Raw genomic sequence first — 56694 nt, 5'->3', positions numbered from 1 at the left:
TCGACCCGAAGGTGCGCGACTGTCGGCGAGTTTGATATAAAGGGTTCGCCCGCGAAATCCTTGGGCTCCAGAAAGGGTCGGGAGGTGAGCGGGTGGCCGCGAGGCAACACGACAACGAGCGGCAGAGTCTCAAGCTCGACGACTGAGACCAATGGATGCTCAGGGACTGTGACAGCTACTCCAAAGTCGCATTTCTCGTTGACGACATAATCGATAACGCTCTCAGAGGCCAAGCCAAAGATCGATGGCCTGCACTCCGGAGCATGCGTGACAAGCTTCGAAATGAACCGAGGCAGATATCCATTTGCAAACGCCGGGAATGCGGCAATGCGAATAGACTGCATTGGCTCTTGTCGAAGTTCAATTGCCAATTGCATTAGCCGATCGAGGCCAGTGAACAAACGTTCAACTTCCGAGAACATAACACTAGCCTCGCGCGTCGGCACGATGCCGGATCCCGCCCGCTCGAACAGCCTGAGACCCAGTGTTGCCTCAAATTCCTTAATCAGACGGCTAACAGCGGGCTGAGTGAGATGGAGCATCGAGGCTGCGCGTGTGATGCCACCAGTAAGCATCACCGCGCGAAAGGCGGCCACCTGTTTGGGGCTGATCGTCGGCATATTCCATCCCTTCAGCGCCAGCGGCTGATTTCAAAAACGAGGGGGTGCGAACATTAGAAGTGCAGCTATGGGGGTTCGCAGGCCGGCCAGTTCGCGTGTTCCCCCGACATAACCTCCTGCCGGCTGTTCAGGCCAACGCGTTTACGCCCGATCAAGGCAGAGCTTTCACAGCATCAGGTTTTCGCATGCAAGCCCAAGAAATTTCGATTTGACATTCGAACATAGCGAATCCGAAAGTGGGCAGCAACATAAACAAATTGTTCGTCGCCAACAGTTTTCGGATTCAGCCGTGGTCTATATCGCCACCCTCCAATCCTTTGAGGACGGTTCCAGCACAACACGATCGTGCCACAGCTTCTCCGACCGAAGCCGTATTATGCGATTGATGTATACTGAAATTGGCTGGCCGTCGGGAAACACGTTGCGACGTGTGCGTCCTCAGGAGATCGGGATATGAACGCCGAAATGCCAATCGTCGTCCTGGCGGGTGCCCCTTTTGAACGTGGTGTCGCTCATGGCTCTCGCTTTCAAGGCGAGATCTCAGCGATACTTCAGCGTGATCTCTACTCTCTACCAGAGGAAGAGCTTTCAGAGGCGCGAAGGCGTGCGACCGTTGCATTTGAAGCGATTCGTGCGCTTTCACCCCAGGTTGCCGAAGAGCTTGCGGGCATCGCTGAGGGAGCGGGCCGCACGGTGCCGGAGATCGTGCTTCGTAGTGGCTTTGAACTGCTTACGCCTGTCAGCGAGACGGGATGCAGTGCCCTTGTCACTAGGACAAGGTCGGGAGCAATTGCCGCTCAGAACTGGGACGGTTTGCCCTCCAAGCATTCTGATCTTGCTTTGTTTTTGCATTTCTCCCCAAGCGGATTTCAGTTCGCGGTTGTCGCCTCGTTCGGAGGGCTTGGCTTCGCCGGGATGAACAATCGCGGTCTTTCACTCGTCAATAACGACCTCATTTTGAAAGGGTCGAGAGACGGCATTCCGAGCCAGGTCGTTCGCCGGGTTGTTCTCGACCTGCCGAACGTCAAATCCGCAGCCGATCGGATTTCGTTGCTTCCCCACATGGGGGGGCGCTCCTATCTACTCGCCGATCGAACGGGCGAGATCGCAGCAGTGGAAGTGTCCCCACGGAGTGGGGCAAACTTCCTCGCGACAAGTGATATCCACCTGCACACGAATAACGCACTACTACCTGTGACGCGCACAGAAGAAGATACGAAAGCGCTGCTCGGTATGTACCCATCGTCGGCTGCCCGGCTTTCTGCCCTGCGAACAGCAGTCGAACGCGTGGATTTATCCGTCGACGGGGTGAAACAGGTTCTGCGCGATGAATCAGGGGCGCCAGACGCCGTTTGCAAAACAGCTTCTGCCAACGAGCTAACTGAAACAGCGTTTTCTATTGTGATGGATTGTTTCCGCGGGGAAATGCATCTTGCGTCGGGCAAACCATCCGTCAACGCCTATCGAAAAATCGTCCTCCCTGTACGATGAGCATTGCTTGATGGGACGCCGAAGCACGGGCGAAATTCTTCAGCGTCATAGGCAGCGGACGTTACCTCCAATTTCTATCCAGGTCTGATTTCGTTTCCAGCGTGGGTCTTGGCCGTCGGGCTATCGACCGGGCTAGTCCAGAGCTCGACGGCATCGCGCATCGCGAGCGACTGTCGCGGGTGAAGGTGTTGGAAAACTGGTCGGGTGCCTGGCAGGCGATCTGGGAGTGCGGCGCGCCTGCGCTCTGTATCCCAGCCCTCTCAGGTGGCCAACATGCACTCCAACCCAAATGTATTGCAGTTGGGTGGTGCCAATCCCAGAGTGTCGGGGCTCGTAGCGGGTCTGGGACTATTCAATCATAACATTCAAGCATGAAGGCCATCGATAATTCGATTAGACCATCAAAATAAGGCTAGTACGATACTTGCTGTGATCTGCACTCCGCGAGGCATCGTGAGTGTGCGGAGCTGTTAAAGCCGCCGTTGGCGAAGGACCGAACCATGAAAACAAACCAGGTATCCAGCAATGGAGCGTCTACGCTAGTCGTCGGACCTCTCCCCCCCGCTCCGGATGTTCCGGTAGACGAGCTCGCAGCCCGCCTCGACAGCGTTCGTAGGGAGATGGAAGCCGACCAAGTGGACGCGATCGTCCTCACGGACGTCAAGAACACCCAGTACTTCACTGATTTCCGCTCGTTCTCCTGGTACTTCAACTCGAGGCCATTCTTCGCCCTGATAACCGCTCAGGATCTGATTATCTTCGCAGCCGGCTACGAGCAGGCCTTCATTGACGGAAAGCCGCGCGCGTTTTCTGCACGCTACTACGACGGCTACATCAACGAAGGAGCGACGGCGGTGGCCGACACCGTTCGCAGCCTCTTCAAAGGAAAGTCGCCGAAGATCGCGATCGACTACGGCGAGGAAATGTTTGGTCGCGGATCGCTGACCTTGGTCGATGCCTTGCGCGAATTGTCGGCGGGGAACACCGTAACCAGCGCGTCGCCGACACTGTGGCGTGTTCGCGAAGTCAAGACGCGCTTCGAAGCCGAGCTGAAGCGCACGGCATTCGCCATCTGCGACGACGCATTCAACCAGACGATCGCCCGGGCGCACATTGGCATCACCGAATACGAGATGTGGAGGATGATGCAGGCGCAGAACTTCCTGAACGGCGCGGACAGCGGGGATCCGTTCCCGCTCATTTTCAGCAAGGGCGACTTCACTTATGGCCGCCCCCCATCCTCGCGCTGCCTCGAAGATGGCCATTACATATGGTCCGATTTCCGGGCGACTTACGGTGGCTATTCAGCAGATCGCAATCGCATCGCGCGCGCCGGCGATCCGGCCGCCTGGGAGCGTGACACCTATAAGGCCATCCGCGAGCTGACGATCGAATATTGCAACGCGGTTCGTCCGGGCATGACATGCTCGGAAGTTTTTGCCATTGGCAGCAAGCTATGGGAGCCGTGGGAGGCGGGTAACAAGTTTGCTTTCCAGACCCCCAGTTCGTTGTCGAGAAGGTATGGACATTCCAGCGGATTTGACATCGTCGAAGTGCCTTCTTTGGGGCCGTACGACCACACGGTGATCAAGCCCGGCATGATTTTACACATCGAGCCGAAGCTCCAGCGCGACGGCGCCGTGTTCCAATGCGAGGAAGCGTTCTACGTTCTTGAAGACGGCATTGAATTCTTGGCGCCGCTCTCGCCAGAAGAGCTTCCGATCATCCGGTGAAAGGCTGCTCATTCGCCTAGGGCCGCATGATGCCCACTCGCATCTGGTGTCGCTACGAACTGATGCGAGAGGCTATGCACAGACGAGAGCGAGATCTGTGCGGGATGGAGAATGTTCGATGAAGGCAGATGTTATTGTCATCGGAGGAGGGACTGTTGGCGCGGCCATCGCCTACGGTTTGGCGCAACGCCAGCAGCACGTCATCGTGCTGGATGGCGACGACCGCGATCATCGCGCAGCGCGCGCGAATTTCGGGCTGGTCTGGGTGCAAGGTAAAGGCACAAACATGCCCGAATACCAGCTTTGGTCGCGCCGAAGCTGCGAGCGGTGGGCCGACTTCTCGAAGGGGCTGCTAGACATCACCGGACAGGATCTGCACCTCGAGCAAAAAGGCGGCCTTGTTTTCTGCCTGGGTGACGCGGAGTTCGAGGCGCGCCGTACCACTCTCCAAAAGCTGCACAACCAGTTGGGCGGCGAGCCTGCTGATTGCGAGATGATCGATCGCTCCGAGCTTGAAAGGATCATGCCCGGCGTCGCTTTCGGCTCCGAGGTCTACGGCGCGAGTCTCGGCCATCGGGATGGCCATGCAAATCCGCTGCGCCTCCTCTCGGCACTCCATGCCGGGATTCAGAGACTTGGCGGCACCATTGTAAGTGCGACATTGGTGGAGAAAATCCAATCCAATTCCTCTGGCTTTACGTTGGGCGCTGGATTGGAGAACTACGTCGCCCCGCGCATCGTCATTGCGGCAGGTCTCGGCTCACAAAAGCTCGGTGCGCTAGTCGGTCTCGACGTGCCACTTCGGCCCCAGCGCGGGCAGATACTGGTAACAGAGCGATTCGTGCCCATCCTGCCCCTCCCGTGCAGTGGACTGCGACAGACGCGGGAAGGAACCGTGATGATCGGCGCGACGCAAGAGGATGTCGGCTTAGACGCGGCGACCACAGCCGTGGCCGCCGCGAAGCTCAGCACGCGCGCCTTGCGCATCATTCCAGCGTTGGCGACCGCGACGTTAGTGCGCCAATGGGCCGGTCTTCGAGTTCTGACACCCGACGGCTGCCCGGTCTACGCGCAATCGGAAAGCCATCCCGGCGCTTTCGTGGCCCTCTGTCATTCCGGGGTGACGCTTGCGGCCGTCCACGCTGAGACAATAGCCCAGGCGGTGATCGACGGGTCTTTGCCGTCTTCTCTCGATGTTTTCCACCAGAGGCGTTTCGATGTTCCGGAAGCTGCATGATCCCGGGCAGGCGGCGCTGCGAGTTTACATCGACGGGGTCGCGGTGCCTGCCGAGGCAGGGGAGAGCGTGGCCGCGGTTCTGCTACGGCAGGAGGCGGTCTGGTCCCGGTTGACGCCGGTGAAGGGATCGAAGCGAGCACCTTACTGTCTGATGGGCGTCTGCTTCGATTGTCTGGCGGAAGTGGATGGCGTGGGTTCGGTGCAAACCTGCCTCACCACGGTTCAGGACGGCATGCGCATAGCGCGACAGCGCGGAAAGAGGAGCCTAGGAGCATGAAGCCGGTCGATCTTCTCATTGTCGGGTCCGGACCGGCCGGCATGGCGGCGGCGGTGACCGCGCGGCGGACGGGGCTCGATGTTCTCGTTGTCGACGAGCAGCCCGCGCCCGGCGGGCAGATATGGCGCGACATCGAGACCGTCGCTGGGACGGAACGTGGCACCTTGCTTGGCGCGGCCTACCTCGACGGGCGTAGGGCCGCCGAGGCATTCCGCGCCAGCGGCGCGGCCTATGAGCCGGGCGCACAGCTCTGGCAGATCGAGCCCGGCTTTCGAGGCTTTGTGACGAAGGCAGGGGAGGCAAGGATCATCGAAGCCCGTACCATTCTGCTCGCTACCGGCGCGCAGGAAAGGCCTGCGCCGTTCCCCGGATGGACTCTCCCTGGCATCCTCACGGTCGGCGCGGGCCAAATTCTTCTGAAGAATGCTGGACAGGTGCCGGCGAAGCCTGTCTGGCTCGCCGGCAGCGGACCGCTGATGCTGCTTTACATGACGCAGCTGCTTAAGGCCGGCGGAGAGATCGCCGGATATCTTGATACGACGCCACCGGGGCGGCTGAGCTCAGCCTTGCGCTATCTTCCCGGTGCTCTGCGAGCGGTGGGCGATCTCTTCAAGGGGATAGCATGGTCGTTGACTCTGCGAGCATCCGGCGTGCGGCGCATCCGTCATGTCACAGACATCGAGGCCGTGGGAACTGAACATCTTGAGGCGATACGCTTCCGGACAGCCTCAGGTACAGAGGAAACAGTGCAGGCGGATGCCCTTCTCGTACATGAAGGTGTGATCCCAAGTGTGCATGTCGCGCTGGCGCTCGGTAGCGCCGTGACCTGGCGCGACGATCAGGATTGCTACGTTCCCATCCTCGATGCTTGGGGCGAGAGCTCGCAGCCCAATGTCTTTATCGCGGGCGACGGTGCTGGAATCGCGGGCGCGAAGGCCGCCGCGTTGCGCGGTGAGATCGCGGCTCTGGGCATCGCGACCAAACTCGGCCAGATCACGCCGGAAGCTGCGGCCGAAGCCTCAAAACCGGCTCGCGCGAAACTCGAACGCGAATTGGCGCTCCGCCCGTTCCTTGATGCGCTGTTCCGCCCGCGCGAGGCGATCTTCATTCCCGACGATGAAACGGTTGTGTGCCGCTGTGAGGAAATCACCGCCCGCGAGATCCGCGCGATGGCGCGTCTCGGGCGCCCGGGCCCCAATCAAGTGAAGGCCTTTACCCGAGCCGGCATGGGTCCCTGTCAGGGACGTCAATGCGGTTACACAGTGACGCGTATCCTTGCCGCCGCCGAAGGCCGATCTGTCGAGGAGGTGGGTTTCTATCGGATCCGGCCGCCATTGAAACCGGTCACGCTCGGAGAACTCGCGTCGCTTCGCGAGCCCGAAGCGACATCTTGACGACTCCTACTGATCATGTGCTCGGCCATTCTCATCAAGAGACTCGGCTGGCGACGTCCGTCGTTGAGTATCGCGCGGCCGTGGCGACTCGGATCGGATTGTTTGCAAGATTCTTGTTCCCGCAGCAGTGTGCTGATCACCTGGCGGCAATTAGCAGAACTCCAAACAACAAGGGACTTGTACTTGATGATTGCTTCCCGGACCTATGCAGTAATCGGAACGTCTGAAGGCGCCCTAGCGCTAGCGGCCGAACTTCGCCTCGCGGGACACCGCGTTCTTCTTTCAGACCGCCAGGCATGTTGCGAGACTATCGAGAGCCTGGTTGCAGCGCCGGGGCTCGACTTGGATTGCCAAGTCGAGAGTTTCGTGGGCGGGAAGCAGCAAATCCTTGTGACGGGAATTCAAGTAACCGGCGATCTCGCCTCCGCCACTGCCGAGGCGGACGTCATTATCCTGATGACCCCACAGACCGCCTATGAAGAATTGCTTGGAGCTTTTGCAGGGGCGCTTCGACACGACCAGATCATCCTGCTCAGCCCCGGCGGGCTCGGCGGCTCGTTGCTCGTGAACCGCTTAGCCGCCAATGCCGGGGCTAATGGTATACTTGTCGGGCAGACCGCCTCGATGCCCATTGGCGGGCGCACCACGAGCCCGTACGGCCTTCGCATCCTAAGTAAGAAGCGCCTTTTGCCGGTGGGTGTGTTCCCAGCACGTCGCACGCAGGAGCTTCTCGATCGGCTTAAGCGCGATTTCCCGCAACTGATCCCTACCGCGAATGCGCTCGAGTGCGGTCTGGCAAGTGCAGCGCCGGGCCTGCATCCCATTCCTATGATTATGAACGCTGCGCGGATCGAGGCCGAGGGCCCTTACATCTATGACGGTTACGAGATCACGCCGACCATCGCGCGCGTGATTGAAGCCGTGGATGCGGAACGACAACAAATTCTGCGGGCGCTTGGCGTGAAGGTGACGACATTCGCCGATCTTTTGGAGGAATCTTACGGCGTCACGGGAAGCAATTTCTACGAGGTTGTTCACAACGTCCCAGCCTATCGGCGGGTCAAGAGCCCGCCCGATCTCGGCTATCGCTATCTGAGCGAGGACATTCCTACCCAGCTTGTCCCAGCTGTTGCCCTGGCGCGTGGGCTTGGCGTCGAAACGCCGTTGCTGGAGGCAGTTGTCGCCTTCGCCAATGCCATGCACGGCTGCAATTACTGGGAATCCGGCTGGAGCCTTGAGAAACTCGGCCTTTCCGGTCTCGAAGCCGGCGCGATCAGCACCTTGCTTCTGACAGGCCACACTCGATCGCGTCGTGATGCAACAACAGCGAGCAAGTTGACCCGACCGGCGAACAGGCGAAGTGTTTGATGCGCAAGGTTTTTTACGGCCTAGACGTTTTTTCCGCAGGGGGAAGCCACGGAATGACCAGATCGCCCGACATTGGAAAGGAGCCCCGCCAGGACGAACTCTCAAGCCTAGTGGCGAAGGAAGTCGTGCGGGTCCTGGCCTGCTACGACGAGGTCATGAAGGAACACGGTCTATCTGCGTCATGCGTTGGGGATTGTCGGATCGCCCCTGGCAGGTTGGCTTCGCCGGCGCGCCAGCAGGCGATCCATGACGACCTGGCAGCCCTGGCCTCGGGCTTCGTCGACAGGCTCGCGGCTGAGGCGACGCGGCGCCTCGATGCCGGCGCCGGCGAAACGGCCCCGCCAGCGGCGCCAGCCCGGGAGACACCAAGGCGTCCCACCCCAAGAGCGGGCGACCGGCAAGGCGACTTCATGCGCATCCAGGACTGGGCGGGGCAAGTCGCCGGGCCGACATACCTTGAGGAGCACTACGGCATACCGCGGTCCACGCTGCACTGGTGGCAACGGCACAACGACGTGGTCGCATTGCGGAAAGGCGCGCGCAAGCATGTGTTCCCGCTGGCCCAGTTCGTGGACTGCCGGCCAGCGCCGGGAATACGGCAGGTGCTCGCCTCGATCGGCAATCCCCGGCTTGCATGGCTCTGGCTGACACGCCCCTGTCCTCTCCTGGACGGCCGCGTGCCAATTGAAATGCTCAGGCAGGACATGCCGGAAGAGGTGATTTTGGCAGCAGGGGAGTTCGCCTCGAATGCCGATCTGTTAGCGCTCGCGGTCATGGCGAGCGACGGGGCTTCAGGGGGCTGCACCACTTGATCGATCAAAAAAGCCGAGGGCGACCTGGGACGATCAGCTTGGCAGCTGATTAGCTGAAGGGCTTGCCGGGGTTGGCTTGCCCCAGTCAAACCAATTCAATCAAAGTGATGGCATCTATCCCATTCGGGTAGGAATCCCGGCAAACTGGCGGGGCGCGCCACCATGTGCGGTCAAAACGTGCAATTTTGTCCAATTGTCCAGATAGTTCTATTTGTATAGTTCGTATTGATAGTCCAAGTATTGCTTGCAGAATTTGTGATATAATCGCAACTATATTCATCAAGTGAGCGAAAAACGCATTTATAATCTTGAATTATTGAGCGCGATCGATAGCACTCAAGCTGCTGGGAAGCGGCGTGATGCTGGTTTCTCGGTTCTGGGGAATGGGAGGGATTTAGTCGTTCAGCAACGACAGCCTGGCCCTTTTTTTAATCTTTTGAGTGGAGATCAAAATGAACATAAAGAGCCTTCTTCTCGGCTCCGCGGCCGCGCTGGCAGTTGTCAGCGGCGCCCGCGCAGCTGATGCGGTCACAGTCGCCGAGCCCGAGCCCGCCGAATACGTCAAGGTATGCGATGTCTACGGTGCCGGTTATTTCTACATCCCTGGCACCGAGACCTGCCTTCGCGTCGGCGGCTACATCCGCTACGACGTCAAGGCAGGTGACCTCGGCAGTTTCGACGGCGCGCAAGCCTTCGACCATCAGGACGGAAGCGTCAACGATACCTGGGCAAAGAACACGCGCTTCAACCTGAAGACATGGACCGCTCAGGAAACCGAACTCGGCACCCTGAAGACCTACACCGAGACCCGCTTCAACTTCGGCAACACCGCCAAGAGCGGCCTCGGCCTCGACGCCAACGGCGTTGGTGCCTACAACAAGCCTGTCTCGCTGAACTTCGCATGGATTCAGCTCGGCGGGCTACGGGTGGGCAAGGACGAATCGGCCTTCGATACCTTCATCGGCTATGCCGGCAACGTCATCGACGACACGCTCGTTCCCTATGGCTCCTTCGACACCAACGTGATCCAGTACTATTTCGACGCCGGCAACGGCTTGTCTGCCGTGGTCTCCCTCGAAGAAGGTTCCAAGGCATTCACGATCGACAGCTATGTCCCGCACGTTGTGGGCGGCGTGAAGTACAAGCAGGACTGGGGCGCGATCACCGGCGTCGCTTCCTATGACAGCAACTATGACGAATTTGCCGGCAAGGTTCGCCTGGACGTGACCGCCACCAGTCAACTCTCGCTCTGGATCATGGGCGGCTATGGAACCGACAACAACTTATCGGACTTCCTCGGCAATGGCGGTCGTGGTTTCTACAAGCAGTGGTACGGCCACTGGGCGATCTGGGGTGGCGGCACCTACAAGATCAACGACAAGACGTCGTTCAACACCCAGATTTCGTATGACCAAGGCAAGAATCTCGGCATCGCTGCGAACGTTGCTTATAGCATTGTGCCGGGCTTCACGATCACGGCAGAAGTCGACTACCTCAATGCAGGCAAATTCGGCGACGCGGACTTCAGCAACTGGACCGGCGCCGACAAGAAGAGCAGCATCGGCGGTGTCCTTCGCTTCCAGCGCTCGTTCTAGCGGACTGGTAGTGAGCCAGGTGCTCGCAGCACGCAAAAGCGAGCACCAAGCCATCGGCGGCTCCTCTCAACACTGCTAGGGTCTGTACTCCCTGGGCCCAAGCATGCCGCCGGTGCGAAGGGCGCCCTTGGACAAGGCGCCCTTCGCTCTTGCCATTTGTCCGTTCGACCGGCGAACCAATACGGGAGAGCCAGTCTGGAACGAACGCAGCCTTGCTCGCCGACATCATCCGGGCGGGGCTAGGACAGGCGGCACGATTACTATGGCGGACCAATCGGTGGCGGCGGGAAAAGAAACTGGCGGGAGGACACGCGCGCATTCCACAGCTGCAGGGATGATCAACTTGTAATCATGAAAGAAAACGGCACCTGGCGCAGGCGTCTCGATGATACGTTTGAATTTCTGTGCAGAATTCGGCGGAGTTCAACCCAACAAGAAATCTGTCAATGCTTGCTTTGCTATGCAGAACGATTTGGCGCTACCAACCTGTTGGCAGGACCTATTCCCCCACCTCGTGCCTTGAGGCGTGAGCAGGTTTCTCATGTCCTGCTCGACGCTTGGCCAGAACAATGGTTCGAGCGATATTTTTCAAAGGGCTACCTTTATCGTGATCCAACAATCCAGCTTGTAAATCGCGGCAGCAGTCCATTCCGCTGGAGCGAAATTGATGAAATGTGCCAGGTCGGTTCATTCGGCCGGCGGGTTATGGACGAGGCGACCGAATTCAAGTTGCGGGAGGGGTTCACAATACCATTCGCCACGTTGGAAAGTCAGGCGGTAGGCTTCTCCGTCGCAGGCGAAAAGCTGGACCCCGATCCTCACGAGCGACTTGCCTTCCAGTTCGTTGCTGCCTGTGCCTTCGGCTCCGCGGCTGTTCTCGCCGACGGAAAACGAAACTCGAAACAAGTCCAGTTGTCTCCACGACAGACGGATGTCCTGCGCTGGGCCTCGGAAGGCTTCACCGTGGACGAAATTGCTGATCGTCTCAGCATCAGTCGAAATACGGCAGACACTCACCTGCGATCAGTGCGGGTGAAGCTTGGGGCGACAAGCACTATACATGCTGTTGCGGAAGCTTTTCGCCGCGGCTTGATCGCCTAGCTCACGCAATCGCGTGATGCCGCTGGCTTGCCGGAAGGAACATTGGTTGGGTCTCGAAATGGAGGACAACCATGCTTCTTGTGGTCACGGCGCAGAATTCGGGAAAGTACCAGGTGGAGTTGGACCAGGCGTTCCGCCTCCGCCATAAGGTGTTTGTTGAAGAAAAGGGCTGGACGGATCTTTGGCGCGAAGACGGTCGCGAGATTGACCGCTTTGATGATGAACATGCCGTCCACATGCTCTTTACCATCGAGGACCGTGTTGTCGGCTACCAACGGGTGCTGCCATCGACGCGCCCTACCCTACTGTCTGAGGTGCTCCGTGACCTGTGCGACGGGGCGCTGCCGGTCGGAGACACCATCTGGGAATGGACGCGATACTGCGTCGAGCCGCAGTATCGCGAGCGCGGAAGGATGCTCAGTCCTGTCGCGAATGCGCTTCTCTCGGGCATTGTCGAGTGGGGCCTCTCTAGCGGCGTCGACACAGTCATCATCGAAATGAACCCGCTCTGGATCCTGCGTCTGGTTCAATTGCACTTTAAGGTGACGCCGCTTGGGGTTCCAAAGCTCGTCGGTGGCGAAGAGACCGTGGCGGTGACTGCAAGGTTCGACGAACGAACACTGCAGAGGCTTCGCGAGACGCGTAGCCCAAGGACCAGCGATCCGACCTTGTGACTGCGCGGGATCGCGGAGATCCCAAGGGAGGAGCAATGTGGCGCTCCATTCAGCTGGTCACCCTTTATTCGATGGTCGTTATCGCTGAGGAAGGTAGCTTCCTCGGCGCCTCGCGACGATTGCGAATTCATCATTCCGCGCTCAGCAGGCGCGTCAAGCATCTCGAATTGATATTGGGAGTGACCTTGCTCGAACGCCATCCGGGCGGGGTCAGGGCGACGGCTGCCGGCCAGCGTTTCCTGGCCAAGCTGCGCTGCATTTTGAAGGACTTGGACGACATCCTTCGGCAAATTGAGCCGGCAGGGCACGGGAACAGTGACCAAGCATCGGCCGGATCGAATGGCTCCGCTTGCAATTGCGCGCTTCTCAATGCGATCGCCCGGCCGATGGGTCATGATCACGCAATGGATCCTCTCATAGCACTTCTCAGGGGGCAGTTTCCTGCGCCCTGATTCCATCCTATCGTACTCACGCAAGACTAGCTGGCCTCCAGGTCACGCCGCGCTTTCCTGAACGCCCGGTCCGTTGCCATGAACCGTGTCAGCATCGGTGCAATCAGCTTTGCCGGATCGGCAATTGCCTGGCCAGTTTCATGGGCGAGTACCTCGGCATAGGCGAGAAGATCGCGATGCAAGGCGGCGGGCACTTCGATTGTGATCTTGACGGGCCGGTCGTCGGGAATTGCCGAGAGCTTCAGCTTGGTCATGACGGATCCTTTATTGGGCCGTGCGGCAAGAGCACAAGATCGCGATTGACGATGACACGAATAGGAAAACCCGGGCGGACGGTTAGCGTCGGCTGGACATCGAGCTGGCTACGCACGACCTGCTGACCGAGAGAGCTCAGCGAATCTTGCGAACCCTGGCGAATAGCCCTGGCAATGTCACTTTCGTTGTTACTCGAGCCAAGCGACGTCCCAACTCCAAGCAAAGTCGACAACGCGGCGGCCCGAAAGAGCTGGCCCCAGTGATGATCGACGCTGTCCTCCAATCCCGAGAACCCTTGCGCGTCGGCGCCCTGTTGTCGCTCCAGGACAATTGAGGTGCCGCCAGGCATGATCAAGCGATTCCAGACCAGCAGGACCCTCGATTGGCCGAAGGCAACCTGGCTGTCGTACTGGCCGATCAGTTTTGCTCCCTGGGGTATCAGCAGATACGCACCAGTCGGGCTGTCGTAGACATTCTCCGTAACCTGGGCGGTGATCATCCCTGGAAGGTCGGAGCGGATGCCGGTGATGAGGGACGCAGGAATGACCGTGCCGGCCTGCACGACATATGGCGACGCCTGCTTGCTGAGACGGTCGGGACTGACGGTGCGTCGATCCGGCTCCGCATTGACGAAGGCGAGCTTACGATCCTGCATGCCTTGCGTTGCACCCTGATCATCGGCGCCTTGAAGCTCAAAGGGCGGCGTAGGGCCGGAAACGGTGCCCTTGACGGTATTTGCCGCTCCGGCTTCGGCCTGTGCCGAAACTGGACGCGTGTTGGTATCGGCAAACAACTTTGCGACGCGAGCAGCCTCGATTTCCGCTAGGCGGCGTTGTTCTTCCGGATCTGCGCGCGGTGTGGTGATGTCCGGTATCTGGGTCTGCTGGCCACGCTCTTGCGCGCGCAAGATCGGGCGTCCGAGATCACCGGGTAAAGCGGGACCGAGTTTCGGAACGCCCGAATAGTCTTTCGGCAGACCCTGCAATCCGTCGGCGATCGTTCGGTTTTCCGTGGTGAATAGTTCGGACGACTGTTGCTTGCCGCGCTGCCGGGTATTCAAGGCCCAGATCAGCGAGCCAAGGATTGCAGCACTGGCGACGGCGCCCAGGCCGATGAGCACCTTGCGCGACAGGCGTGTCACCCGGGTCGGCTCAGGTCGCAGGCGTAGTGCGGCCCTGATATCCGGGTTCGATGGATCGGTAGTGCCGCTCATCGGAACAGCCCCACGCTGCGCTGGGACAGTTTTCCATCGGTGCGCACGATCCGGACCCGCTTTTCGCTCGTCTTGTCGCCCAGCCTGAGTTCGGCCGCGGCGAAAAGTCGGTCGACGACATAGTAGTTCTGGCGGGTGCGATAGTTGACCAACTCCGGCCCACCCGAAGGACCGATCACAAACAGAGGTGGCATTTCGCCTTGACCGATACCTGACGGAAACTCGATGTAAACCTTGGCCCCGTCATCGAATGCGCGAAGGGGCCTCCACGGCGCGACATCGCCCTCGATGCGGTAGCGAAAATTGAGTTTCTGGATGTCGACACCCGACGCAATCGGCTGGGCGGCCAGAGCCTCCGCATTCTGGCGCCGGAGTGCGATCAGCTGGTCCTGCGGGTACTGCCAGGAGACCGAAGCCATGTAGGTCTTGTCGGTCGAGCGCAACTCCAGATGATAGGTGCGGCGGTCACTGTTGATCACGAGATTGGTCTGAAGGTCGGGGCGCGTTGGCTTGACCAGAATATGGACCTGCCGGTTGTCCCCTGCCCCGCTTACGGTGTCCCCGACAATCCACCGCACGGTATCGCCGGCCGCCACCGGTCCGGACCCGACCAGTTGCTCGCCGGGCTGCAACGCGATGTCAGTAACTTGCCCCGGCGCTGCATAGACCTGATAGAGAGCTCCCTCGCTCCAGGGATAAAGCTGGATGGCGTTGACGAAGCCGGCGCGCACAGGCTGCATCCGCGCCGCCTCGTTGGCGCTCGCGATCCGTGCCCTCGGGTCGACCGGCTCGGACTTCTCCTTGCCGTCACCGACCTGCTTCAACTGACCGGGCAGCGGCAGCGGCTTCGGAAGCTCAACGACCTCCACCGGGCCCGGTGGATCGACCTTCAGAACCGCCGACGCAGCATCGTCGTAGCGGATCGCCGGCGGAAAATATTTCTTCCCGGCGCAGCCGGCGAGCAAGGTCGCCGCAAGCAACGCCGCGACCGGTGCCCGGATCGGAATGATGTGTTTGCGGCCAGACTTCCGATCATCGGTGCCATTTCCGCGAACCGCATTCGCAATATAGTTTCTCACTGGCGTTTCTCCCGACGTCACAAAAATTCCTTCGACCAGTTGATGGCGTTGACGTAGACCCCGAGCGGATTGGCTCGTAGCCGTTCTTCGGTACGCGGCTGCTCTACGATGATGGTGAGGATGGCGCTCCAGCGCTCTGTCCGAGCGAGACTGCCGTTCTCGAAATAGCGCTCTGTCCAGGCCAGGCGAAACGAGTCGGGCGAAGCGCGAATGACGCTCGATACCTCAACGACAACTTGGGTTTTGCCGATCTTCTCGAAGGGATCCGCAGCTCGCGCGTAGTCGTTTAAAGCAATTGCGCCGCGATCGGTCGTGTAGTCATAGGCTCTCAGCCAGTCCTGTCTGAGCACGACGGGGTCGTCTGGAATGCTGCGCACCGCCTCGACGAAACGAGCGAGATGCCAGGCTATCTGCGGATCGGTCGGGCGATAGTTGGAGACGGCGGGCGCAACGGCCAGCGCTGCGCCGAGCTTGTCGACTTCGACGACCCAGGGCACGATGGTGCCTAGCGTCGACTGCCAGACGAGCGCGGAAGCAAAGCCGCCGGCCAGGATGAGTGAGCCGAAGGCCATGAGCCGCCAGTTCTTTGCCTGCACGCGGGCGGAGCCGATCCGGTCATCCCAGACCTGCGCTGCCTTCTGGTACGGCGTTTCGGGCTCTGGCGTGCGGGCATAGCGCACGGAGGGGCGCTTGAAGAGATTCATTTGCGATCATCCTGGTTGAGATTGACGGACATCGAGCCGCCGCCATGGTCGCCGGAGCGGACCGCATGGGCAGCGCCGCTGACGCCGTGATTGATGGTGCTGCCGCGCTTCATGCGCCTGGCCCATTCAGGCGGGGACTGCCGCGCGGCGTCGGAACCAGTGACAGCACCCGTGCCGGCGGCTGCGGTCGGCGAACCACCGGAGACCGCGTCGCTGGCGGCGGCGGCGTGACCTGGATTGACCTCGTTCTTGCCGCCAGTCGCGCCCCATGCGGCAGCCTGTCCCGAACGGAAGCTGGAACGCACGGATTCAGAGGCGCGCGCCGCCGCTTCCTTGCTCCGGTTGAGAGCAAAACCGGCCCCTGCCTTGGCCACCCCGGCGAATGCGGCTGCGCCGCCGCCTGTCCCGGTCGTTCCCACCGAAGCGTCACCAAGGCCGTAGGCAGTGCGTGTACCGCCCGCCAGAGCGGCACCGCCGCGTGCAGTGCCGCCGACCGCGCTTGGGGCCATGCCGATGCCGGCACGGGCGCCCATGTAGCCGGCAGCACCCAGACCAGCGGCGGCAAGACCGGTTCCAACAGCCGAACCTGCCCCGAGCTGCGGCGCGCCGGAGACAAGCCCCGTCGCGATGCCGGGACCGAAGATCGAGAGCCCCATCAGGGCCAGCGCGCCAAGAACCAGAGACAGGGCATCGGTAATGGAAGGCTGGTTGCCGCCGAAGCCGGCGGTGAACTGATTGAACAGACCGGAGCCGATGCCGACGATGACGGCAAGCATCAGTATCTTGACGCCGGAGGCGACGATGTTGCCCAGAACCTTTTCGGCGAGGAATGCCGTCTTGTTGAGCAGCGCGAAGGGGATCAGCACGAAGCCGGCAAGCGTGGTCAGCTTGAACTCGATCAGCGTAACAAAAATCTGGACCGCCAAGATGAAGAACGCGATCAGAACGATCGCCCACGCGGTCATGAGCACGACGATCTGGACAAAATTCTCGAAGAAGGAGACGTAGCCCATCAGTTCGCCAGCGGCGTTAAGGATCGGGTTGCCGGCGTCGATGCCCACTTGTGCCACCCGGCCCGGCTGGAGGAGCGCTGAGCCAGAGAGCGAGGAGCCGCCCGCCTTGAGGCCAAGCCCGGAAAAACTCTCGAAGACGATGCCGGCGAGGCGATTGAAGTTGCCGATGACGAAGGCGAAGAAACCTATATAGATTGTCTTGCGGACGAGCCGCTGGAGCACGTCCCCGTCGCCGCCCCAGGCCCAAAACAGTCCGGCGAGCGTGATGTCGATCGCGATCAGGGTGGAGCTGAGAAACGCCACATCTGCGCCCAGCAGCCCGAAGCCGGAATCGATGTAGCGGGTGAATGTCTCGAGGAACTGGTCGATAATCCCTGTATTGTTCACGGCGACACCGGCTGGCTGACAGGCGGGGTGACCGGCTTCTGAGGCGTGCTCGTCTTGTCGCCCTCGCAAAAGCGACCGGGTGCCGGCAAGACGGGGCGATTGGAGCCGTCAAGGCCGAGGAATCGGCGCCGGCTCTCGGCCCACGCCCTCTGGCAGCCGTCATCGTCGACGGCCGCGATGCCGAGATCGCGGCAACGGGTGAGTTCAAGGTTGGCAGGCTCGCCGCCCGGATGTCGGAGGCTGTGGGAGGCGGCATTCTCCATGCCGTGGCCTCGCAGCGCCATGATGGCGGCAGTCATGGCGGCGATAAGGGCTAGAACGGCAAGCATCCGGGCGGCGATCTTCATGTTCATGATGGCGCGCCACTCAGTTGTGGAACATCTTGACGGTGGTCGGGCTGTAGTCACTGCCAGCCATGAAGCGGCTGAACTGCTCGCGCGCCTGTTCCTGGGCAGCAGCACGGCGCGCGGATTCCAATGCGGTGGCGCGCCCCTGCGCAGCCATCATCGCGGTGAGGTCGGCAATCTGGCTTGTCTGCACGGCAAGGAGCTGATTGCCGGCCTGCGTCGCCTGCAGCACGCCAACAGCCGCCTGGCTTGCATCGACCAGCGATGTCGTCTGTTGCCGTGTGCCATCGATGTTGCCGACGGCGACTGCGCCGGTCTTGAGCGCGTCCTCGAAGGCCGAGACGGAACCCTGCCAGCGCTCTCGGGCGCCGTCGACCATCTGTTGATCGGTCAGATTCGATCCGAAGTTCTGGTAGGTGTCCTTGAACTGCTGGTCGATGTCCCGGACGCTGTAAGCAAGCCTTTGCGCCTGCCCCAGGAGACCCTTCATCTCGGCGAAATTGCCCTCGATGCGGTCTAGCATCGAGGTCGGCAGCGAGGTGAGGTTCTTCGCCTGGTTGATCAGCATCTGCGCCTCGTTCCGCAGCGAGGTGACCTGATTGTTGATCTGCTCCAGCGCACGCGACGCGGAGAGCAGGTTTTCTGCATAATTCCTAGGATCAAAGACAATAAATGCAGATCCGGGGACCGGCTTGAGCGCGATCGCGAGAGCAACAAGACTAGCAGTGAGTCTTTCAAGCATACGACGGCGGCTAGCCATGGGTTTCATGATTGATCTCCTTTTCGGATTGGTCGCCAGCGTTGGTCAGATTGAGAAGGTCGGCCGCCCATGCGAGGCCGCGATGCGTGAGCCACGCTTCGAGGAAGTGTTTGTGGGTTGCCTCAGTGAGAGTGCGATCGATGGCCGCCTGGTCAGTCTTCGACGATACGGCGCAAAGTGCCAGCGCGATCGGGCCTAGGCCGAGTTCGAACAACCGGTTGCCGCGGCGCGACTGGCAGTAGTAGTGGCGCTTGGGCGTCGCCCTTGCCACGATCTCGATCTGCCGGTCGTTGAGACCAAAGCGGCGGTAGATGGTCGTGATCTGCGGCTCGATCGCGCGCTCGTTCGGCAGGAAGAGCCGCGTCGGGCAGCTCTCGACGATCGCCGGTGCGATTTTGCTGCCATCGATGTCTGACAGCGACTGGGTGGCGAAGATGACGGAAGCGTTCTTCTTGCGAAGCGTCTTCAACCATTCGCGGAGCTGGTCCGCGAAGCCGCCATCGTCCAGGGCGAGCCAACCCTCGTCGATGATGAGCAAAGTCGGGCGGCCGTCCATCCGCTGCTCTATGCGGTGGAAGAGATAGGCGAGCACGCTCGGCGCGGCCGCCATGCCGATCAGACCTTCGGTCTCGAAGGCCTGAACGGACGCCTGGCCTGGATCCTCGTACTCGGCGTCGAGCAGACGGCCGTAGGGCCCGCCGACACAGTAAGGCTTGAGCGCCTGTTTCAGTGCCGACGATTGCAAAAGGACAGACAGGCCCGTCAGCGTCCGCTCTCCGATCGGCGCTGAGGAGAGCGAGGTCAACGCCGACCAGAGGTGCTCTTTCACTTCCGGAGTGGCAACGACGCTCTCGCGTGCGAGGACATCAATCAGCCAGTCGGCGGCCCAGGCCCTCTCCGGTGTGTGGTGTATGCCCGCGAGTGGCTGGAGAGAGACCGGATTTGCATCGCTGGCGAGTTCGGAAAGCGAGAGCCGCATCAGCGGATCGTCTTCGTCGCGATGGCGCACCGCATTGCCACCAAGATCCTGCCAGTCGCCACCCATGGCAAGCGTTGCCGCCCGGATCGAGCCGCCGAAGTCGAAGGCGAAGACCTGGGCTTGCTCATAGCGGCGAAACTGGAGCGCCATCAGCGCGAGCAGCACTGATTTTCCGGCGCCTGTCGGACCGACGACCAGCGTGTGACCGACATCGCCGACATGCAGTGAAAAGCGAAACGGTGTTGCCCCTTCGGTCCTGGCATAGAAGAGCGGCGGCGCATTAAAATGCTCGTCTCTCGCCGCCCCTGCCCAGACTGCCGACAGTGGGATCATGTGCGCCAGGTTGAGGGTGCTGACCAGCGGCTGACGGACGTTGGCGTAGACATGGCCGGGAATGCTGCCGAGCCAGGCTTCGATCGCATTGACGCCTTCGACGATAGAGGTGAAATCTCTGGCCTGGATAACCTTTTCGACCAGCCTCAGCTTCTCGTCGGCGATTGTGGGATCGGCGTCCCATACCGTTACCGTCGCAGTGACATAGGCTCCGCTGACCTCGTCGGCGCCCAGGTCCTGCAGTGCTGCGTCAGCGTCTGCGGCCTTGTTGGCAGCATCGGTGTCGAGCAGCACCGAAGCTTCGTTGGTCATCACCTCCTTGAGGATTGCCGCAACCGACTTGCGCTTGGCGAACCATTGCCGCCTGATCCTGGTGACGAGCCGCGTGGCGTCGGTCTTGTCGAGCATGATCGCCCGAGTCGACCAGCGGTAAAGGAAGGCAAGCTGGTTGAGGTCGTCGAGGATTCCCGGGAACGTCGTCGTCGGGAAACCGATGATAGTCAGCGTGCGCAGATGGAATTCGCCAAGCCTCGGCTCGAGTCCACCCGCGATTGGCTGATCGGCCAGAAGCGCGTCGATGTGCATCGGTGTCTCAGGCACCTGCACGCGATGTCGCCTGGTCGATATGGTCGAATGCAGGTAAGTCAGCGTCTCGCCATCACTGAGCCACTCCGCTTCCGGCACGAAACCTTCGACCAGGTTCAGCACCCTGTCGGTGCGGTCGACAAAACCCTTCAGCAACTCCCAAGGGTCGACGCCACTTCGTTCGCGCCCCTCGTATAGCCAGGCTTCGATGCGTGAGGCTTCCTCGGCCGGCGGCAACCAGACGAAGGTCAGGAAATAGCTGTTCTCGAAGAGCAGCCCGGATTCTTCAAATTGCTCGCGCCGCTCAGTCTCAACCAGCTCCGATGCCGGATCCGGAAAGCGACTCTCGGGATAGTCGGTGGCCGGATTGCGCTGCGCCTCGACGAAAATCGCCCAGCCCGAGCCGAGACGGCGCAGCGCGTTGTTGAGGCGCGCGGATGTGCCGACCAGTTCGGCCGGCGTGGCGCTGTCGAGATCAGGACCGCGGAACCGTGCCGTCCTCTGGAAGCTGCCGTCCTTATTCAGGACGACGCCGGGCGCGACAAGCGCTGCCCAGGGGAGGAAGTCGGACAGGCTGGCGGAGCGCCTGTGGTATTCGGCCAGGTTCATCATGGCGAACAAAACCTCAGACACCGAGATGGGTCGGATAGCGCAGGTGCCGGCGTACCACGTCGACGAACTGCGCGTCGCGCCTGGCTGCCCAGACCGCTGCGAAGTGACCGATCGCCCAAATGAGCAGGCCGGCGATCCAGAGCCGCAGGCCGAGGCCAACTGCGCCGGCGAGCGTGCCGTTGGCGATGGCGACGGCTCGCGGTGCGCCGCCAAGGAGAATCGGCTCGGTCAGCGCACGGTGAACGGGGACAAAGAAGCCGCGGACGTCATCTTCCAACATCAGATGAGCGCTCCGCCGCCGAAGGAGAAGAACGACAGGAAGAACGAACTGGCCGCGAAGGCGATCGACAGGCCGAACACGATCTGGATCAGCCGCCTGAACCCGCCGGCAGTGTCGCCGAAGGCGAGTGTCAAACCGGTGGTGATGATGATGATCACGGCGATGATCTTGGCGACTGGACCCTCGACGGATTCGAGGATCTGTTGAAGCGGCTGTTCCCACGGCATGGACGAACCGGCGGCGTGCGCAGGAACTGCGGTCAGCGCAGTCGCAGAAATCAGCACGATCGCACGCACAAGACGGCAGCGGATGGTTGCGAGGATGGAAGGTCTCATTGGTCTTCTCCTGTCGGAAGGCATCGCGGAGTGGATTCGCGTTGGGCGTTGAGAGTGCGATAGTCGCCATTCGTCGGGTCGAGCCCCTCGACGAGAGCGACCTCGACGAGGCGGCGGGCGGAACCGCGACCGGACAGAACGGCGATGAGTTGAATGGTGTCCGCGATCAGCGCGCGCGGCACCGTGATCACGGCCTCCTGCACAAGTTGCTCAAGCCTGTGCAGCGCGCCGATTGCAGAGCTGGCATGGATGGTGCCGATACCGCCCGGATGGCCAGTGCCCCAGGCTTTGAGAAGATCGAGCGCCTCGGCGCCGCGAACCTCGCCGATCGGAATGCGATCCGGCCGCAGACGAAGCGACGATTTTACAAGATCGGAAAGCGAAGCCACCCCATCCTTGGTGCGCAGTGCCACGAGATTGGGCGCTGCGCACTGCAACTCGCGCGTATCCTCGATCAGCACCACGCGATCGGAGGTCTTCGCGACCTCTGCCAGCAATGCGTTGGTCAAGGTAGTCTTGCCGGTCGACGTGCCGCCGGCCACAAGGATGTTCTTGCGCTTCTCGACCGCGAGCCGCAGCACGTCGGCCTGAGACTTCGTCATGATGCCGGCGGCGACATAGTCGCCGAGCGTGAACACCGCGACGGCCGGTTTGCGAATGGCGAAGGTCGGCGCCGTGACAACGGGCGGGAGCAGCCCCTCGAACCGCTCGCCAGTCTCCGGCAACTCGGCCGAGACGCGAGGCGAACTGGGATGCACCTCCGCTCCGACGTGATGTGCGACCAGACGCACAATGCGCTCGGCGTCGGCCGGGATCAGTATTTCTTCGGTGGCGACGAGGCCTTCACGGAGGCGGTCGACCCAGAGCCGGCCGTCCGGGTTCAGCATCACCTCGATGATCGAAGGGTCTTCGAGATAGCATGCAATGGCCGGACCGAGCGCCGTGCGCAGCATGCGCGCGCCGCGCGAGACCGCTTCCCTGCCGGGATGATGATGAACTGCCACGATGGTCCCCGTTGTGGGGCGGCGCACGACCTCGCGCCGCGAACGGGGATGATTAGAAGAGACAGGACCGCAGTCCTTGCAACAACCAGTTCAGGGTGATCCCGCTCCGGCGTGAATTGACCTGCGGGATTCGGTCCGAGGGCTTGGCAGTCAGCGGGCGGAATCCGGCCCGGAACCAGAATCGCCTCTTCGCCCTGAGGTGTTGCCGGCACGTCCTCGGCGATCTCCTGCCTCAGCTTCGGCCCCTTGGCCAACCAGCGGCCGAGCGCCGCTACGAAGCCATCGTAGCACTGCACGCCCTTTGCGCGGCACTCGATCGTCTGGGCGCAGCGAGTGCGAGACCTGCTCGATATGGCGGAGTGAGCCCGGTGCCGTTGACGGAGAGAGCAGTCGCAGTACACCTTCGCAGCGATCAGACTCAGCCTCTAAGACCAGGGCTGGCTAAAGCGCCCGAAAGATCATGCAGGATCAGACAGCAGCAACCCGCAAGGGAAGACCTCCGGCCAAGGCCCACGACGCACACGTGGACTTGATCGCGGTGGTCGTGGCAGTGACGGATCAGGAACCTAGCGTTCTCACCGTCGGCCAGGCCAATGCTTTGCCATCGGGGCCGTTCGAGCTTGGCCATCGATCCCTGCAATCTGGTCTGAGGGCATGGGTGGAACAGCAGACTGGTCACCAGCTCGGCTATATCGAGCAGCTCTATACGTTCGCCGACCGCGACCGGATCGGCGAGCAGCGCCAGCAGCGGGTGATCTCGATCAGCTATCTTGCCCTGACGCGCGCGGAACATGCCGCCGGCCCAAGCAAGCGTGCCTGGCGAAGCTGGTACGATTTTTTCCCTTGGGAAGACCACCGCTCCGGCGCCCCGCCGGTGATTGCGGACACGCTCCTGCCGCGCCTTCTGGCCTGGGTGGACGAGCGTGATCACGATCCATTGAAGCGGGAGCGCTGGCAACGGGCTGCAATCGCTTTTGGCTTTGACGGTCGCGACTGGAACGAAGAACTCGTCCTGCAGCGTTACGAGCTCCTCTACGAGGCAGCCTTGGTCGAAGAGGCCACGCGCGGGTCGGAGCCAAATAAATCTTTGCCGATATCCGGGATCTCTATGATAGCCGACCATCGGCGCATCCTGGCGACCGGGATCGCACGGCTGCGTTCCAAGATCAAATACCGACCCGTCGTGTTCGAGTTGATGCCGCCCGCATTCACTTTCCTGCAATTGCAGCGCACCGTGGAAGCGCTGTCCGGAAGGCTGGTCCACAAGCCGAACTTCCGGCGCCTCATCGAGCAGCAGGAACTGGTCGAGGAAACAGGCGAGACGACCGCCGATACCGTCGGACGGCCGGCGAAGCTGTTCCGCTTTCGCCACGCCGTTCTTGACGAGCGGGTTGTCGCAGGGACGAAATTGCCACTATCGCGCGCTTGACAGCATTTATTCTCACAATAAGAATATGCCAAATTATACTCATTTAGAGAATAAATGGAGCGCCGATGTCCGTTTCGCTTTCGACCGCCGCGTCCCTCTACGATCGCGTCCGACGGGTGATCCCGCCAATCGAATGGCCAGCCTTTACCGGCGACATCGAAGCCATCCTCGAGTTGAAACGCGAGCGCAATGCCGTCATCCTGGCGCACAACTACCAGACGCCCGAGATATTCCATTGCGTGGCCGATATCGTCGGCGACAGCCTCGCGCTCGCCCGCAAGGCAATGGCGGTCGACGCGGACGTCATCGTGCTCGCCGGCGTGCATTTCATGGCCGAGACTGCCAAGCTCCTCAACCTGGGCAAGACCGTGCTCATTCCGGATCTCGGTGCCGGCTGCTCGCTGGCCGACTCTATTACCGCTTCGGACGTGCGCCTGATGCGGCAACGCTATCCCGGGGTGCCGGTCGTGACCTATCTCAACACCTCCGCCGCCGTGAAGGCGGAGTCCGACATCTGCTGCACCTCAGGCAATGCGCTGGCGATAGTGGAATCCCTTGGCGTCGCACGCGTGATCATGCTGCCTGACGAATATCTGGCAAAAAACATCGCGGCGCAGACAAAGGTCGAGATCATCGCCTGGAAGGGGCATTGCGAAGTCCATGAGCGCTTCAGCCCCGCCGACATAAGCGAGCTTCGCCAGGCGCATCCCGGCGTCACAGTGCTTGCCCATCCCGAGTGCCCGCCGGAGGTTGTCGCGGCGGCGGATTTCGCGGGGTCGACCACGGCCATGTCCGACTATGTCGCACGGCACAAGCCGGCGCGCGTCGTGCTGATGACGGAATGCTCGATGAGCGACAACGTCGCCGTCGAGCATCCCGACGTCGACTTCGTGCGCCCATGCAATCTCTGCCCGCACATGAAGCGCATCACGCTCGCCAACATCCGCGCCGCGCTCGAGCAGAACCGCCACGTCGTGACCATCGATCCGGACGTCGCCGAGCGGGCGAGCCGGGCAGTGGAGCGGATGCTCGCTGTATGACCATCCACGAGTTCCACGGCCGCCCGATCATCATCGGCGGCGGCATTGCCGGACTGATGACGGCGCTGCATCTCGCACCGGAGCCGGTCGTCCTCATTTCCAAGGCCTTGCTGGGAGACGAGGCCTCCAGCACGCTCGCCCAAGGCGGACTTGCGGCCAGCCTCGGCAGCGATGACTGCCCGGACCTGCATCTTGCCGACACGCTTGGGGCAGGCGACGGGCTTTGCGATGAGACGGCAGCAAGGCGCGTCGTCGAGGCGGCACCGCGAGCGATCGAGCATCTCGCGCGACTGGGCGTTGCTTTCGACCGAGCGCCCGACGGCACGTTGCTGCTTGGGCTCGAAGCCGCGCATTCGCGCCGGCGGATCGTCCATGCCGGCGGCGACGCCACTGGCCGTGAACTGGTCCGGGCGCTCGCCGCCGCCGCGCGACGGACGCCCTCGATCACCATCCTCGAAGGAGTCGAAGTCCGGCACCTGTTTGCCGAGGACGGCGAAATCGCCGGCGTGCTTGCCGTCGGAAACGGCGACGCGATGACGCTCTCGACGAACCGCGTGGTGCTCGCGACCGGTGGCATTGGCGGGCTGTTCAACCATACGACCAACCCGCTCGGCTCGTTCGGCCAGGGCCTGGCGCTTGCCGCGCGAGCCGGCGCGGAGTTCGCCGATCTGGAATTCGCACAGTTCCACCCTACAGCGCTCGATGGCCCGCGTCGCCCGATGCCGTTGGTGAGCGAAGCGGTGCGTGGAGAAGGCGCGATCCTGGTCGACGACCGCGGTCGGCGCTTCCTCGCCGACACACCCGGCGGGGAACTTGCGCCGCGCGATGTCGTGGCGCGGGGCGTGTGGCGCGAGCTTGGCGCCGGGCATCGCGTGTTCCTCGACGCGAGTCGGTGTCTCGGGCCGAGATTCGCCGTGCACTTCCCGGCGATCGCATCGCTCTGCCGCGAGGCCGGCATCGATCCTGCCTTGCAGCCGATCCCCGTGCGTCCGGCGGCTCACTATCACATGGGCGGCGTAGCCGTGTGTGCCGACGGCCACAGTTCGGTTCGCGGCTTGTGGGCCTGCGGCGAGGTCGCCCGGACCGGGCTGCATGGGGCCAACCGGCTCGCCAGCAACTCGCTCATTGAAGCCGTGGTGTCCGCCGCTTGGGTCGCGGCAAGCGTCGCCGCCTCGTCCCCGGGCATGCCGAGACGGCTGAAGCCCGCGATCGTGCCGCCGCAAGCCGATGGCTCGCGCATCAGGCCGATCGTCTCGCATGCACTCGGCATCGAGCGCGACGGCGAGACGCTGCGTAATGCGGCAAGAGCCCTGGCGCCGATTGTCGCCGGACGCGATGCCGCTTCCGATCCCGCATTGGTCGCGCTGATGATCACAATCGCCGCCCTTCGCCGCGAGGAAAGCCGGGGCTCGCATTTCCGGACCGATTTCCCCCGACGCGATGCGCAGCCGAAATCGCTGCGGTTGACGCTCGACGAGACGTTCGCGGCGGCAGCATTCCTTTCCGACACTGCCGTGCTGCGCGGCAGGAGGGCTTGACCTTGACGCTGTCGCCGCTGCCGCGCGTGATGGTGGAGCCGCTGGTGCGCTTCGCCCTGCTCGAGGATCTGGGACGCGCCGGCGATCTCACCACCGACGCGATCGTTCCCGCCGACGCCACCGCGACGATGGTGCTCGCGACAAGGCAGCCGGGCGTGATCGCCGGCATCGATGTCGCCGCCCTCGCCTTCGAGCTGATCGACCCCAGGGTCGAAATCACCGTGATCCATCCAGATGGCACCGTCATCTCGGCCGGCGACGTGATTGCGACCGTGCGCGGACCTGCCCGCGCGCTGCTGACAGCCGAGCGGTCGGCGCTCAATTTCCTCTGCCATCTGAGCGGCATCGCCACGCAAACCGCGGCGATCGTCGACGCCGTGCGCGACCACAAGGCCAGGATCGTGTGCACGCGCAAGACAACCCCTGGCCTGCGTGCGCTGGAGAAATACGCCGTGCGCGCCGGCGGCGGCGCCAATCACCGCTTCGGCCTCGACGATGCCGTGCTGATCAAGGACAATCACATCGCGGTCGCCGGTGATATCGGCACCGCCATCGAGCGGGCGCGTACCCGTGCCGGCCACATGGTCAGGATCGAGGTCGAAGTCGACACGCTTGAACAGCTCGACCTCGCGCTCGCGGCCGGGGTCGACGCGGTGCTGCTGGACAACATGTCGGTCGAGCAACTGGCCGATGCGGTGGCAATCGTCGGCGGCCGCGCGGTCACCGAGGCATCCGGCCGCGTGACCGCGCAGACGGCGCGCGCGATTGCCGCAACCGGAGTCGATTTGATTTCCGTCGGCTGGATCACACATAGCGCACCGATCCTCGATATCGGGCTCGATTGGATGAGTTCTAATCGCTGCCTCCAAGTGGGCGACACCCTTACTCTACAGGAGGGTATGCCGAAATCGCTCGGCGGCAGGTCTCTGGGCATTCGAAGGTCCGAATCTGAATATGAGCCAGGCGCACCGCGTGAGCCCGCTTCTCGTGATCGTAGTGAATTGCCACGATAATCTCCGTTCAACGGCACCACACGAACTCGCGCCGCGAACGGGGTGATTAGAAAAGGCAGGATCGCGGTCCTTGCAACAACCAGTTCAGGGTGATCCCGCTCCGGCGTGAATTGACCTGCGGGATTCGGTCCGAGGGCTTGGCAATCAGCGGGCGAAAGCCGGCCCGGAACCAGAAGCACCGTCTTCGACCGGCGGTGCTTCTGGTTCGTCCTCGGCGATCTCCTGCATCAGCTAGGGCACGGCATCGTGTATGGCTGTTGGATGTTGCGGCCTCAGGTCTAGTGCCGAAAACTTTGATAAACCTGTTAAAACAGCCAACCAGGTTGTCAACAGGGGTAAATCGCGCATGTTCACAATTTTATCAAATGTAGATTGACATGTTTGCCACGATGGCATATGTTGATCGAATGGATTGGGGGGAATTCCCCATTGTAGACGACTTAATGCGATTTGACATAGGAGGATTTCAAAATGTCGGTCATTGACAAGATCAAAGACCAGATTAGGCGTGGAGCAGTTCATCAGGGGGTTGCCGTCGTCTTGGCGAGGCAGCCTACCCTCGGGAACAACATCAACGTTGCCGATATCCAGGCGCAGTATCCTGGAAACTCGGACTACGTCCCTTCCGCAGTAAAGCACTTCATGGAAACCGGTCTTGGCCGTTACTACAAAAGGAAGGGTGGGCTCTCCACTGCGTCGTTCTTCGATCCCGATCAGGCACTCACCCAGATCAGGGCGGCGCTCAATCAGCTGTCGATCGCCTTCGATATCAAAGAGAGCGGCACGACGAAGGAGCCGGAGGACGTGCAGTTTGATGACGAAAGGCATTCTGAACTTGACGCATACGATCAGGCACGCATTGCAGCCGCGAAAGCCCTGGGGGTCCGGCCGGAGAGGCTCCATATCCAGTTTCTGCCCTAGGCTTCCGGCGTAAATCATCGATGCGGCGGCTCAGTGCCGCCGCATCGGCACCCCCCTACGGAGGCAATCGCGACCTTTAAGGTGAAGGATGCCGGCGGCGGGCCTTTTACTGCCTGAACTCCGCCGCAAGCGGATCGTCTTAAGAATATTGGTGATCTGCTTAGCCGACCCTCAAAGGCCTTGGACAGATGGAAAGAACCGTTGCCTTGGCTCCTCAACGCCAGGAATGTTCTGGATCAGGTCCTTCACTGGGTTTCGGCCGGAGTACACCAAGTGCCTTTCCTGACTGTAGACATCCAAGATTTTTGGCTTCTCCGTCCTGAAAAAGATTTGCTTCCGCGCATAAACTTGAATTGCATGGTTTAACCGGTCGGCTTCATCGCCATTGATAACCAGCGTGAAGAACCGAGGAAGCGTGCGGTAGCTCATGGGCCTTACGAGTAAGGCCGCAATATTTGGGGTGAGCGGTGCAAGGAGGGTCGGGGAATGCATGGTATTTAATGGGGATCGGATGTTGTGATAAAACCCGTCGCCAAAAATGAACTCCCTGTTTGGCGAGTAGATTGCCACAAACTTTCCCCTGATCCCGATCTGCTTCACGGCCTCCTGATGCGTGTGTTGCATGTTAAGGCCAATGAGGGCGTTCCGCTCTGCTCCTTGCAGCGGACCCCGATAGTGCTCAGCTACGCTGACCGCGCTTTCCCGGTTCATCGGGCTTCGAACCGCAAGCGAAATCATGCCTTCGGCCAGCTTCGCTAAATCGTCGTCAGCTACCTCTAACGGCCTAAATCGAGCGGCGAGCGGCTTTGGGCTTGCCGCTTCGTCACGATCTAAAATTTGTAGCCACCGAATGACACTGGGGAAGTTATTGTCTGCACTTCCGAAAACGCCTTCGAAGTCCTGATCCCATGGCGTTGCCTCTCCTGGCTGCCCTAAGCGTATTTGATGGCCGTTTCCAATGACGCCGAGGTTCTTGGGAGGCATGCTTTTCACGCTGCCGTCAGGTCTTAGCCATTTCGTCATGCCAGCTTCATTCTTCCAGAAAGCGGAGACCCCTTCCGGCCACCAATGATGACGTGCAGCTTTTAGAGTGGCCAAGTTAGTGAGCCTCAATAGCCTAGTGATATGCGAGCGCTTAAGGCAATCTGCATACGGTGTGCAACCTCAACAACATCACCACCAGCCAAGAGGCGATGCGTCAACAGGCGTCTGCCCAAGGATCGCTGTTCCAGGGCTGCAACACCTCCGGCGTGAATTGACCTGCGGGGTTCGGTCCGAGGATTGGCAGTCAGCGGGCGGAAGGCGACCCCGAACCAGACTCATCCTCTTCGTCCTGAGGCGATGCCGGCACATCCTCGGCGATCTCCTGCCTCAGCTTCTGCCCTTTGGCCAACCGGCGGCCAAGCGCTGCGACGAAGCCATCGTAGCGCTGCAGGCCTTTGGCCCGGGCCTCGGCCTGCACGGATTCCGGCAGCGCCGGCGTGGAGGAAAGCCAGAAGCGAACGAACAGCGCCAGCGTCTCGGTTGCGATGCCGATATCGCGCTCGACGCGCTGGGTGCGCCGGTCGATCTGATCCAGGCGGCGCGTGACGGCCGCCTCCTTACGCTCGGCCGCGTCCGGCGATAGGAAGGAGGCAATAGCCGCTTCCGTGATCAGTGACAGGGACACGTCGCGCCTGACCGCATAGTCGGCAAGCGCATTCATCAAGTCCGGATCGAGATAGGCCGAGAGTCGCTTCTTCTTCATGGCGGTTAGAGTTCAACCCCGTCGTCCTGATCCATCGATGCCTGCCTGGCCATCTGCCGCATCGTCCGGTCGAGCGCGCGCCGCCGCGTCGCGTCATCGTCAGGCTCGTCCTCGTCAAGCTCGAACTCGCGCTCCACCGGCTTCTTAGGCTCGATATCCTCGTGCTCCGGCAGTTCCGGCTCACGCCGGATGCCGCCGTTGGAGGGATCGCCGCTACCCCTGTCTCGGCCGCTGGCGGCACCTGGCTCCCCTTGCTCGGACAGAAGTGGAAGTCTGTTCCAGTCATCGGGATGCGGAGCGGACTTCTGTGCTTCGCCGGTCTTCGGCGGTGGCACCACACGCGCGGCAAGCCGCGGATCGGCGAAGTAGCGGGCCTTCTTCGCCCTGACGGGGAACAGTCCCGACACCATGACGATTGAGTCCGTCGCCGGCAGCTGCATGATCTCCCCCGGAGTCATCAAGGCCCGGGCCGTCTCCTGCCGGGACACCATCAGATGTCCGAGCCATGGCGAGAGACGGTGGCCGGCATAGTTCTTCATCGCCCGCATCTCTGTCGCGGTGCCGAGCGAGTCCGACACACGCTTGGCCGTGCGCTCGTCATTCGCGGCGAAGCTTACTCGCACGTGACAGTTATCGAGGATGGAGTTGTTCGGCCCATAGGCCTTTTCTATCTGGTTCAGCGACTGCGTGATCAGGAAGCTCCGAATGCCGTAGCCGGCCATGAAAGCGAGGGCGGATTCGAAGAAATCCAGCCGCCCCAAGGCCGGAAACTCGTCGAGCATCAAGAGGAGCTGCTGTCGCCGCTTCCTGGCGCGCAGATCCTCGGTCAGCCTGCGGCCGACCTGATTGAGCACAAGCCGGATCAGCGGCTTTGTGCGGGAGATATCCGACGGCGGCACGACCAGGTAGAGCGTGGTCGGCCGCTCGGCCTCGACGATGTCCGCGATGCGCCAGTCGCAGCGTGACGTGACCTTTGCAATCACCGGATCGCGGTAGAGGCCGAGGAAGGACATCGCCGTCGAGAGGACGCCGCTTCGTTCGTTTTCGCTCTTGTTAAGCAACTCGCGCGCTGCGGACGCAACAACCGGATGCGGACCGGCCTCGCCCAGATGCTTGGTCAACATCATGGCGCGCAGTGTATTTTCGATCGGACGACGCGGATCGGAGAGGAAGTTGGCGACGCCAGAGAGCGTTTTGTCCTTCTCCGCGTAAAGGACATGAAGGATGGCACCCACAAGCAGCGCATGGCTGGTCTTTTCCCAATGATTGCGCCTTTCGAGAGAGCCTTCCGGGTCGACCAGAACGTCCGCGATGTTTTGAACATCGCGGACCTCCCATTCACCGCGTCGGACCTCGAGCAGAGGATTGTAGGCAGCAGACGCTGCGTTGGTCGGATCGAACAGAAGCACACGACCAAAGCGCGCACGCCAGCCTGCCGTCAGTTCCCAGTTCTCTCCCTTGATATCATGGACGATGGTGCTGCCGGGCCAAGTCAGGAGCGACGGCACCACCAGCCCGACACCCTTGCCGCTGCGCGTCGGTGCAAAGCACAGTACATGCTCCGGTCCGTCGTGACGCAAATAGTCGTGGTCGAGGCGGCCAAGCACCACGCCGTCGTGCCCAAGCAGGCCTGCCGTTGCGATCTCATCGCGCGTTGCCCAGCGGGCCGTGCCATAGGTGTGAGCATCCTTGGGCTCCCGTGACCGCCACACGGACATGGCGATCGCGACGGCGATTGCGATGAAGCTACCGGATGCCGCGATGGCCGCACCTTCGTAGAAGATCGAGGGAGCGTAGGCGTCGTAGAAGTACCACCACCAGAAAAAGGCCGGCGGCGGATAGAGCGGCCAACCACCAAACTCGAACCAGGATGCGCCGAGTTGGGCCTGAAACCCGAGCCGCCATGCCGTCCATTGCGTCGCGCTCCACGTAGCTAGGACCACGATTGTCAGGACAGTAAGGATCTGCCCCCATAAGATACGCGTCGCGGACATCTGTCCTCCTTAAACCCTCAAGAGAACAGAGGGATCGGAGAACGCCTCGACAAGACAAATCCGCCCCAAGCATCACTGTGCCGTACCGCGGCGTGAAAAGACTGGCGAATTGCGGTGGAGTGTCCGGTGTGACTGCTCTTTGGTCTCCAGATTGCATGGCTTTCCTGCGAGGCGGTATCCCCATCCGCTTCCTCGCATCGCCCAAATTATCGACTGTGCCCCCTAGAAAGCTCGCGCCCCCAACTAATTGGCGTACTTCGACGTCGACTAGATTTCTCTGGATTGTCACACCATCACTTGCCGTGTTGAAGTGGCAAATGTTGCTAAGTCAGGGGAGGACAATATGGCAAAATGGCGGATATGCCTGATAACAATTCTTGGTCTCACCTTTCCGGTCGCTGCCGCTGACCGGCCAGCTCAAACACTACAGCCTGCCGGCACAACAGTTCTCTTCGCTCAAGTATTGGATTGGCTCGACGATAGGCATTTCGCTGTCGGTCGTTGGGATGGCTCGATCACGCTGTTTCGTACACCTCACCAAGGCGAATTCGGCCCGATTATCACGCAGGCACTGTCCGAACCGACCGGGGCCAGCGTTGAGATGCTCGTGAGGTTCGACAAATCAACGTTCGTAACATCTGACGGTAGATCAGCGCTGGCTGTATGGCGTCGCGCCGGCACAGTGGAATCGGGGAGTGGGTTTACCCTAGCTGAAAGTCCATCGTACGATGGCTCTCTTGGTCCGGCCAATAGTGGACTGGCAGTTACGATCAGCAATACGCGCTATCTCGTCACTGGTCATGAGAATGGGTCCATTGCCCTCTGGGTCAAAGGGTCAGGCGGGTTCACTATCGCAAAGGTGATCAGTCTCAAATCTCCCGACGCACCGGCCAACCCTTGGGGCCTACGCAACATTCGCTGCTTGGCTGTTTGGCGGTCCGATGTACTCATTACAGGGTCCGAGGACGGGGATCTCGTCGGGCTCCATTTGCCTGATCTGAAAGAGGTATTTCGGGTTCGCTACAACAAGGCTGCCCAACGGGGCATCAACAGCATTTCAGTGGTCGACAACTGGCTACTGGTTGCCAATTGCGCAGTAGGATCAGCCGACAAGAACCTGTGGCTCTTCGACTTGAAATCAGGAAGGCCTGAGTTGAGCGATGCTGAGGATCTTGCGCTGGATACGTTTCGCTCACAAGTGTTCGATTTCGATGCTGACTTGGCGAAAGAGGACAGCAAGATCCTGTTTTTCAGCAGTACTGAGGAAGGGCTGATCTGGATGGGCGACATCGAAAGCGGCCAGTTGATTATCACTGGCGTTACGAAATCCTCGCCGGAGGGGGGATCGATCATGGCCGTATCACCTAGTGGCGATCTCCTGGCGGCAGCCACCTACGCGTTACGGCTATTTAGACTCCGTTGAGAGTTTCATTTGCCGGCAAGCCGGAGCGAGACAGGGCGCACCTCAAAGGGCCAATCCTCGCTTCTGTCCAAACGACCAGTCTACACCGCCGCTTGTGCGTGCGATGCCGGAAACGTGCCGATCGAGATGCTTCTCGATCGATGGCGACCATGGGACAAGCTGGAAACCGAACCCGTCGTCAATCATGGCGAAGCGGCCAGACGCAAGCGAGAAGCGCTGGCTGTAAACGCCCGAGACGTTGTCGCCGTCCGCGGCCTTCCTGAACGGCAGGCCGGTTTCGGCGGCAAGCCGCTTTCCGAGGGTATCAACCTCCCGGTCGCGCAGCGTGACGATCAGATTGCGCGCGAGGATCACGCGCTGGCCGGCCCATCGAGCGAGTCCCTCCCCGATCAGGTGTTCGGTGCGGGCATCGAGCGCGTCCTTCACCTCACGCCCGAAGCCGCCTTCGCCCAGTTCGGCTGGATTGCTCGCCACAAGTTGTCGGTCTAGCCAGGTCGCACCATTGGCATGGACCTGCCCGGCGATCGACATGTCCGAACGGACTGCCAGCGCGACGCGGCTGTGACCTGCGCCATCCTCGTAGCGACGGAGCTCGACGATCGAGCCCGGTGTGGAATCACCAGTTGCTTCCAGATGGTGGAAACGGATGTGATGTGTGCGGCCGTCGATGCCGTCCACGATCGCGTAAGCCAAACCGCGTAGCTCGTCATGAAGCCCTCGTTCCAGGAGCCGGCCAATGATCTGCGTGTCGATCTCCTCGGCGGCCAGCACGTAGTCGGCCGGCCCCCGATCGAGGCCATTCGCCATCAGGCTGCGGTGCATGCGCTTGATGATGTCGCCGCGCTCCCCCAGCGCTCGCAAGGTCGGCTCTGCTTCTTCCACCATGGCCCATTGGCCGGGGCCGATCTCGGCGGCGAGGCCCATGCTTTCCAGATATCGGAGTCTTCCCACCTTGAACGCCAGATACTCGTCCGGGGCTTTAGCGAGAGACGGCGCGACCTCGATGATCCCCTGCTGATCGGAATCTCGCCGGAGCTGGCGGTCGAGCTGTGTCCAGCGCTCCACCTCAATTTGTCGGTCGAGCGACCGGCGTATGTCGAGATCATTGCGGGGCCCGAGTTCCTGAGTGATCAGGTCCTGTGCGCGATCGCGCATGCCGGCCTTGATGTAGTCCCGGGATATGACGAGATCCTGACCATCATCTGCGCGACCGCGCAGAATGATGTGAACATGAGGGTTGTCGGTGTTCCAATGATCGACCGCGAGCCACTCCAGCCTGGTGCCCAGATCCTTTTCGACCTGCGCCATCAAATCCCGAGTGAAGCTCTTCATGTCAGCCATTTGAACGGCGTCTTCCGGTGAGACGATGAAGCGGAAATGATGCCGGTCGTCCTTGCACTGCTCGGCGAAATCCTTGGCGTCGGCATCCTCGGTTTCGGGACCGAACATATGGGCTTTCTCGCCGTCGCGTGTCACACCTTCACGGCGCAGGTAGTTGAGATGCCGGGGCAGCGAAGCGTTCGTTCCCCTGTGGCGGACGACCAGCGCCTTAACCGTCGAAAAGCGCGAACGGCTGGTGATCAGGCGATTGGCACGAATACTCGCCGTCCTTCCCCGCCCAAAGGCCGATCTGCCCTTCGACGTGATCCTGCCATTCCGCGAGATACCCCCGCCGGCCTTTTGCGCAGCGGCAAGCGCCTGGGCGATAAACGGCCTTGCCCGCTGACCCTGCCGTGAGCGTATGAGGCCTGGCCGCACACGGAAATCGTCATCTCGGCTCATAGGGATTTTGCCACGAGGTGCGACATACGTTGATTTCGTCGATGAAGATCACGGTGCGCACCGTGCGTACCTGATCCGCGATGTGCGGATCGGTGCGAAAGGGCCAATCAAAACAACCCAACCGACTGGACCGCACATCGCGGTCTTTTATCTTGCCATCCCTCCCCGACACCTCCTCTCCCGCCGCCAATCCCGCGACGGAACAGGCCGGAACGCGACTTACGAGAAATCTGGTGATCATCGCGACGTCCTTGGAAACTGATGGATAAAGAGGTCGTTCGGACCGAGCCTTGGTGTTGGACCGGCAACTGGCGGCGCGATATCCGGCGATGGTTCAATCGCCGTCAGGTCAGGGGCAAACACGCGCATCGGTGACAGCCTGCCGACTGAACGAACCGCCGCAAATACCGTGACGGTTGCGCTATGCTGGCCTTCGTCGCGGTGCAGCTTGGTATTGCTCGCTACATCCGCGGCCTCGTCGAACAGCGGCGAATGATACGCATCCGACCTGCTTCCCGTTCGCCGCAAGCAGAACGCAATTTCAGCAGTCCCTTTGATTTGTGGCGCGAGCTTCGCGACGTAGTCGACCGTCTCCCGAGGAAGCGGGCGACCCTTTGAAAGATGCTCGTCGTAGCGCTGCGGTCCGGCATTGTAGGCGGCGAGAAATCCCCTCGCGCCGAAGCGATCGCGCATCTCGCGGAGATAAGCGGCGCCGGCCAGGATGTTGTCTCGGGGGTCGAATGGATTGCTGCCGAGCCGATGTTTGAAGCGCAATTCCTGCCAGGTTGCCGGCATGATCTGCATCAGGCCCAGCGCACCTTTTGACGAAACCGCGCGAACATCGCCACCGCTTTCGACATGTATGACCGCGCGTATCAGATGCTCGGGAATGTCATAGCGTTTAGCAGCTTCGCGGACGTGAGCAGACCAGTCATTCTTCGACGCTATTGCAATGTTTCCGCGAGACTGTGGTGGAGAACACGATGCGTCTGCGCGTCCGGGCGGAATGACAAACGCAAGAAGCGCGCACACCGAGAGCATTGAAATGGAATGACGGACGGGGGCGCGGCGTTCGCCGTCCCGACACGCTGATAGCCTGCCGCCGTGCTCGCTTCGGTCAAGGGCAAGGCTCCGCCGGGCGGACCGATCCGCAAAAAACGCGTCGATCGAAAAGCAAGCGTCCGACCGCCCTTGACCTTCGCTGCGCGCGACGGCTGCCTGGCGGGCGATCGGGTCGAAGGGTTTGACCGCGGCCCAATCGATCAAAGGGTTTGCGACGGAAGGATTTCTGGGGCGCAATCGCGGCATCGGATCATGCCCGCTCATCGCGCTTTGAAGGCCGGCTCCAATGCAGGTTCCAGACGTCTTTTTCGGAAGCGGCCTGGAACAGACTGGCGCGGATCGGTTGCGTAAACGTCGGATCGTCGAAGAGGATGGAAAGCCAGGCTCCGGCCTTTTCGCTGGTGCGATCCCACGCTGCACCAATCTCAACACCTTCGCAGTAGATCCGGTGTTGCGGTGCGTTCTCCCCGTCTGCTTGTTCGGCAGGCAGGATGGCGAGCTTGGCGTCGATCGTGAGGGTGCAGATATTGCCGAAGAAGCCGTCATCATTGCGCGTGAAAGTGCCGATCTGGGTCATGCGAAAGTCCTTTCGTTAGTGCGGGATTGAGCCGTCACGGCTCGCGGGAAGACGGTTCGACCGGCAAATGCGGCGCCGGAGATGTGTTGACGTTTGTCCAGACGGGAACCGCTCGACCGACGACGGCGGTCATGGGAAGCGGGCCGAAGTAGCGGCCGTCAAAACTGTCCGCGACGCCCCGGTTCATGAGGAATAATTCGCTATCGCCAATGACGCGGCAGCCCTGCCAGGTGGGCAGTGGCCTGCCGCGGCTATCGCGCTCGCGCGCATATCCATAGGTCACACCGCGTACGGTGACGGCTAGGCCGCTGCGACAGACTGCTTCCCCGCCAAGTGCCAGGACGCGCTTCAGAAGCGATACGCTACGGGGCAGATATCGGCGCTCGGCCAAGAGTTCAGCGAGTGGCTCCGGTGGCATGACGACGGCAAGATCGCCGACACCGAGTGCACGGCCGGGTTCAACGCGATAGAGTCCGATCGGAACGCTCGCCGATGCGTTCCAGATCAACCAAGGGCCGTGTCTGCTCCAGGCAGGAGCGACGGCAAGCGCCGCGCCGGCGAGCATTGCCGCGACGATCGTTCGACGCGCGCTCATGGCTCAATCCGCCGACGCAGCAGCCACGCTTCGTGACGCTGCCGTGTGTAAGGCCGAGGGTTTTCGCGCGCGGCAAGCCGGCTATGGACATGGCGCCAGTATTCTGGCGAGACGTCGACGGGATCGATGCCGATCGCCTCGACGGCGTCGATGGCCTGCAGCACCCTTTCCACTTTCGGCCAGCCGATGGCGGTCACAAGGATGTCGGCGCCGGGCCGCACATAGGCGACGGTCGAGCAGCGTTTACCAGGACTGACAGCACGCAGGATGTCGATACGCGCGGCGACGGTGCCAAAGTCGTTCGCCGTCCAGCGGACGAACGCGAAAATGTTGCCTGGCGCGAAGGCGACGATGCGTCGGCTCCTGTCGATGATCCTGTTCTCGACGGTCTTGCCGAAGCGAATGTAGTTCTCGATCCGCTTCTTCAACCAAATCAGTTCCACAAAGGTTAGGTCGCTCATGGCGCCCTCCCCTTGGCGAACCGAAAGCCCTCGACAGCAATTGAGTTCGCGGACCCATTCGTCGTCGTGCGATGATTTGGGCTGATTTCGACGGCCTCGAGCGCGCACCCGCCGTCACATGACGAAGATCGTTCACAGCCTTCCGGAAGCATGCCTGCGGTTAGAAAGAATCCGAAGGATTCTGGGTTAGGTAAGTTAGCGGGCCGAATTCGGCTTTCGGTTCCACAGTTTGAGCATCGTTCGGGTTCCTGAAATGCCGAGAAACAGGTTCCCGAAATCCCGTGTCCGCGGGTTCCTGAAATGACGGACTGATTCACAGGTTGTCCTCCGCAGCCCGCGCCTTGCGAAAGCGCATGAATGGATCCGGGTGGGAGGGCTTGAAGGTCAGCAGCGGCTCGCCGGCCTGGGTCAGGCCGAGTTCGAGCCGATAGCCTGGAAGCGATTGACGGCGAACGATGCCGCGCACCTCGAAGGCGAAGCGCTTGTAAGCTGACAGGCTGCCAGACTTTATGTGGAGATGGCGGAGGTCAAAGGACCAGCCATGCGCCTGTCGGCCGCCATGTTTTCGTACGAGCCGATAGAGCCAGCGCTCGATGCCGCCGGTCAGGTCGAAGTAGGCGCGGTCGATAGTGAGCACGAAGGCGTCGACCATGATGCCGGCATAGAACCAATCGGGCAGGACAAGCTCGATGCCGAGCGGCCGGCTACGATTGTCAACGCGCTCTTTCCACTCGTTGATCCAGGAGAAACGGTGCATACGCCGTTCGGTCGGCTGCCGGATCGAGGTGGCGACAGTGGTCGACTGAAGCCGGTCGAGTGCCGCCTTGAGCAGCCCATACTCTCGGGCAGACGTGCCGCGGCCGATGAAAGTCAGGATCTCATGCGGCGTTGCCGCCATCATACGCGACGTCCGCAACCCGTTGTCACGCGCATCGACAATCTGCGAGGCTGCCCAGATGAGGATGTCCGCATCCCAGATGGTTGCCATTCCGTGGTCGATGGTGGCTTCGACACGGATCGAGATCTCACCCATGCGAAAGTCGATCGGCGTGATCCGGCGCGATTTTGCGAGCGAAAAGAACGGCCAAGCCATCAAATCCTGCGCGTCGCGCAAGGCCATTTTGCCGGGCCGCGCGTGAAAGAGCGCAGCAGCTTCCAGTTCTGTTGGCGGCGCACGCATTGCAGTTCCTCAGCGCTGCTTGCCGGCATAGGCAGGCGCCCGCGCCGCGTGTGGCTTGGCGGGGGGAAGTTCTGAGGCGTTGGTGTCGCTAGTCGATGTCCGGGCGCCCTGCGCGATCCAGGCATGCAGGTCATCGATGTCATAGAGAACGCGGCCACCGATCTTGCGATATGTGGGACCGGTGCCGTAGGTGCGGTGCTTTTCGAGTGTCCGGGCACAAAGGCCGACGACAGGGGCAGCCTCCTTCGTGCGAAGATATTTTTTGGGCGCGTCCGCGGAACCACTCGACATTGCTCGATCTCCATTCGGTTTTGCGGTCGTCCTGGCCTGCCGGGACGCGCGAAACGGACGATGACCGAATTGAAAAAACGGGAGGGAGGGCAAAGATCGGGACAGCGTTTTTGCTACCCTTTGCCGAAAGCTTCAGATGTCGGACTTGCGGCCGCGGCTTTGCGGATAGAGCAAAAGATCGCGATAGCCGCCGGCGACTAGGCGGTCGGCGCGATGCAGGATGGCGCGCACCTTGTGGCGAAGATGATGATCGCGCCAGTCGCGTGGTGTGATCGGCTCGGGCGACAATAATACCTCGGCGATCCGGCGGTATGTCGCCCTGGCAGCCCTGCCGTCATGAGCGCGCAGATTGAGAATATGTCTCAGCTTCGTCTGTTGCGGCAGAGAACCATAGCCCCGGCTAGGAGGTCGGCCGTTCAGCGCCCGCCAGAAGCGGCGTGCCGCGTCGAGCCTCGTCTCAAAATTCTCGTCTAGCGGCAGGATGAGGGCGTTCATTCCATGCGAGGTGTCGGATTTGCTGGCGACTACCTGATGCACTTCGCGCGCCGGCTGCCAGAGAATGTGGACATGATCTGCCTCGGTCCATGTGCTGGCACCATCGAGGTTGGCGGCTTGAACGCCCGGCAGGAACGTGTCCGTGGAAGCAGGTAGCTTGGTCGCACGAAGAATCCGGGGCGACGCCTGTTCGGTCCAGACGATGTGCTTAGATGAGAGAGGCTTGTCGCCAACGACTGTGAAATCGCGCGCCCCATCGAGCGGCAAAGTCGGGCGAGCCGATCAATTCTCCAGGTATCGTAATAGCCGATGCAAGTCGGTCAGCTTGAGCAACGAAGCCGTCGTTGCGGGCCAGATATTCGGCGGCGAATTCCGCGCCTTGATAGTCGCGCATGTGTACGTACGCCGCCGGATCGGTCCAATCGCTTCGCGACATGGCAACGGTCCTTCATCCGATGCTCGCAGTTGGTCGCGAGCTTCGGAGTCAGCATCCGAGGCGACGGTTGGCTTGGGTAGTCAGAGATTCGGCAAACCGGTTTGTTGATTCAGCAGAGCCCGACACTTTGACGTGCCGCTCAGTGTGGGGCGCCACCGGCCAGGAGATATTTGTAGCCGCTGGTCGTCATCCAACGGGCGCGGGCGAGATGGGTCTCCCATGCCTTGAAAGCCCGCTCCGGCTCTTTCGCAGGATCAATGTGGAGGACGATCCTTGCGACCTCTCGCCAATCGGCGTTTTCGGCTGCGGCGTCGAGAAGGCGAATGTAGGTGAGCAGGCGTTCTTCGTCGTAGCGAGTCAAGACGGTGGAATCGGGCGCAACATCGGCCACACCAGGATCGAGCAATGGTTTAAGCATTGCGATTGACCTTCAGATTAAGAGTTAGCGACGCTCAGGTTCAATCAGATTATCAGTTTTTCTGGTTATCCGATTTTCCATTTAATTGATCTGCCGGCTTCGTCAAGGACCGGCAAATCATGCAGAAGACGCTTCGCTCGCCTCGACACGTGCGTCTTGTCCAGTTGATCGTCGACAAACGTAAGGAGGCTGGTTTGAGCCAAGCCGATTTGGCTAAGGCGATAGGTCGCTATCAGTCAGTCGTCGCAGCCATCGAGTCCGGAGGCAGACGAATTGACGTTGTTGAGTTCCTCGACTTGGCTGAAACGATCGGCTTTGATCCGCATGAGGTGCTGGGCCAAGTCATGTCGGTTCGAAACTCGAAGGCAAAGAGCCGGTGATGTTGCAGATCTTGCTTTTTCGCAAATCTGACTGAAGTCGCATCGCGAGCCGGGCGGAGCCCGGCGAGCGGCGGCCGCCGCGAACGGCCTAGTCTACCAAAGATTCCGGGTGACATCCGCGCGGCCGGACATCCAGCCGCGCAGGGTTGTAGCTGTCAAGCTGCCTTTTCCAGCAAGGCCTTCGCCTTTCCTTCAAGCTCAAGACGGCTGTCCTGATGGGACTTGGTTCGTGCATGCGCGGTCATGCCCTGCACGAAATCAAAGATGCTTTCGGGCGGCCTACCTTCCTCGTGCAAGACGGCTTCGATTATCTTCCCGGTCTCGGCCTTGGATAGACCGCGTTTGCGCAGGAAGCTTTCACGGTCGTCATCCTTGCGGGCGACAATCTGGTCGCGGGCGGCCTTGATGCCGGCAATGAACGGCGCCGGTGAGGAATTCGCGAAAGTCGTCAAGGCTGGCGCTGCCTCGTGGGCAAAACGCTGCGCGGCAAACTTCGAATGCCGGATGCTGATTTCTTCAAAACCTTCCACGCCCCAAAGGTTGCGGTTCATGCAGACCGCGCGGAGATAGAACGACGCAATGCCGAGGGTCTTTGATCCGACTTCGCTGTTCCAGCAATAGAAGCCACGGAAATACAAATCCGGCCCTCCGTTCGGCAGGCGCCCTGCTTCGATGGGATGGGTGTCATCGACCAGAAAGAGGAACACGTCGCGGTCGCTGGCGTAAAGCGTGGTGGTGTCCTTGGTGATGTCCACGAAGGGGTTATGCGTCATGGTTGCCCAATCCAGCACGCCAGGCACCTTCCACATGGTATCGCCCGTGCCGTTGCCAGCGATCTTCATGACGGCTGCCACAAGCTCATGGTCCCAGATGCGGCCATAGTCCGGGCCGGTCACGGCGCGAAGCTCGATGCGTCCGTCCTCCGCCTCCAAGGTTTTCATAAGCTCTGCGCGATGGGAAAGCAGACCATGCTGCAGATTGATGCCAGCTAGCGGCGCAGGAAGATGGCGCATGTAGGTCGCGGGCGCGCCGACAAGGCTGCAAAGCTGGCCGAAGCTCCAATGCGTGGGCGCAATCGGCTGGTCCTGTCCGGGAACGATGAGCGAGAGCCTTTCCGCATTTTCGCGGCTTGCCTCAACCTTCACTGCACGGCTCTCCACAGTCCGGGCCGTGGCTCGGTCCGCACGGGCGCGCACGGCGTCGTATAGCTCGGTAAGCGACAGATAGCGCTCATCGTCGGGGCGCGAAAACCATTCTGATGAAACGCGCCCCTTGCGTTCGCCGCGCGAGATGTCCACGCGAAAGCCGCTGGAAACAGACTGCTGCTGGTTGTTGTCGGTGCCATTGGTATTCGTGATCATATTCATTGTGGTCACTCCTTTTTCCGTCAATGCCGAAGGCATGTCCCCCGGCATGCCTTCCGGGGGCGCGTGAGCGCGCGGGAGTGATGGGGGCCAATGCCGGCGCGCGGAGCCGGGCTGCGCGGTCGAGCGAGGCGGATGGGTCTGATTTTGGGGTGCCGATTAGTCGGCCGCTTTGCGAGCCGGCGGCCCTGCTTTGCAACAGCCGGCAATGGCGGGGAAGCGAGGGGAAAGTCTCCTCGCTTCCCTAGCGATCGGCAAGGCTCGTCCGCGGCCGATCAGAACAATGGAAGCGAAGCTTGCCGGCTTGCTATTTCGTGGCGAATAGGAATTGTTGGAAGATAACGAATTATTTGTCTGTTTTGCGAATAGACGTCTATGCAGCCTTTGCACATCCGAGAGACCAAGAGGAAAGCTCCATGACCGTTTCCAACGAGCAGCAGGACAAAGCTGATTTCGTATCCATCGCCGCTGACATCGTCTCTGCCTACGTCTCGAACAACCCTCTGCCCGTCGCGGAACTGCCGAAGTTGATCAGCGACATTCATGCCGCTTTGCAAGGGATCGGCACATCAGCGGCAGAACCTGTGGTTAAGCTGGAGCCAGCCGTATCGATCAGGAAGTCGGTGACGCCGGACTACATCATCTGCCTAGAGGATGGAAAGAAGTTCAAATCGCTGAAGCGACACCTCAACGTGCACTACAATCTGGGCCCTGATGAATACCGGCAGAAGTGGAGCCTGCCTGCCGACTATCCGATGGTGGCGCCGAACTATGCTGCCACTCGCTCGGCATTGGCAAAGGCTGCCGGGCTCGGGCGCAAGGCGGCAGAGCCCGCACCGGCTGTGACGCCCAAACCGAAACGGACTGCTCGTGTGGCCGCCGCGGCAACCACGCCAGTGGCCGCGAAGTCGCCGGCCAGGAAACCGCGCAAAGTTGCTGCCAAGGCCTAGCCTGCTGCATCCAACCGACTATCTTTTGGGCGGTGGCGGATCTGAACATGGCGAAGCCCCGTCCGGCGGACGGGGCTTCTTTCTGCTTAGAGCCGATTTCACTCGGCGGCGCGGCGGGACCAGATGAGGGAGAACTCGCCCTGCGTTTCGGTCTCGACCAGGCTCGCATAGATCGGAGCGGGGAAGCTGGGGTCGTCGAGCTTGACGGAGTGGTAGTCGCGGCCCTCTCGCGAAGTCTTCTTCCACGCCGCACCGAACTCGGTGGCGCCGGCGAAGATGCGGTAGTCCGGACCCTTTTCGTTGTCGCCTTCGGCGGGGACGAAATCGACCGCCTTGACGTTGAGGTTGAGGGTCTTGACCGAGCCCTTGAAGCCCTTTGCGGTGCTGGTGAACATGCCGATTGTAGCCATTGTGGTGGTTCCTTCTGTTTGATCGGGCCGCGCCCATCGCGACCTCGATGGGGTCTTGAGACCGGGGACGATCGGCCTGCACCCAGTGGGCTGGAACGAAGTGGAGGGCGGCCAGCGATGGCTTTTTTGCTTCGCGATGCAAAGCCGGCCGTTGGGCCGGCGGCGGAAAAAAGTCAGCGCTGGACGTTGCAGGAAGACGATCGAGGCGAAGCCGGTCTTCGGTCAGACCCAATCCATTCGAGGACGCAGTGGACGTGGCCAGCCGGCAAACAAGGGGGAACCGTCGCAATGGCTGCGTGTTCGGGCTTCTCCTTCAGATCGCAAGAGGTCATGGGCCGGTCTGAAAGCGGGCCTCATACCTGCCGGCAAGACGGGTGATTGCTGTCCGGTGAGACGATGGAGATAGACGGCAAACGCGCTCACTGCCCGTGCCTCGTCAGTCGCATTATGGAAAGCAAACCTGCATCCGAGAGGGCCAGACTTCGCATCGTCCAGTCAGACGGCGATCCAGGCACCTGATCCGGCCAATGCCATGCGGGCATAGTCGAGCCCAGCAACAGGGCGGATATGTTCCAAGCTGGACCGATGGGTTGCCGTGGTATTCGGTACACGCTGCAAAGAGCCTTGCGGTGAACGAGGCGCCAAGAGAGGAGCCGCCGCCACTTGCCGTGTTTCCCCTTGTCGTGCAGTCGAGGTTCCCGGCCACGCTGAACAGCGTGGCCGGAAAAATCTGACAGTACCCGGAGCCGCCTTAGCGACTCCGGGTTTTGCCATTCATTCGGCGGCGACGTCGAAGCCCTCACCTGCGTCACTCGCGCCGGCGCTATCAGGGGATGCCGCATCCGCGTCCTCCAAGGGCGTGTCCTCGGCAATGGGAGGCCTGTCCGCCATACCTTCCTCAGCTGTCACATTAAGCAGATCGTCAGCCGTCGCGGGCTCGGAAGTCCGTAACAGCGCGGGCAACCAGCCGGTCCCCGCCAGCAACTGTTCGGCGACTTCCGCCATTGGCTGCTTCTTCAACGCCGCAAGCCTTTCCGCTGCTTCGTTGCTGACGGCCTCTCCGACTGCGGCGAGGATGTTCGCCTTGGTGATCCGCCCGAGATAGGTGCGTACGGTGGGCGTCCAGTGTGCCGTCATGTCGAGCCCGAGCGCCGCCGCCAATCTGTCCGCCGTCTCATGGGCGCGGGGCCTGCGCTCCCACGGCTGCTTGACGGCATTGACCGTGAGCGAGGCGCAATGCGCAAACAACGCCATGACGCTGGCAGGATCGAGCGAGGCGATGAAGCCCCACAGGTCCGCCATATTGGCCGGCATGTCGGCCGCCCATCCGGCATGCCGATCCGCCAGCGCCTTCGCCGCTGCCGTGTCTTCGATGCCATCGGCATGACCGCCGAGATAGGTGCAGGTTGGGCGGATTTCCAGGCAATGGGCCTCCATGCCCTGATAGAAGGCCTGTGCGGCGAGCGTATGCGTCACGGCGATAAGGGCAATGTCCGGCTGTTCGCCTAGTGTCAGGCGAAGGCCGAGCGTCCGATGGGCGGTCAGGTCGCGGACGAGAAGATCGGAAAGCGGCTTGCCTTCATCCTCCGTTTCCTCGTCGCTTCCACCGTCGGCGTCCGAACTCCCATCCGCCTCGATGATCTCGCCATCACCATCGATGATGTGGCCGTCACTATCTGCTTCCGGTTCCGGCACTTCGTCTTCGGCGCGAATGAAGCCACGTTCGATGCGCGCAGTTCCATCATGGGAAAGCATGACGAACACGCCGCCGCGTCCGATGACATCAGGGTCATAGGCGTGACGCATGGCGTCGATGCGCTCGATCTCGGCTTCAAGCTCGCCGAAACGCTGGTCGACATGGTCAGGCAGTTCCTCGGCGCTCTTCCAGTCTTCCGTCAGTTGGTTGAACGTGGCGAGGGCCGCCTGATAGGCCGATTCGTCTTCTTCCGACAAAGCCACTGGCTGCGGGTAGGTCCGGCGCAGGCCATGCGCATGTGGATAGTCGATGTGCACATCAGCCCATTTCCATCCCTCTGCCTCCCTGACCGTTTCGGCGATGCCTTGCAGCTTCTCGATGACCATGCGGTCGAGCAAGGCCGCATCATCGTAGAAGCCGCCGCGATCATCGGTGAACAGATCGCGGATGATCGTGCCGCCAGCGTCGATATAGGCCTCCGCGCCGATGAAGGCGGCGCGGCGATCGCCAGCCGCGACATGGGTTCGCGTCAGTTCGCGGCGGATGATGTAGGGATCGCGGTTGTAGGTGAGGTTTTCGAAAACCTGCTCCTGCCGGGCATGATCGTCAGTGATGGCAAACGCCATCAACTGGTCGAGTGTGACATCGCCATCTCGATAAACCTGCATCAGCTTGGGGCTGACTGCTCCCAGCCGCAGGCGCTGGCGCACGACATGGGCGGTCACGCCAAAGCGGGCAGCGATTTCCTCTGCACCCCATCCGCGTTCCTCGTTGAGACGCCGGAACGCCTCGAACTGATCGGCGGGGTGCATGTCCTCACGCGTGATGTTCTCGTCCAGGCTGATCTCATGCGGATCGTTCTTGATGTCGATGACGCAGCGGACCGGTTCGGTCTTCTTGATCTGCTTGCGCTTCACGCGCAAAAGCTGTGCCAGCCTGCGGCCTTCGCCGATGGTGACGAAGTAGAAGCCGGTTTCCGCCCCCTCGCCGTCAAGCTCGGGCTCGACCACAAGGTTTTGCAGGATGCCTTTGGCGGCGATGCTTGCCGCATAGGCTTCGATGATCGCCTCGCTATGCGGGGTCTTGCGCGCATTGCGGGGCGACTTCTTCAGCTTGTTCAGGGGAATGAAAAACTCCGTGCCGCTCTTGCTGGCTGTCGTGATTTCCGCGCTCTTTGCATGGATGGTCATGGTTCTAGTCCTTTCCGTTACATGCCGAAGGCATGCCCCTCGGCATGCCTTCCGGGGGCGCGTGAGCGCGCGGCAGAGAGGGGGGCGAATGCCGGCGAGCGGAGCTGGGCTGCGCGTTGAGCGAGGCGGATCGGATCAGTTCAGAAGGTGACAGCCATGTGTCGCCTTGCGAGCGGGCGGCCCCGCTCTGTCGCAGGCGGCATTCGCGGGGGGAGAGATGGCCAAGACCATCTCTCCCCTCGTGAGGCTGTCGCCCTTTGTTGGCAATGGCCCCCGGCCGTATGGGATTTCGTTTGTGCGGAGAAGGCGGAGTGCCCCGGCTTCCCTTCTAGGAAAAGGCAGCCGTAGGAGCGTCAGCATAGCGGCGCCGCAGGCGCGACGCGAGGCCGACTGCAACGACGAGACCGGTTAAAAGGGTAGCCGAAGGAGCGTCAGCATAGCGCCGCCGCAGGCGCGACGCGGGGCCGACGACCCCGGCGAGGAGTGCCGCACGAATTGCGCTAAAGATCGTCGCTGAGTGGCTGAACGTGCATCGTCGAAGCAGGTTCAGGCATTTTTTCGCAAAGCCGATTGCAGCATATTTCTATACTTCTTGACCGTTTGCCCCGGGCGCCACCGTGGAGATTGCGCCAGAATCGTCGCTGGACGCCTGAGTGGTGGGCCTGGAGGACGCAATGCGGCGCACTTTTGGCCCGGACCCGATCTGGCTCGCCAGCGGCGTATACTTCGTCGCCTGCGCAAGCGTCCGGACGGCAAGTCCAAGGTACCAAGCGTTCATTCGCTTATCCCAGCTCCGGCAGCGGACGAAGGCCGACCAGTCGAACTCATAGATTGAGTGCAGCGTCCAGTCCGGGGTCAGTTGAACGACCAAGAGATATTCGAAGAGCTGGCGGTCCGGGTTGCCGGGATCGGGATACACAGTCCCCGTCTTACGAGCATCCAGTACACCTTTGATTGAATAGCGGTCTCCCCTGCGTGACAGAGCGTCGACGTTTGCGGTGCCGACCGCCGCCTCGGCAAGATTCGGGCATCCCGGGGTATTATTGAAGAAATCGATCGCAAGTTTTTCAGCTACCTGACCGACACTGAGCGCAAGGCCGCGCCGCCTCATTTCCCCGTGCAGGGCGGCACGCAGACGAAGTAGGCCGGCGTCGTCGATGGACGAAAGTTCGGGGATAGCGTCATGAGGCGGGCGGACCATCACCCAATCTCGCCGAGATGCGGAGAGCCTCCGGATATTTCGGCCGCCAAAGCGGTGCCGGTCAGGAATGTTTCACACGCATCCAGGACGTCCTGGTCGGGCCATCGCCCGCGCCCACGAATTGCGCATTCCCACAGCGTGAGTGTCCGCCATCCCTGATCAGCCAGCGCCCTGTACGATCGCGCGTCGCGCTCCTTGTTCGCTGCAATCTTCGACGCCCAGAAATCCTGGCGCGTAGCTGGAAGACGGAAGAGGTGGCAGTTGTGGCCGTGCCAGAAGCAGCCGTGGACCAGAAGCACGGCTCGCCATTTTGGAAAAACCAGATCCGGGCGGCCAGGCAGTTCCCGCACCTGAAGCCGGAAACGAAATCCGCGTGCATGCAGGCCAGTCCGGATCAGCATTTCCGGTCGCGTATTGCGACCACGGATGCGGCTCATGTTGTAGCTGCGCACCTCGGGAGAGTGCACATCGGTAGTCGACGTGTGGATATCTGATTTCATCTACAGAAGCGCCGGCTGCTGAACCGCTGGTCGAACGGCAACGCGCGCCGGGATCCCGGGGAAGAGGTCCGCGAGCGACGCGAACTCGTTATCGTCTTCTTCGAAAATAGCGACGTTGTGCTGGAGCATGCCCTCCGCCAGAGTTGCGGAGAGGCCCGCCTGAATGAGCCTGTGTGACCGACGGCCAACGAATGTCATGAGGATAGGGCTGGAACCGTCATTCAGGGGAACTGACCGGATGAGTGCAAAGTCTTTGCTGTCGAGCTCCTGAAAGACCTGGTGCTCCAGCTGGCTGCCTCCCAGGCGCCAGTTTTTGCCACCTTTGTTAATGCGCCGAATCTCCCGGTTCATCGCAGCTCCGAACAGGCAGATACAATCGAATTCTCCACCCTTCTCGCGGACAATATCCGGGTGAAGCAGCCGCTCCGCCGCAGGCTCGGTCAGGGCAATCGCCCGTTGGCGACTCGCAGTCGCTTTGCGGTGTGCTGCGAATAATCCCATATCCGAGTCCGTGAGTGAGCGGACAATGATCAGTTCCCGCCCGCTCACTGACGAACTCCAGCACGAAGCGCCGTAGTCCCGCTTCCCGCGTTGGTCAGCTGTGCCTTAAGAGACAGCGCGATACGCCAGGCCAGGAGGGGAGGAACCGCGTTTCCGATCTGCCGGAAAGCAGGGTTCATCGTGCCGCTGAATACAAAGCCATCCGGAAAAGACTGCAGACGTGCAGCTTCGCGTACGGAAATAGGCCGGGCCTGATCGCTGTCATAATGTATGTGGCTGTATCCGTCTTTTCCGAGATGTGCGAGCAGAGTTCGTGCCGGACAGTTGGCCTCCATCTTCCGCCATTTATTTGGAAACTTGCTCGCGTCGTACGGCGGAACAATGCTTGCCAGCAGATTCTTCCACCCAGTCGAATCTTCAGGCAGCTCATCGCCCAGCGCCCGATGCTCTGCCAGACGCCTCTCGAACAGTGAGACCGCGTAACGGCGGGCTTGCGGGTACTGATCGCCGGCCTGCAAGCCAGCGAAGATCTGATAGTCCCGGGGAAGATATCGTATTACGTGATCATAGAGGGCAGACTTGCCCTCGAAACCTGGCCAGCTTCGCATGCTGCGGGCGTAGTCAGTCTGTGAATCACTGCTGTGGTAAGGAACGGCGATGTCGAAACCCCGCCGTCCGCGGCGAAGCGTGCCCGCGGCGAGCTCCCGGCGGGCATCAATGGTTGGCAGATCACCGATGGCGTCCTGAGCTGGGACGGCAGGCATTAGGTCGGAAGTTGCCGCAGGCGGATCGCCGTAGTGATGCGCGTCGCTGGCGCCACCCGGTGTACCGAGTAGCTTCAGGGCAACAGCGCGTGTCCCACCGTATCCCGCCGGTAGATCAATCCAGTGCGTCGGTTCAGGCAGACTGATGCTGTCAGCCACCTCCCGGTGCAGCGCAATGAGTATCATTCGTTCCCGCATCTGCGGGACCCCGTAGAAAGCCGCGTTCAGCAGGGAATACCGGCAGACATATCCTTTGCCGGCGAGAACCTCCGCGATCTCCTCCGCGAGATTGTGCCCCCCATGATTGAGCATGTCGGGAACGTTTTCCATTACGACAGCTAGTGGAGCGCATGCTTCGACATATCGAAGATATTCGATATAGAGCCTGGCCCTGGCATCATGACGGAAGGCTTCAGGATGCTCTGCCACCTCACGGAGCTTTGAGCGGCCCACCCGGGCAAACGCCTGACATGGGGGGCCGCCGACCAGCACATCCACGGCGAGGGAGACGTCCCCCAGGCCCAGCGCTTCTGCAAGCTTCGCGGGAGGGGTTTCAGTGATGTCGCGGGCAATTGAATGGCGCGCGTCGTTCGGATGGAAGTTCAGGCCGTGGGATTTCGCTGCGTGGGTATCAAACTCAACGGCGCCCGCGATGTCATAGCCAGCACGCTTGAAACCAAGCGACAGGCCTCCACATCCCGAGAAAAGGTCCAGTACGCGGGGCGGCTTCGAACCGCTACGAACCCTCTGAAGCTTTTGGCTTATGAGCCGCGCTTCCATCTCAGCGTTCCTCTGGGCGCAGCGGGAGCTGCAGCTGCGCAGTCTGCTCGTTCAGGAACTTAAGTAGCGCATGACGGATAACCCACGCCGAGGAGACCTGATTTGCATCCGCCAAAGCCTGAATCTGCGCGTAGCAGTCGGCCGGCAGCATCACGGAGGTGCGGACCGATCGCATCTTTTTCGTTGCGGATTTCGCCATAGACCCTCCGATTCTTAAGAATACGGCATAGTGGTGAAATGTGCACCAAAAATATGCAAATTAGGCCGGGACATCGACTCGCTCCGGTCCGGCCCGCGCTGGCACCAGTCTGGCTCGGTGGCCCGGCATCCAGATTCCGCTGTAAAACTCAGGGAACGCCCGCTGCCTGACAGTTACTTGCAGTTGAAAGTGGAAGCCTGGGCGTCTAGCGTACTTCAGGGGGTAGCAGACTTGGATTACTTTTTTGGAGACAGCATTACTGACCTGAGCATGGGATGCTTCTGGGGATGAAGTTCGAAGACAACCCCCCGGATGCAGCCTCGCTTATGATGTCGGCGCGCAGTTTCGGCAGCTACGACCTGCCGGGCGCCCTGGCCGATCTTATCGACAACAGCATAAAAGCCGGTGCCAGGGAAATCTCTCTGACCTGCGACTTCGCCGGCGGCGCGCCCCAGATCCGGATCCGTGACGATGGACATAGTATGTCCGGGGCAGAACTCCGGCTGGCGATGCGCCCTGCCAGCGCAAATCCGCTGATAGAGCGGTCGCCGGACGACCTCGGCCGCTTTGGCTGGGGGATGAAGTCGGCATCCTTTTCCCAGTGCACACGGCTCTCAGTGATCGCCCACAAGAATAATGAGACAAGCGGCTGCGTGTGGGATCTCGAAGACGTCAACGGCTGGCGGATGGGCATTCTTGAGCCGGATGAAATCGCAGACCTGGCGTCGCCCGAACTGCTCGAGAAGGACGGTGTCGAAATTCTATGGTCGAACTGCGACAGGCTGTCAGAGAACGGTACCCTGACAGTCAGCGAGTTCAATGCCCTGGTCGTCCACACTCACAATCGCCTGGCCCTGATCTTCCACCGCTATCTTGCAGGCGAGGCCAGGGGCCGCCGTCTTGTCATCAGACTGAACGGCCAGAAAGTCGATCCCTGGGACCCTTTTTACCGCGATCATGAAGCGACTCAGGAACTGGAGCCCGAACCCCTGGAAATCGCGGGACAAACCATCGACATCCAGCCTTTCATCCTGCCCCACTATTCAAAACTGATGGCCAACCAATACGATCGGCTTGGTGGTGAGGAAGGCTTTCTGCGGAACCAGGGCTTCTATGTTTATCGGAACCATCGTCTGATCATCAGTGGCACCTGGTTCAGGCTCGTACGCCACGGCGAACTCTCGCAGCTGGTGCGCATCCGCGTGGATATCCCAAACGCGCTTGATCACGTCTGGAAGATCACGATCGACAAATCGGATGCGCAGCTGCCGGCTGCTCTGCGCTCCCGTCTGCACCAGATCGTAGAAGGCCTGCGCAGACGCTCGGCGCGCGTCTATCGTTCCCGAGGCGGGCGACTGGATCGCCGTGGGACCACGTCAGTGTGGAGCCGGCACGCGCGGGGCGGTGAGATCCACTATTCGATAAATCGGGAGCACCCGATAATCGAGGCTCTGCTTGAGGGTGGTGATGATGAGCAGAGGCATGCGGCGTCGGCCGCGATCAAGGTAATTGAACAGGCCTTCCCGGTCGCGGCTTTCGGCCATGACGCCACGGCGCGGATCGACTCGATCCATCAGACCCTGTCCGATCCCGAGGCCTTCCGCGCGGATCTGATAAGCGCGCTTCCACTGCTGCTTGATCGGGTCGATGGCGACATGGAGGCGCTGATTGCGCTGCTGCGGGTAACCGAGCCCTGGTGCGAGGCCTGGAAGACGACTGAATCAGTGCTCAGGGAAAAGGGGTGGCTGCGTGCGGAATCTCAGTAGCGAACTCGCTTACTTCACCCTCAAACTGGGGCAAATCTATTCAGAAGAGGTTGCTCAGGGTCGACCGCTTCCCGAGGGCGCAATCGCAGGCCAGGTCGACAGCTGGCCCCTGCCGCTGTCGGATGAAGAGAAAACCTGGCTTATCCGCGAGCTGGAAGGCAGCTTTACAACTACCCAGACCCGAGGGTCGTCGGTCCACAGTGACTTTCGACCATGGCTTCGCGAAAAACGCGATGAGATCGACTTCTATTACTGGAGCCGCCTGCGCAGATACTACCTTGAAGGCGGAGTAATACCGCCGCAGGTTGTTGCAACGCTCGATAGCGTGACCGACGAAATCCTGGACTACGCCGGTAATCCTAAGGAGGGAGGGACAGGCCCAAGGCGTGGCATGGTCATAGGTCATGTCCAGTCGGGCAAGACGACTAACTATTCGGCGCTTATCTGCAAGGCTGCCGACGCCGGCTATCGCACGATCATCCTGCTTGCGGGCATCACCAATACCCTGCGTTCACAGACCCAGGAAAGGCTCGACGAGACGTTCATCGGTAAGAAGTCAGTCTTCCACGCTCTCGCGCAGGAGCCGTTGCCCATCCTTACCTACGCTACCCAGAAGCGGTTCCCCGCTTACGGCACCTCGCGTGACAAGGACTTCAACCGCGATTCCGGCGGAGTAGTGTTCAGCCTGGCCGCTCACAGCGAGCCGATCATCTTCGTCATAAAGAAGAATAAGGCGCCTCTGACCCGTTTGCGCGACTGGCTTATCGAACAGGGCCACGGAACGATCATCACCTCGCCGCTGCTACTGATTGACGACGAAGCCGACAACGCTTCAATCAACACGGCCAAGGACCCAGGCGCCACGACGGCCATCAACGCTGTCATCCGCGAGATTCTGACACTCTTCGACCGCCGGACCTACATTGGCTACACGGCGACCCCGTTTGCTAACATCTTTATCGATCCTGAAACCAACGACGCGATGCTGGAGGACGACCTGTTCCCCAGGCACTTCATCAAAGCACTGGATCCTCCTTCGAACTACGTCGGCGCGACCCGGGTTTTCGCCGACGGGGGCGACCTCAGATCGACAATGGTGAGGATCGTCGCCGACTACACCACCATCCTGCCGCTGAGGCACAAGAGCGACCAGCGCGTCGACGCGCTGCCAATGTCGCTCCTGACCGCGATACGCGTTTTCATCCTGACCCGGGCGATCCGCATCCTGCGGGGCCAGGGCGACCAGCACTGCTCAATGATGGTCAATGTCAGCCGTTTCAATGCCATTCAGGAGCGGGTCTACGGGCTCATCTATGCCTATCTCGGCGAGCTCAAGAACTCAGCTGTCGTCAGCGCGGGGCTGGGCTCAGATGCGGTCAAAGATCCATCGATCATGGCGTTCAAGTCGGACTTCGAACGGGAATTCTCTGACACTGGCGTGACATTTGATCAGCTTCTGAAAGTTCTGAAGGATGCGGCAGCGAGCGTAGTGACGGTGACGGTGAACATGAAGGGCGGCGTTCTCGACTATCGCGCCAATCGGGAGCACGGCCTGCATGTCATCGCCATTGGAGGCCTTGCTCTCTCGCGTGGTCTCACGCTTGAAGGCCTTACGATATCTTACATCCTGCGCAATACAGCGGCGTCTGACACACTGATGCAGATGGCGCGATGGTTCGGATACCGTCCGGACTATGAAGATCTCTGTCGGGTCTACCTTCCTCAGATTGCGCTGGATCACTACGAAGAGATCAGCGAAGCCATCGAGGAATTGCGGACCGAGGTACGACGCATGCAGGATCTCGGCATGACCCCCGAACACTTCGGACTGAAGGTCCGGGAAAGCCCGACAGCCATCCGGATTACCGCGGCCAACAAAATGCGGTCTGCCACTCAGATGACCGTTGCCCAGGATTATTCGGAGCGACATCTGGAAGGTTATATCCTAGTGAACGACCAGAGTGTGAACCAGGCCAACCTTGAAGAGGTGAAGCGTTTCCTCGACGGCCTGGGTGCTCCTTCAAGCGCCTCCACCACCAGCCAGGCTGTCGTCTGGCGCGGGGTTTCGGGTCTCAGGATCATGTCATTGCTGAGAGGTTTCACCTTTCCTTCGGCCCATGCTGACCTCGGTCCGATCAGCGGAGGTACCAGCCTGTTCATGGACTATTTTTCCGACAGGCTTCAAGACGAGATGGCCGAGTGGGATGTTGCCGTTCCACATCCGGCAGGCGGCATTCCTGCCGACGCCATCGTCCCGGGACACAGCTTTGCCCTCCGCAAACGGGTGTCAGGCGATACAGTTGAAGGCGGCTACCGCGTCACTGGCGGCCGCAACCGGGTTGCTGACCCGAACGACGCCCAGATTGCACTGACCGAAGAGCAGCTGGCTGACGGCTTCGCCGAGCGTGAAAGGGAAGGTGGATTGCGCGGCGATAAGGCCTTCTGCGCACAACGCACGCGTCCCCTGCTACTGGTCCAGCTCTTCACGACTGGCGAGGCGACGGAGCAGAAGAAGCTTAGTGGCCCTGTAGTCTCGCTCGGATTCTGCCTGCCATCGACGAACAAGCCATCGACTGCGCGCACGTATCAGGTGAACGCTGTTTACCGGAAGCAGATCGAGCTGGAGGCTAACAGTGAGTCTGAGGACGATGATGCGATCCTGGAGGAAGGCTAGTGAGCGAAGACGACTGGATCGATATTGCGCCGGCGGCTGGCCCGAACGCTGACAACGTCCGACGCGCGAACGCTTCACACCCGCTGGACTTCTTCCGTGGCCGCGATTTCGCCGGGAACTACATATTTTCACTGGCGTCCGACACAGGTTGCCGTGAGCTGCCCGACCCGCCCAAGCTGAATGGCATCGACGTGACCCTTGAGCGTCGGCCGCCAGACGGCGCGCGGTTGGTCCTCACGCTGCATGATCGTGACCAGTTCGACATCTTTCGCGCGCTTTGCGATCATTTGCTGAGGGCCACCGCTGATCAAGCCCGTGGTGCCAACGCCATTGGCCTGCGGCTGGTCCTTCGCCGGCTTGCCGACTGGCATGATATGCTTCGTCGCCGGCGCGACGACCTGCTGAGCAGATCCGAAGCCATCGGTCTGACCGGCGAACTCCTGTTTCTTCGAGATGAGATCCTGCCCCGCATGTCCGCGGCGGACGCGGTTGCGCCCTGGCGCGGCGCACATCGCGACGAACAGGATTTTGCAGTCGGGCTCTGGCAGTTCGAGATCAAGACGCAGCTCTCAACGGCTGACCAGCGCCTGATCATCGCCTCGGAGGCCCAGCTGGACACAGCCGGTAGCCGGCTGCTTCTCTGTCACCAGGGCATCGCTGCGGGGCCAGCGACAGGGGCTTCCTTCACACTCAACTCTCTTGTGGCTTCGCTTGCGAGCCGCTTCGCAGACGCCGGACCGTCTGTCCTTGACGCCTTTGAGATCGCGCTCGAAGCATGGGGTTATGTTCGCAAGGACGAATACGACCAGCCCGCGTGGCTGCTGACGGACCGCAGGCTCTTCGAGGTCCGCGACAATTTTCCACGAATCACAGCGAGCATGCTCCCCGCCGGCGTGCAGAAGGTCTCCTACGAAATATTGCTGCATGCGTGCGAGCCCTTTGCCGTCGACCTAGCCGAAACAATGAATGACGTCTTTGCATGAGCGCAATTGATCAGGAAGAAGCCTTCGTGCGCTTCTGGGATGATCTGCTGTTCCAGGCGGAGGCCTCGGCAGAACCACAGGCGGCAGCCTTCTTCAGGCTCTATGCGAAGCTGGCTGCCGAAAATGGCGACTGCATCGATCTTGCCTACACACCGGTCCGTCATGAAGGTCGCGGAGGCTACCAGCTGGATGGTTTCGCGCTGGAGACCGAGCGAGGTGACCTCTTCCTGGCCATCTCGGATTTCCGGCCCGGCCGCGAGCTGGAAACGCTGAACGCTGCCCAGATCGATGCTC

Annotated in this window: 55 protein-coding genes and 2 pseudogenes (1 of these 57 only partly in view); 23 read left to right on the top strand and 34 right to left on the bottom strand. The window is 61.1% G+C overall.

The window, feature by feature from the left end; translation table 11 throughout:
* Positions 1–620 carry the 5' portion of a LysR substrate-binding domain-containing protein gene (locus tag FJ956_RS26550; RefSeq protein ID WP_140682180.1) on the bottom strand. It extends 289 nt beyond the left edge of the window, so the window shows 620 of its 909 coding nt (coding positions 1–620); it begins with the start codon at positions 618–620; its stop codon lies beyond the left edge, outside the window.
* Positions 621–1073: 453 nt separating this feature from the next.
* Between FJ956_RS26550 and FJ956_RS26545 the strand changes: the two genes are divergently transcribed.
* The 11 genes from FJ956_RS26545 (at position 1074) to FJ956_RS26495 (ending at position 12754) form a co-directional block, all read left to right on the top strand.
* The gene (locus FJ956_RS26545) at positions 1074–2111 is read left to right on the top strand and encodes a C45 family peptidase (protein ID WP_140682178.1); all 1038 of its coding nucleotides are present in this window, start codon (positions 1074–1076) and stop codon (positions 2109–2111) included.
* A 500-nt stretch (positions 2112–2611) separates the two neighbouring features.
* A complete protein-coding gene (locus FJ956_RS26540) occupies positions 2612–3844 on the top strand; it encodes a Xaa-Pro peptidase family protein (protein ID WP_140682176.1) in 1233 nt (410 codons plus the stop codon).
* Between the two features lie 118 nt (positions 3845–3962).
* Complete coding sequence (locus tag FJ956_RS26535) at positions 3963–5081, top strand: FAD-dependent oxidoreductase (RefSeq protein ID WP_140682174.1); 1119 nt, start codon at positions 3963–3965, stop codon at positions 5079–5081.
* Positions 5038–5358, top strand: coding sequence for a (2Fe-2S)-binding protein (locus FJ956_RS26530; RefSeq protein ID WP_348641109.1), 321 nt, complete (start codon positions 5038–5040; stop codon positions 5356–5358). The genes FJ956_RS26535 and FJ956_RS26530 overlap by 44 nt, the downstream gene beginning before the upstream one ends.
* Positions 5355–6752 carry an FAD-dependent oxidoreductase gene (locus FJ956_RS26525; protein WP_140682171.1) on the top strand — a complete coding sequence of 466 codons (1398 nt, stop codon included), beginning with the start codon at positions 5355–5357 and terminating at the stop codon, positions 6750–6752. The genes FJ956_RS26530 and FJ956_RS26525 overlap by 4 nt, the downstream gene beginning before the upstream one ends.
* A 186-nt stretch (positions 6753–6938) precedes the next feature.
* On the top strand, positions 6939–8120 hold the full coding sequence (locus FJ956_RS26520; RefSeq protein WP_246672184.1) for an NAD/NADP octopine/nopaline dehydrogenase family protein: 1182 nt from the start codon (positions 6939–6941) through the stop codon (positions 8118–8120).
* A gap of 53 nt (positions 8121–8173) precedes the next feature.
* On the top strand, positions 8174–8932 hold the full coding sequence (locus tag FJ956_RS26515; protein ID WP_140682167.1) for an antitoxin Xre/MbcA/ParS toxin-binding domain-containing protein: 759 nt from the start codon (positions 8174–8176) through the stop codon (positions 8930–8932).
* 452 nt (positions 8933–9384) lie between these two features.
* Positions 9385–10527 (top strand): porin, encoded by a 1143-nt coding sequence (locus FJ956_RS26510; protein WP_140682165.1) that lies wholly within the window; start codon positions 9385–9387, stop codon positions 10525–10527.
* A 351-nt stretch (positions 10528–10878) separates the two neighbouring features.
* The gene (locus FJ956_RS26505) at positions 10879–11628 is read left to right on the top strand and encodes a LuxR family transcriptional regulator (RefSeq protein WP_140682163.1); all 750 of its coding nucleotides are present in this window, start codon (positions 10879–10881) and stop codon (positions 11626–11628) included.
* A 71-nt stretch (positions 11629–11699) separates the two neighbouring features.
* On the top strand, positions 11700–12302 hold the full coding sequence (locus FJ956_RS26500) for an acyl-homoserine-lactone synthase (RefSeq protein WP_140682161.1): 603 nt from the start codon (positions 11700–11702) through the stop codon (positions 12300–12302).
* 35 nt (positions 12303–12337) lie between these two features.
* Positions 12338–12754 carry a LysR family transcriptional regulator gene (locus FJ956_RS26495; RefSeq protein ID WP_140682159.1) on the top strand — a complete coding sequence of 139 codons (417 nt, stop codon included), beginning with the start codon at positions 12338–12340 and terminating at the stop codon, positions 12752–12754.
* A gap of 26 nt (positions 12755–12780) precedes the next feature.
* Here the strand turns inward: FJ956_RS26495 and FJ956_RS26490 are convergent, their stop codons facing one another.
* The 12 genes and pseudogenes from FJ956_RS26490 to FJ956_RS30920 all read right to left on the bottom strand — a co-directional run.
* Positions 12781–13008, bottom strand: coding sequence for a DUF2274 domain-containing protein (locus tag FJ956_RS26490; protein WP_140682157.1), 228 nt, complete (start codon positions 13006–13008; stop codon positions 12781–12783).
* Positions 13005–14222: a TrbI/VirB10 family protein gene (locus tag FJ956_RS26485; protein WP_140682155.1), complete on the bottom strand. Its 1218-nt coding sequence runs from the start codon at positions 14220–14222 to the stop codon at positions 13005–13007. The genes FJ956_RS26490 and FJ956_RS26485 overlap by 4 nt, the downstream gene beginning before the upstream one ends.
* The gene (gene trbG, locus FJ956_RS26480; RefSeq protein WP_140682198.1) at positions 14219–15232 is read right to left on the bottom strand and encodes a P-type conjugative transfer protein TrbG; all 1014 of its coding nucleotides are present in this window, start codon (positions 15230–15232) and stop codon (positions 14219–14221) included. Before trbG ends, FJ956_RS26485 begins: the two co-directional genes overlap by 4 nt.
* An 86-nt stretch (positions 15233–15318) precedes the next feature.
* On the bottom strand, positions 15319–16005 hold the full coding sequence (gene trbF, locus FJ956_RS26475; RefSeq protein ID WP_140682153.1) for a conjugal transfer protein TrbF: 687 nt from the start codon (positions 16003–16005) through the stop codon (positions 15319–15321).
* Positions 16002–17405 carry a P-type conjugative transfer protein TrbL gene (gene trbL / locus FJ956_RS26470; RefSeq protein ID WP_140682151.1) on the bottom strand — a complete coding sequence of 468 codons (1404 nt, stop codon included), beginning with the start codon at positions 17403–17405 and terminating at the stop codon, positions 16002–16004. The genes trbF and trbL overlap by 4 nt, the downstream gene beginning before the upstream one ends.
* The gene (trbK-alt, locus tag FJ956_RS26465) at positions 17402–17758 is read right to left on the bottom strand and encodes a putative entry exclusion protein TrbK-alt (protein ID WP_140682149.1); all 357 of its coding nucleotides are present in this window, start codon (positions 17756–17758) and stop codon (positions 17402–17404) included. The genes trbL and trbK-alt overlap by 4 nt, the downstream gene beginning before the upstream one ends.
* 13 nt (positions 17759–17771) lie before the next feature.
* Entirely contained in the window at positions 17772–18521 is a 750-nt protein-coding gene (gene trbJ, locus FJ956_RS26460) for a P-type conjugative transfer protein TrbJ (protein ID WP_246672183.1), read from the bottom strand.
* On the bottom strand, positions 18505–21021 hold the full coding sequence (trbE, locus tag FJ956_RS26455) for a conjugal transfer protein TrbE (protein ID WP_140682196.1): 2517 nt from the start codon (positions 21019–21021) through the stop codon (positions 18505–18507). Before trbE ends, trbJ begins: the two co-directional genes overlap by 17 nt.
* A 13-nt stretch (positions 21022–21034) precedes the next feature.
* On the bottom strand, positions 21035–21301 hold the full coding sequence (locus tag FJ956_RS26450; RefSeq protein WP_140682147.1) for a VirB3 family type IV secretion system protein: 267 nt from the start codon (positions 21299–21301) through the stop codon (positions 21035–21037).
* The gene (locus FJ956_RS26445; RefSeq protein WP_140682145.1) at positions 21301–21636 is read right to left on the bottom strand and encodes a TrbC/VirB2 family protein; all 336 of its coding nucleotides are present in this window, start codon (positions 21634–21636) and stop codon (positions 21301–21303) included. Before FJ956_RS26445 ends, FJ956_RS26450 begins: the two co-directional genes overlap by 1 nt.
* On the bottom strand, positions 21633–22589 hold the full coding sequence (gene trbB / locus FJ956_RS26440; RefSeq protein WP_140682143.1) for a P-type conjugative transfer ATPase TrbB: 957 nt from the start codon (positions 22587–22589) through the stop codon (positions 21633–21635). Before trbB ends, FJ956_RS26445 begins: the two co-directional genes overlap by 4 nt.
* 257 nt (positions 22590–22846) lie before the next feature.
* Positions 22847–22948 (bottom strand): annotated as a pseudogene (locus FJ956_RS30920) (CopG family transcriptional regulator); the annotation flags it as partial.
* Positions 22949–23100: 152 nt separating this feature from the next.
* Here FJ956_RS30920 and FJ956_RS26430 point away from each other — a divergent pair.
* The 5 genes and pseudogenes from FJ956_RS26430 to FJ956_RS26410 all read left to right on the top strand — a co-directional run bounded on the left by FJ956_RS26430 (position 23101) and on the right by FJ956_RS26410 (position 28581).
* The gene (locus FJ956_RS26430) at positions 23101–24069 is read left to right on the top strand and encodes a hypothetical protein (RefSeq protein ID WP_140682141.1); all 969 of its coding nucleotides are present in this window, start codon (positions 23101–23103) and stop codon (positions 24067–24069) included.
* 65 nt (positions 24070–24134) lie between these two features.
* Positions 24135–25109 (top strand): quinolinate synthase NadA, encoded by a 975-nt coding sequence (gene nadA / locus FJ956_RS26425; RefSeq protein WP_140682139.1) that lies wholly within the window; start codon positions 24135–24137, stop codon positions 25107–25109.
* Positions 25106–26647, top strand: a complete 1542-nt coding sequence (locus FJ956_RS26420; RefSeq protein ID WP_140682137.1) for an L-aspartate oxidase — start codon at positions 25106–25108, stop codon at positions 26645–26647. Before nadA ends, FJ956_RS26420 begins: the two co-directional genes overlap by 4 nt.
* A gap of 2 nt (positions 26648–26649) precedes the next feature.
* Positions 26650–27489: pseudogene (gene nadC, locus FJ956_RS26415) on the top strand (carboxylating nicotinate-nucleotide diphosphorylase); the annotation flags it as partial.
* 642 nt (positions 27490–28131) lie between these two features.
* The gene (locus FJ956_RS26410; RefSeq protein ID WP_140682133.1) at positions 28132–28581 is read left to right on the top strand and encodes a hypothetical protein; all 450 of its coding nucleotides are present in this window, start codon (positions 28132–28134) and stop codon (positions 28579–28581) included.
* 171 nt (positions 28582–28752) lie between these two features.
* On the opposite strand, the gene FJ956_RS26405 is transcribed toward FJ956_RS26410, so the two are convergent.
* The 3 genes from FJ956_RS26405 to FJ956_RS26395 form a co-directional block, all read right to left on the bottom strand.
* Positions 28753–29604, bottom strand: coding sequence for a hypothetical protein (locus tag FJ956_RS26405; protein WP_140682131.1), 852 nt, complete (start codon positions 29602–29604; stop codon positions 28753–28755).
* Positions 29605–29869: 265 nt separating this feature from the next.
* Positions 29870–30328, bottom strand: a complete 459-nt coding sequence (locus tag FJ956_RS26400) for a CopG family transcriptional regulator (RefSeq protein ID WP_140682129.1) — start codon at positions 30326–30328, stop codon at positions 29870–29872.
* A gap of 5 nt (positions 30329–30333) precedes the next feature.
* On the bottom strand, positions 30334–32322 hold the full coding sequence (locus FJ956_RS26395) for a conjugal transfer protein TraG (protein WP_140682127.1): 1989 nt from the start codon (positions 32320–32322) through the stop codon (positions 30334–30336).
* Positions 32323–32665: 343 nt separating this feature from the next.
* Here FJ956_RS26395 and FJ956_RS26390 point away from each other — a divergent pair, with 343 nt between their 5' ends.
* Positions 32666–33745, top strand: coding sequence for a WD40 repeat domain-containing protein (locus tag FJ956_RS26390; RefSeq protein WP_140682125.1), 1080 nt, complete (start codon positions 32666–32668; stop codon positions 33743–33745).
* A 42-nt stretch (positions 33746–33787) separates the two neighbouring features.
* Here FJ956_RS26390 and FJ956_RS26385 read toward each other — a convergent pair whose 3' ends face one another.
* The 10 genes from FJ956_RS26385 to FJ956_RS26340 form a co-directional block, all read right to left on the bottom strand.
* Positions 33788–35527: a VirD2 family relaxase/mobilization nuclease gene (locus FJ956_RS26385; RefSeq protein WP_140682123.1), complete on the bottom strand. Its 1740-nt coding sequence runs from the start codon at positions 35525–35527 to the stop codon at positions 33788–33790.
* Positions 35514–35768: a hypothetical protein gene (locus tag FJ956_RS26380; protein WP_140682121.1), complete on the bottom strand. Its 255-nt coding sequence runs from the start codon at positions 35766–35768 to the stop codon at positions 35514–35516. Before FJ956_RS26380 ends, FJ956_RS26385 begins: the two co-directional genes overlap by 14 nt.
* Positions 35765–36793, bottom strand: a complete 1029-nt coding sequence (locus FJ956_RS26375) for a lytic transglycosylase domain-containing protein (RefSeq protein ID WP_246672182.1) — start codon at positions 36791–36793, stop codon at positions 35765–35767. Before FJ956_RS26375 ends, FJ956_RS26380 begins: the two co-directional genes overlap by 4 nt.
* A gap of 46 nt (positions 36794–36839) precedes the next feature.
* Entirely contained in the window at positions 36840–37166 is a 327-nt protein-coding gene (locus FJ956_RS26370; protein ID WP_140682119.1) for a DUF736 domain-containing protein, read from the bottom strand.
* Between the two features lie 34 nt (positions 37167–37200).
* Positions 37201–37761 (bottom strand): S26 family signal peptidase, encoded by a 561-nt coding sequence (locus tag FJ956_RS26365; RefSeq protein WP_140682117.1) that lies wholly within the window; start codon positions 37759–37761, stop codon positions 37201–37203.
* A complete protein-coding gene (locus tag FJ956_RS26360; protein WP_140682115.1) occupies positions 37758–38222 on the bottom strand; it encodes a DUF2840 domain-containing protein in 465 nt (154 codons plus the stop codon). The genes FJ956_RS26365 and FJ956_RS26360 overlap by 4 nt, the downstream gene beginning before the upstream one ends.
* Before the next feature lie 313 nt (positions 38223–38535).
* On the bottom strand, positions 38536–39402 hold the full coding sequence (locus FJ956_RS26355; protein ID WP_140682113.1) for a replication initiator protein A: 867 nt from the start codon (positions 39400–39402) through the stop codon (positions 38536–38538).
* A gap of 9 nt (positions 39403–39411) precedes the next feature.
* Positions 39412–39693: a helix-turn-helix domain-containing protein gene (locus FJ956_RS26350; protein WP_140682111.1), complete on the bottom strand. Its 282-nt coding sequence runs from the start codon at positions 39691–39693 to the stop codon at positions 39412–39414.
* 132 nt (positions 39694–39825) lie between these two features.
* Positions 39826–40455, bottom strand: a complete 630-nt coding sequence (locus FJ956_RS26345; RefSeq protein WP_140682109.1) for a DUF2285 domain-containing protein — start codon at positions 40453–40455, stop codon at positions 39826–39828.
* Positions 40456–40763: 308 nt separating this feature from the next.
* Complete coding sequence (locus FJ956_RS26340; protein WP_140682107.1) at positions 40764–41042, bottom strand: DUF2285 domain-containing protein; 279 nt, start codon at positions 41040–41042, stop codon at positions 40764–40766.
* A 119-nt stretch (positions 41043–41161) separates the two neighbouring features.
* Here FJ956_RS26340 and FJ956_RS26335 point away from each other — a divergent pair, with 119 nt between their 5' ends.
* Positions 41162–41422 (top strand): helix-turn-helix transcriptional regulator, encoded by a 261-nt coding sequence (locus FJ956_RS26335; protein ID WP_140682105.1) that lies wholly within the window; start codon positions 41162–41164, stop codon positions 41420–41422.
* A gap of 155 nt (positions 41423–41577) precedes the next feature.
* Here FJ956_RS26335 and FJ956_RS26330 read toward each other — a convergent pair whose 3' ends face one another.
* A complete protein-coding gene (locus FJ956_RS26330) occupies positions 41578–42789 on the bottom strand; it encodes a DUF932 domain-containing protein (RefSeq protein ID WP_181170337.1) in 1212 nt (403 codons plus the stop codon).
* A gap of 413 nt (positions 42790–43202) precedes the next feature.
* Between FJ956_RS26330 and FJ956_RS26315 the strand changes: the two genes are divergently transcribed.
* Positions 43203–43736: a MucR family transcriptional regulator gene (locus tag FJ956_RS26315; RefSeq protein WP_140682101.1), complete on the top strand. Its 534-nt coding sequence runs from the start codon at positions 43203–43205 to the stop codon at positions 43734–43736.
* A gap of 98 nt (positions 43737–43834) precedes the next feature.
* Here the strand turns inward: FJ956_RS26315 and FJ956_RS26310 are convergent, their stop codons facing one another.
* The 7 genes from FJ956_RS26310 to FJ956_RS26280 all read right to left on the bottom strand — a co-directional run bounded on the left by FJ956_RS26310 (position 43835) and on the right by FJ956_RS26280 (position 50977).
* On the bottom strand, positions 43835–44146 hold the full coding sequence (locus tag FJ956_RS26310; RefSeq protein ID WP_140682099.1) for a DUF736 domain-containing protein: 312 nt from the start codon (positions 44144–44146) through the stop codon (positions 43835–43837).
* 774 nt (positions 44147–44920) lie between these two features.
* Positions 44921–47032, bottom strand: a complete 2112-nt coding sequence (locus tag FJ956_RS26305) for a ParB/RepB/Spo0J family partition protein (RefSeq protein WP_140682097.1) — start codon at positions 47030–47032, stop codon at positions 44921–44923.
* 583 nt (positions 47033–47615) lie between these two features.
* Positions 47616–48233, bottom strand: a complete 618-nt coding sequence (locus tag FJ956_RS26300; RefSeq protein WP_181170336.1) for a hypothetical protein — start codon at positions 48231–48233, stop codon at positions 47616–47618.
* Positions 48233–48733 carry a very short patch repair endonuclease gene (locus FJ956_RS26295; RefSeq protein ID WP_140682095.1) on the bottom strand — a complete coding sequence of 167 codons (501 nt, stop codon included), beginning with the start codon at positions 48731–48733 and terminating at the stop codon, positions 48233–48235. The genes FJ956_RS26300 and FJ956_RS26295 overlap by 1 nt, the downstream gene beginning before the upstream one ends.
* A complete protein-coding gene (locus tag FJ956_RS26290; RefSeq protein WP_140682093.1) occupies positions 48734–49282 on the bottom strand; it encodes a hypothetical protein in 549 nt (182 codons plus the stop codon).
* Complete coding sequence (locus FJ956_RS26285) at positions 49279–50778, bottom strand: DNA cytosine methyltransferase (protein ID WP_140682091.1); 1500 nt, start codon at positions 50776–50778, stop codon at positions 49279–49281. The genes FJ956_RS26290 and FJ956_RS26285 overlap by 4 nt, the downstream gene beginning before the upstream one ends.
* A 1-nt stretch (position 50779) precedes the next feature.
* Positions 50780–50977 carry a CopG family transcriptional regulator gene (locus tag FJ956_RS26280; RefSeq protein ID WP_210241602.1) on the bottom strand — a complete coding sequence of 66 codons (198 nt, stop codon included), beginning with the start codon at positions 50975–50977 and terminating at the stop codon, positions 50780–50782.
* 287 nt (positions 50978–51264) lie between these two features.
* Between FJ956_RS26280 and FJ956_RS26275 the strand changes: the two genes are divergently transcribed.
* From FJ956_RS26275 to FJ956_RS26260, 4 genes are all read left to right on the top strand, one after another.
* Positions 51265–52743, top strand: coding sequence for an ATP-binding protein (locus FJ956_RS26275; protein ID WP_181181050.1), 1479 nt, complete (start codon positions 51265–51267; stop codon positions 52741–52743).
* Complete coding sequence (locus tag FJ956_RS26270) at positions 52727–55417, top strand: Z1 domain-containing protein (protein ID WP_140684854.1); 2691 nt, start codon at positions 52727–52729, stop codon at positions 55415–55417. The genes FJ956_RS26275 and FJ956_RS26270 overlap by 17 nt, the downstream gene beginning before the upstream one ends.
* The gene (locus FJ956_RS26265; RefSeq protein ID WP_140684853.1) at positions 55417–56400 is read left to right on the top strand and encodes a PD-(D/E)XK motif protein; all 984 of its coding nucleotides are present in this window, start codon (positions 55417–55419) and stop codon (positions 56398–56400) included. The genes FJ956_RS26270 and FJ956_RS26265 overlap by 1 nt, the downstream gene beginning before the upstream one ends.
* A 26-nt stretch (positions 56401–56426) precedes the next feature.
* Positions 56427–56694 (top strand): hypothetical protein (locus FJ956_RS26260; protein ID WP_210243614.1); only part of this gene is annotated, 268 nt, incomplete at its 3' end.

The sequence above is a fragment of the Mesorhizobium sp. B2-4-3 genome (assembly GCF_006442815.1).
GTDB lineage: Bacteria > Pseudomonadota > Alphaproteobacteria > Rhizobiales > Rhizobiaceae > Mesorhizobium.
Note: the sequence above shows the minus strand (reverse complement) of the source record. Positions and strands in the feature narration are given on the sequence as shown.

What these genes read in the sequence shown, in the direction of transcription:
- FJ956_RS26545 (WP_140682178.1), top strand. Translation starts at nt 1,074, where the DNA reads ATGAACGCCGAAATGCCAATCGTCGTCCTGGCGGGTGCCCCTTTTGAA.
- FJ956_RS26365 (WP_140682117.1), bottom strand. Translation starts at nt 37,761, where the DNA reads ATGAGCGCGCGTCGAACGATCGTCGCGGCAATGCTCGCCGGCGCGGCG.
- trbF (WP_140682153.1), bottom strand. Translation starts at nt 16,005, where the DNA reads ATGAATCTCTTCAAGCGCCCCTCCGTGCGCTATGCCCGCACGCCAGAG.
- trbK-alt (WP_140682149.1), bottom strand. Translation starts at nt 17,758, where the DNA reads ATGAACATGAAGATCGCCGCCCGGATGCTTGCCGTTCTAGCCCTTATC.
- FJ956_RS26330 (WP_181170337.1), bottom strand. Translation starts at nt 42,789, where the DNA reads ATGAATATGATCACGAATACCAATGGCACCGACAACAACCAGCAGCAG.
- trbB (WP_140682143.1), bottom strand. Translation starts at nt 22,589, where the DNA reads ATGCTGCGCACGGCGCTCGGTCCGGCCATTGCATGCTATCTCGAAGAC.
- FJ956_RS26275 (WP_181181050.1), top strand. Translation starts at nt 51,265, where the DNA reads ATGAAGTTCGAAGACAACCCCCCGGATGCAGCCTCGCTTATGATGTCG.
- FJ956_RS26305 (WP_140682097.1), bottom strand. Translation starts at nt 47,032, where the DNA reads ATGACCATCCATGCAAAGAGCGCGGAAATCACGACAGCCAGCAAGAGC.
- FJ956_RS26535 (WP_140682174.1), top strand. Translation starts at nt 3,963, where the DNA reads ATGAAGGCAGATGTTATTGTCATCGGAGGAGGGACTGTTGGCGCGGCC.
- FJ956_RS26310 (WP_140682099.1), bottom strand. Translation starts at nt 44,146, where the DNA reads ATGGCTACAATCGGCATGTTCACCAGCACCGCAAAGGGCTTCAAGGGC.
- FJ956_RS26525 (WP_140682171.1), top strand. Translation starts at nt 5,355, where the DNA reads ATGAAGCCGGTCGATCTTCTCATTGTCGGGTCCGGACCGGCCGGCATG.
- FJ956_RS26350 (WP_140682111.1), bottom strand. Translation starts at nt 39,693, where the DNA reads ATGTCGAGTGGTTCCGCGGACGCGCCCAAAAAATATCTTCGCACGAAG.
- FJ956_RS26445 (WP_140682145.1), bottom strand. Translation starts at nt 21,636, where the DNA reads ATGAGACCTTCCATCCTCGCAACCATCCGCTGCCGTCTTGTGCGTGCG.
- FJ956_RS26495 (WP_140682159.1), top strand. Translation starts at nt 12,338, where the DNA reads ATGTGGCGCTCCATTCAGCTGGTCACCCTTTATTCGATGGTCGTTATC.
- FJ956_RS26295 (WP_140682095.1), bottom strand. Translation starts at nt 48,733, where the DNA reads ATGAAATCAGATATCCACACGTCGACTACCGATGTGCACTCTCCCGAG.
- FJ956_RS26355 (WP_140682113.1), bottom strand. Translation starts at nt 39,402, where the DNA reads ATGCGTGCGCCGCCAACAGAACTGGAAGCTGCTGCGCTCTTTCACGCG.
- FJ956_RS26285 (WP_140682091.1), bottom strand. Translation starts at nt 50,778, where the DNA reads ATGGAAGCGCGGCTCATAAGCCAAAAGCTTCAGAGGGTTCGTAGCGGT.
- FJ956_RS26315 (WP_140682101.1), top strand. Translation starts at nt 43,203, where the DNA reads ATGACCGTTTCCAACGAGCAGCAGGACAAAGCTGATTTCGTATCCATC.
- FJ956_RS26410 (WP_140682133.1), top strand. Translation starts at nt 28,132, where the DNA reads ATGTCGGTCATTGACAAGATCAAAGACCAGATTAGGCGTGGAGCAGTT.
- FJ956_RS26485 (WP_140682155.1), bottom strand. Translation starts at nt 14,222, where the DNA reads ATGAGCGGCACTACCGATCCATCGAACCCGGATATCAGGGCCGCACTA.
- FJ956_RS26430 (WP_140682141.1), top strand. Translation starts at nt 23,101, where the DNA reads ATGCAGGATCAGACAGCAGCAACCCGCAAGGGAAGACCTCCGGCCAAG.
- trbE (WP_140682196.1), bottom strand. Translation starts at nt 21,021, where the DNA reads ATGATGAACCTGGCCGAATACCACAGGCGCTCCGCCAGCCTGTCCGAC.
- FJ956_RS26510 (WP_140682165.1), top strand. Translation starts at nt 9,385, where the DNA reads ATGAACATAAAGAGCCTTCTTCTCGGCTCCGCGGCCGCGCTGGCAGTT.
- FJ956_RS26490 (WP_140682157.1), bottom strand. Translation starts at nt 13,008, where the DNA reads ATGACCAAGCTGAAGCTCTCGGCAATTCCCGACGACCGGCCCGTCAAG.
- FJ956_RS26360 (WP_140682115.1), bottom strand. Translation starts at nt 38,222, where the DNA reads ATGAGCGACCTAACCTTTGTGGAACTGATTTGGTTGAAGAAGCGGATC.
- FJ956_RS26405 (WP_140682131.1), bottom strand. Translation starts at nt 29,604, where the DNA reads ATGACGAAATGGCTAAGACCTGACGGCAGCGTGAAAAGCATGCCTCCC.
- FJ956_RS26395 (WP_140682127.1), bottom strand. Translation starts at nt 32,322, where the DNA reads ATGTCCGCGACGCGTATCTTATGGGGGCAGATCCTTACTGTCCTGACA.
- FJ956_RS26540 (WP_140682176.1), top strand. Translation starts at nt 2,612, where the DNA reads ATGAAAACAAACCAGGTATCCAGCAATGGAGCGTCTACGCTAGTCGTC.
- FJ956_RS26380 (WP_140682121.1), bottom strand. Translation starts at nt 35,768, where the DNA reads ATGATCACCAGATTTCTCGTAAGTCGCGTTCCGGCCTGTTCCGTCGCG.
- trbJ (WP_246672183.1), bottom strand. Translation starts at nt 18,521, where the DNA reads ATGAAACCCATGGCTAGCCGCCGTCGTATGCTTGAAAGACTCACTGCT.
- FJ956_RS26450 (WP_140682147.1), bottom strand. Translation starts at nt 21,301, where the DNA reads ATGTTGGAAGATGACGTCCGCGGCTTCTTTGTCCCCGTTCACCGTGCG.
- FJ956_RS26300 (WP_181170336.1), bottom strand. Translation starts at nt 48,233, where the DNA reads ATGGTCCGCCCGCCTCATGACGCTATCCCCGAACTTTCGTCCATCGAC.
- FJ956_RS26280 (WP_210241602.1), bottom strand. Translation starts at nt 50,977, where the DNA reads ATGGCGAAATCCGCAACGAAAAAGATGCGATCGGTCCGCACCTCCGTG.
- FJ956_RS26530 (WP_348641109.1), top strand. Translation starts at nt 5,038, where the DNA reads ATGTTTTCCACCAGAGGCGTTTCGATGTTCCGGAAGCTGCATGATCCC.
- FJ956_RS26515 (WP_140682167.1), top strand. Translation starts at nt 8,174, where the DNA reads ATGACCAGATCGCCCGACATTGGAAAGGAGCCCCGCCAGGACGAACTC.
- FJ956_RS26370 (WP_140682119.1), bottom strand. Translation starts at nt 37,166, where the DNA reads ATGACCCAGATCGGCACTTTCACGCGCAATGATGACGGCTTCTTCGGC.
- FJ956_RS26385 (WP_140682123.1), bottom strand. Translation starts at nt 35,527, where the DNA reads ATGAGCCGAGATGACGATTTCCGTGTGCGGCCAGGCCTCATACGCTCA.
- FJ956_RS26340 (WP_140682107.1), bottom strand. Translation starts at nt 41,042, where the DNA reads ATGCTTAAACCATTGCTCGATCCTGGTGTGGCCGATGTTGCGCCCGAT.
- FJ956_RS26505 (WP_140682163.1), top strand. Translation starts at nt 10,879, where the DNA reads ATGAAAGAAAACGGCACCTGGCGCAGGCGTCTCGATGATACGTTTGAA.
- FJ956_RS26420 (WP_140682137.1), top strand. Translation starts at nt 25,106, where the DNA reads ATGACCATCCACGAGTTCCACGGCCGCCCGATCATCATCGGCGGCGGC.
- FJ956_RS26500 (WP_140682161.1), top strand. Translation starts at nt 11,700, where the DNA reads ATGCTTCTTGTGGTCACGGCGCAGAATTCGGGAAAGTACCAGGTGGAG.
- nadA (WP_140682139.1), top strand. Translation starts at nt 24,135, where the DNA reads ATGTCCGTTTCGCTTTCGACCGCCGCGTCCCTCTACGATCGCGTCCGA.
- FJ956_RS26400 (WP_140682129.1), bottom strand. Translation starts at nt 30,328, where the DNA reads ATGAAGAAGAAGCGACTCTCGGCCTATCTCGATCCGGACTTGATGAAT.
- FJ956_RS26390 (WP_140682125.1), top strand. Translation starts at nt 32,666, where the DNA reads ATGGCAAAATGGCGGATATGCCTGATAACAATTCTTGGTCTCACCTTT.
- FJ956_RS26335 (WP_140682105.1), top strand. Translation starts at nt 41,162, where the DNA reads ATGCAGAAGACGCTTCGCTCGCCTCGACACGTGCGTCTTGTCCAGTTG.
- FJ956_RS26520 (WP_246672184.1), top strand. Translation starts at nt 6,939, where the DNA reads ATGATTGCTTCCCGGACCTATGCAGTAATCGGAACGTCTGAAGGCGCC.